Origin of the sequence: Pantoea rwandensis (assembly GCF_002095475.1) — a bacterium.
Classification (GTDB): domain Bacteria; phylum Pseudomonadota; class Gammaproteobacteria; order Enterobacterales; family Enterobacteriaceae; genus Pantoea; species Pantoea rwandensis.
In genome coordinates this window covers 1-43,779 of record NZ_MLFR01000040.1, presented here as the reverse complement: position 1 = coordinate 43,779, position 43,779 = coordinate 1, and the positions used below count along the sequence as shown (strand labels likewise).

The window sequence follows — 43,779 nt, the reverse complement described above, 5'->3', positions numbered from 1 at the left end:
CTAATGGTTTGTGGGGCCGGCATTCGGTTGTGGCTAATGGTTTGTGGGGCCGGCAGTCGATCGCGGCTAGTGTTTTGTAGGGTGCGCATTCATGCGCACCTGGCAGAATGCACGTTAAGGAGTAAATATGTTTGATCTGATTCTGCGCCGTGCGCGTCTGTGCGACGAACAGCTGGTAGATATTGCCATCCAGCACGGCAAGATTGCTGCGGTTGGTGACATTAAAGGCGCGGCACAGCAGGAGCGCGATTTAGCAGGGCGCTACTACGTCAGCGCCGGCTGGATCGACAGCCACGTGCACTGCTATCCAAAATCCCCTATTTATCATGATGATGCCGATGCGATTGGCGTGGCGCAGGGTGTGACTACTGTCGTCGACGCAGGCAGCACGGGCGCAGACCACATCGACGATTTCTATCAACTCACCCGTTCCGCCACCACACAGGTGCGCGCCCTGATCAACATCTCGCGCACTGGCATCATCACGCAGAATGAGCTGGCGGATATGGCGCAGATTGACGGCGAAGCGGTGGTCCAGGCAGTGAAGCGTCGTCCGGACTTCATCGTGGGTCTGAAAGCGCGTATGAGCAGCAGTGTGGTGGGTGAAAACGGCATTCAGCCGCTGATCCGTGCCAAAGCGATCCAACAGGCGGCCGGCAATCTACCGCTGATGGTACACATCGGCAACAATCCGCCAGTGCTGGAAGAGATCGCCGATCTGCTCACCTCGGGTGACATCATTACCCACTGCTTTAACGGCAAGCCGAACCGCATTCTGTCACCGCAGGGCGAGCTGAAAGCCGCGGTGAAAAACGCCATCGCACGCGGCGTGAAGCTGGATATCGGTCATGGCAGCGCCAGCTTCAGTTTTGAAGTGGCACGTCAGGCCATCGCGCAAGGCATTCTGCCTGACACCATCAGCTCCGACATTTACTGTCGCAATCGCATTAACGGCCCGGTACACAGCCTGGCGCATGTGATGTCGAAATTCTTCAGCATTGGCATGACGCTGCCGCAGGTCATTGACTGCGTCACCTGTCATGCTGCGGCTGGCCTGCGCTTAGCGGGCAAAGGGCGCTTAACCGAAGGTTATGACGCCGATCTGACCATTTTTACCGTCAAAGAGGAAGCCCTCCCGTTCGTCGATGCTGAAGGCGAACGGGTTCTGGGTGAGCAATATTTGCTGCCGCTGGCCGTGGTTGTCGCGGGTGAGTGGCATTTGACTGATGAAGGGAAAGCCAATCATGTCTTCGATTTATGAAAAATATGACCTGAAACAGGTCATCAACGCCTCCGGTCGCATGACCATTCTTGGTGTTTCAACGCCTTCCGCCGATGTGGTGTACACCGTCAGCTACGGTTTGAATCACTACTTCGAGATTAAAGATCTGGTCAACAAAACCGGCGCGTACATCGCGAAGTTGCTGGATGTCGAGAGCGCGGTGGTAGTGTCTTGCGCCTCAGCAGGCATCGCGCAGAGCGTGGCGGCGGTAATTGTGAAAGACAACGACTGGCTGCTGGAAAACCTGCATGCTGCGCCGTTGACTGTCCCGCACGATATCGTGGTGCCAAAAGGCCATAACGTGAACTTCGGCGCGCCGGTGGGCGCGATGGTAGCGCTGGGCGGTGGTCGTTTGATCGAAGCCGGTTACAGCAACGAATGTTCGCCTGAACAGCTGGCGGCGGCGATCACGCCAACCACCGCGGCGCTGCTGTATATCAAATCGCATCACTGCGTACAGAAAAGCCATCTCAGCGTGGAGCAAGCTGCTGTAGTGGCGCGCAAGCACGGCATTCCATTAATCGTAGATGCAGCAGCCGAAGAGGATTTGCAGTGCTACTACCAAATGGGCGCGGATCTGGTGATTTACAGCGGCGCGAAAGCGATTGAAGGACCCACCAGCGGCTTGGTGCTGGGCCGCACGCAATACGTCGAGTGGGTGAAACGTCAGAGCAATGGTATTGGCCGTGCGATGAAAGTGGGCAAAGAGGGCATCCTTGGTCTGACGCAGGCAATTGAAAATTATCTGGTGCAGCCAAAAACGACGGGCGCTGAGATGGTGGCCAACATGACGCCGTTTATCGACAACCTCAACACGCTGAATGGCGTGACGGCGCGCGTGGTGTGGGATGCTGCGGGGCGTGATATCGCCCGTGCGGAGATCAAGTTTGATGAAGCGGTAACGCAGTGGCCAACCGGTGAGCTGGTGCAGGCGCTGAAAACCGGCGACATCGCTATCTATTTCCGTGGCTACAAAGCCAACGAAGGCATTATCGAAGCCGACGTGCGCAGCGTCAGCGCCGACCAATTACACATCATCTTTAGCCGTATCCAAGCGTTACTCAGTGGAGGAAAACGCGCATGAGTCTGAATCCGAATTTCTATCAGGGCCGCCTGTGCCTTAACGTCCTGGCAGGTTCAAAGCAGAATGCCAAAGAGATTTGGCAGGCCGCAGAAGGCCATGTGCTGGTGGGTGTCTTATCAAAAAGCTACGCCACCAACGAAGAAGCGATCGCTGATATGCGCGAGTACGCCGCGCTAATCGATAATGCTCTGTCAGTGGGACTGGGCGCGGGCGACCCGAATCAGTCGGCGATGGTGAGTGAAATCTCTGCGGTGCTGCAGCCTCAGCACGTTAACCAGGTATTTACCGGTGTAGCGACCAGCCGTGCTTTGCTCGGCCAGAATCACACTGTGGTGAACGGTTTGATCTCGCCAACCGGCACGCCGGGCTTGGTGAAAATCTCAACCGGACCACGCAGCTCACAAGCTGAAGATGCGATTGTGCCGATTGATAGCGCCATCGCGATGCTGCAAGACATGGGGGGCAGCTCGGTCAAATACTTCCCGATGGGCGGTTTGAAATCGGTGAATGAGTATCGTGCGGTGGCGGAAGCTTGTGCACGCCACGATTTCTGGTTGGAACCGACCGGCGGCATCGACCTCTACAATTTCGAAGCTATCGTGCAGATTGCGCTCGATGCGGGTGTCAGCAAAGTTATCCCACACGTCTATAGTTCGATTATCGATAGCGCAACCGGCGACACGCGCATTGACGATGTGCGTCAGCTTCTGGCAACGTGCAAGAAATTGCTATAACCCATGAGTAACAGGTGAGGCTCCGTGAGATTTCCCAATCAGCGTCTGGCTCAACTTTTCGCTGCGCTGCAAAACGAAACGCTGCCGCAGGATGAGCTAGCGCGGCGTTTTGCTGTTTCAACGCGCACGGTGCGCACCGATATCACCGCGCTGAATGCGCTGCTGGAACAGCATGGCGCACAGTTCGTGCTGGCACGCGGCGCGGGATATCAACTGAAGATTGATGACGTGGCGCGTTTCGACCGATTACAGGAAGAGAGCACTGCGCCGCTGCGCGTTCCGCGCACCTCGCAGGATCGGGTGCGCTATCTGCTCACGCGTTTTCTGACCGCCGCCTTTTCCCTCAAGCTGGAAGACCTGTCGGAAGAGTGGTTTGTCAGCCGTGCCACTTTGCAAAGTGACATGGCGGAGGTGCGTGAATGGCTGGGCCGCTATCATCTGAATATCGAGACTAAGCCCCATTACGGCATGAAATTGTTTGGCAGCGAGGCGGCGATTCGCACCTGTTTGACTGACCTGCTGTGGCAAATCGATCAGGAAACCCCGGATAGCCCGCTGCTGACGGTGGAAGCGCTGCACGCTGGTGTGCTGGCACAGCTCGAACCCTTGCTGCAACACTGCTTTACGCAACACGGGATTCGCCTTAGCGATGAGGGTGAGCGCTATCTGCAAATCTACTGTGCGGTGGCGGTGCGACGCATCAGCGAAGGTTTCCCGCTCAACGATCCCGGCGCGGAAGATGTGGGAGAAGAAGTCCGTGAAGCGGCTCATCATCTAGTGGACCTGATGCAGCCTCTGGTGGGCAAAGCGATTTCCCAGGCGGAGGAAAACTGGCTGCGAGTGAACATTGCCGCGCGACAAATTCAGGCGCTGGCACCGAGCACCATTAATGCCGATGACGCGGATGCGTTGGTCGATTACCTGCTGAACTACATCAACACGCACTACAACTACCGTCTGCAGCAGGATGAGCAGCTGCGGGCCGATCTGCTCACCCATATCAAAACTATGATCACCCGGGTGCGCTATCAGATTCACATTCCCAATCCGTTGCTCAGTAACATCAAACAGCACTACCCGATGGCGTATGACGTGACGCTGGCCGCGGTGACCAGTTGGGGCAAATACACGCCCTACAGCATCAGCGAAAATGAAATCGGTTTTCTGGTGCTGCATATCGGTGTGGGATTGGAGCGACATTATGATGTCGGCTATCAGCGTCATCCACAGGTGCTGTTGGTGTGTGACAGCGGTAACTCGACGCTGCGCATGATTGAAGCGCTGCTGCTGCGCAAATACCCCCAGCTGGTGGTAACGGCACGCTTGTCACAGCGTGATTACGAGATGCGCGAACATATCGACGAAGACTTCGTGATCTCCACCGCGCGTCTAAGCGAGAAGAACAAGCCGATTGTGGTGATGTCCCCGTTCCCCACGGAGTTTCAATTGGAGCAGTTGGGCAAGCTGGTGCTGGTGGATCGCACGCGCCCGTATATGTTGGAGAAGTATTTCGATGCGCAGCACTTTATGGTGCTGGATAAGCCGCTGTCGCAGTCAGAGCTGTTCCGGCAATTGTGCGATCAGCTGGAGTCGGAAGGCTATGTGGATGCCGACTTTTACCCTTCGGTAGAGGAGCGTGAAGCGATTGTCAGCACACTGCTCGGTGAAGGCATTGCGCTGCCTCACTCGCTAGGATTACTGGCGAAAAAAACCGTGGTCTACACCGTGCTAGCACCGCAGGGCGTGAGCTGGGGTGATGAAACCGCCTCGGTCATTTTCCTGTTGGCGATCAGTAAAAGCGAATACGAAGAGGCGATGGCGATTTACGATCTGTTCGTCACTTTCCTGCGAGAAAGGGCGATGACAAGACTGCGGGATTGCGGCGATTTTGTCAGCTTCAAAGCGGTGGCGATAGACTGTTTGAGTCGGATGTGAACGTAAACCAGGGCGGCATGAATGCCGCCCCTACGGCAATCATTGTGGTACGGAATGAATGCTGCCTCTACGGCGAACATTGTGGTACGGCTTGAATGCCGCCCCTACGGCAATCATTGTGGTACGGCATGAATGCCGCCCCTATGGCAATCATTGTGGTACGGCATGAATGCCGCCTCTACGGCGAACATTGTGGGGCGGAATGAATACTGCCTCTACGGCGAACATTGTAGGGGCGGCATTCATGCCGCCCTGGTGTTAATCACCCACGCTGCTTCGCCAGCAACCTTGGGATTTCGCGTAAACACCACGCCTTGGCTTCACCCATGCTGTCGCGGCGCCACGCCATGATGATATCCACCTCGCGGGTATATTCGGCACTCACCACACGCAGACGGCCTTCAGCGATGTCCTGTTCTACCATCGGATACGGCATGGTGGCCACACCCAATCCAGCCAGCAATGCACGACGTTTATCATCCATGCTACTGACCGTCAGACGCTGCTGCTTATCCAGCAACTGTACGGTTAAGACCGGGCGTTCACGTGCGGTGTCTGCCACCGCGATACCGCGATACTTTACGCGCGTCACTTCTGACAACGGCTCAGCTTCCTGGTGAATCGGATGGTCCGGGCTGGCCACGTACACGCTCATGATGCTGTACAGCTTACGCGTGTTGATCTCGGTTGAGGCGCGGAAATGCAGATCGGGCGCAATCACGATATCGGCGCGCCCTTGCTCAAGGCGCTCCCACGCACCGGCCAGCACTTCCGTTATTAGTGAGATCTGGGTATTGGCTTTCTCTGACAGCTTTTCAACGATGGGAAAGAGCAATTCAGTCGGGATCAGCGCTTCGGAAACGATGGTGAGATGGGTTTCCCAACCGCGCGCGAGTGCTTCGGCATCGGTTGTGAGTTTATCGGCCGCTTCCAGCAGCACGCGACCCCGCTCCAGTAGCATGCGTCCGACATTGGTAAACTTGGTGCGGTGACCGGAGCGGTCAAAGAGCACCACATCCAGTTCCTCTTCCAACTTCTGCATGGTATAGCTCAATGCAGACGGAACACGACCTAATTCGTCGGCCGCTGCGGCGAAGCTGCCACGACGATCAATAGCATCCATCACACGTAAAGCTTCCAAGGTTAACGCGCGGTCTTTTGCCATGTCGGTTCTCTGTCAGTAAATTTGAACATGCCGGGCAGATTAACTGGCTTACAATCCGGCGTCCAGCCTTTTACCATTGACGTATAAAGCCTGCGGTCGACTCTCACCGCAGCGCGTCGGAGGTAAATCATGATGAAAACCCGCTGCGCGTCCGCATGTGGCCAAGCTGATTTCGGTTGGTTGCAGGCGCGATACAGCTTCTCTTTTGGCCACTATTTTGATCCCAAAATGATGGGCTACGCTTCATTACGCGTGCTTAATCAGGAAGTCTTGGCGCCGGGTGCGGCGTTCCAGCCACGTAGCTATCCTCAGGTGGATGTGCTGAATCTGATACTGCAAGGTGAGGCAGAATACCGTGACAGTGAGGGCAACCACATGGTGGCGAGTGAAGGTGAGGCGATGCTGCTGTCAGCTCGTCAGGGCGTGAATTATAGCGAAATTAATATCAGCAAAGATCGCCCGCTGACACGCATGCAACTCTGGCTGGCTGCGTGCCCCGATCGTGAAAATGCCTTACTGCAAAAAATGGCCTTACCGCAGCAAACCAGCTTTTTGCTTGCCTCACCGGATGGTGAAGCGGGCAGCTTGCAACTGCGCCAGCAGGTATGGGTGCATCAGGTGACGTTAGCGCCAGGTGAGCAGTACAAGGTAAAACTGCACGGACCCCGTGCTTATCTGCAATCCATTCACGGCTCGCTGGATCTGCAGGCAAGCAGCGCTAATCAGGAGTTACTGAGTTGTGGCGATGGGGCGTTTTTGAGTGATGAGAACCAGATTATGCTTCAGGCGAAAACGCCGTTGCGTGCGCTGGTGATTGATCTGCCTGCATAAAAAAGGCGGCCTGAAGGCCGCCTCTGCGCACGCTTACTTGAGAATAGTAAACGCGGTGGTGACGTGCTTCACGCCGCTCACTCGGCTGGCAAGATCTGCCGCTGCCGCTGCTTCCTGTTGTGTCACCATACCCAACAGGAACACCTCGCCATTCTCCGTGGTGACTTTCACGTTTGACGATTTCACCTGATCGCTACCCAGCAGCTGTGAGCGAATCTTGGTGGTGATCCAGGTGTCCGAGGACGATGTGCCCAGGCTCACTTTCTGGCCGTTGCGGATTTCGTTATATACCTCGGTCGCACCATCCACGCCCATGGCGATCTGTTTGGCACGGCTTGCCAGGTCTGGCGACGGCGATTGACCGGTCAACAGGACTTTGCCCTGATAGGCGGTCACCACGACGCGCGCCTGATTTTTGATTTGATCATCTTTAGCCAGTGCGTTAGTGACACGCAGTTCCAGCGTACCGTCATCCACTTGCGTGCCGACGGTGCGTGGATCGGTGGCCGTTTTGGTGGCCACAGCGGCACCGCCCGCGACAACGGCGACACAGCCTTGCAGCAGCATGGCGGTTAACAGAATGGCGACAGCGTTCAATGCTTTCATTTGAGCTCCTTCAGTCATTCCTGGTGTGGGAACAAAGTGTTATCAATCAAATCACACAGACAATTCAGCGTCAGCATATGCATTTCCTGAATGCGTGCACTGCGATGTGACGGAATGCGAATTTCCACATCGTGCGGACCCAGCAGGCCCGCCAGCTCACCGCCGTCATGGCCAGTCAGCGCGACGATGGTCATATCGCGGGTAACCGCAGCTTCAACCGCTTTAACAATATCGCGGGTGTTGCCACGGGTTGAAATGGCCAGCAGAACATCACCGGCCTGACCAAGCGCACGAACCTGCTTGGCATAAATTTCATCATGCAGACGGTCGTTACCAATCGCCGTCAGCATGACGTTATCGGCACTCAAAGCCAGCGCAGGCAAGCTGGGGCGTTCGGTCTCAAAACGATTGATCATGCTAGCGGCAAAATGCTGGGCATTGGCCGATGAAGCACCATTCCCGCAGCTCAGGATTTTGTTACCGTTCAGCAGCGACTGCACCAGCGTCATGGCCGCGCGGGAAATGGCATCGGGTAGCGCTTCCGCAGCGGCGATTTGAGTCTGAATACTTTCGGTAAAACACGCTTTAATTCTGTCCTGCACAAGACCACCTGGTTCTATCCATCGGCATTAAAGGCATCGGGCAACCATTCCAGCTCGCGCCCGGTAATGGCGATGATGTCAAAACGGCAATTCACCGTATCAAAACCGCCACCGCGAGCCAGTAACCACAAGGCAGCTGTTCGCAGCAGCTTTTGTTGTTTCTGGCGCGTAACGCTGGCAGCCGCACCGCCATATCGCCCATCACGCCGATAGCGCACTTCGACAAACACCCAGTAATCCGCGTCGCGCATGATCAGGTCAATTTCCCCACTGCGACAACGCACGTTACTGGCAACCCACTGCAGACCGGCGCGCTCCAGATAGCGGCGCGCCAGCTGCTCTTGCTCAGCGCCAATGCGCTGGCGATTTACTGCACCGGAACGATTTGTCCCTGACGATACTGGTTCCATGCCAACTTCCTGTTGATCACGCAATCCGTGTCAGCACTCAGTTTGCCAGTATTGCCATTAATGGCAAAACCCGGCACCTGGCGCATCTGGTTAAAGTGATTCGCCAGCGTCCAGGCATCAATGCCCATCGCATAGAGACGAACCAGCGAATAATCATTGTTAAACGACTTCGCCGCTTGCTGCATCAAGCCAGGATTAGTCCCGGAAAGCAGCGGAATGTCACTGAACTGCAGACCATCCATTTCCAGACGGAAATCAGGGCCTGCACCCGCCTGCGCACTGCGCGAACTGGCGTACAGTGCGATGTTATTGCGGCTGCTGGTGCGCATTGCAATCATCGGTTTAATCAGCTGTAGCTCATCCTGGCTGGCAACGATGTATACCGCATCAACACTACCACCGCTGGCATCTGCCGTTGGTGCTGGGGTGCTGGTTTGCGGTGCCGGAATGGTCAGGCCCGCAACGGCCACGCCGGCTGATTGTGGCTGTTCAACCGTCAGCGGCGTGCCACTCAATGCGATGCCGGCTCCGCTATTAATACCTTGTTTCAGCTCGGAAACGCCACCAAAACGCTGTTGCAGTACGGTGGAACCGCCGAGTTGCTGCCACTCCTGCGCAAACGCCTTGCTGACGCGATCGCCATAGCTGCTCCGCGGCACCAACAGTAATGGCTGGCGCTTGCCCTGCTCGTAGATATGGTGCGCGGCATCGCGCGCCTCGTCTTCAGGAGAAAGCGCAAAATAACAAATATTCGGATGGTTCTGGATCTGTTCTGGCTCATTCAGCGCCAGCACGTTGAGTGGCGTCTGGCTGTTAACCACCGATTCAACGTCGTTTTTCAGCAGCGGGCCGACCACGATGGTTGCGCCATCTTGCTGGGCTTGCTGCATCACCTGAGCAATGGGCTGGCTGCTGGTGTCATAGACTTTCACTTGCGCGCTGCTGTCGGGCTGAGCGGCTGCGGTTGCCGGTTGTGCGGCGGGTTGCGGCTGTTCGGTCTGCGGCGGCATATTGCCTGCCATGGCCGGGCTGACAACCGTGTTAGCGGCGGTGTTAGCCCCTGCAGGCTGCTGAGCATTGGCGTCGCCAGTCTGTGGTGTTGATGGCTGGGCATTGGCATCGGTTGCCGCTGGCGCAACAGGGGCAGGTTGCGGTGCTGGCGCATTTAACACGCCATTTTTGGCATCGTTAAAGCCTTTTTGAATCGCATTGGCAAAAACCTGCGCCTGTCCATTCAGTGGCAGCAGCAGCGCGATGGTGCTGGTCGAGGCTTTCGTGAAGTTTTGTACCTGACTCAGCTGCGTTGGCAGCGTCTTTGCACCCGGATTTTGCGGATAACGCGTCTGCCAGTCTTTGATCGCCGCTTTCAGCATCTGCGGATCCTGGCTATTAGTGTGCCAGGTGTTCAACAGATCCAGCCATCCCTGCAGGGTGTTTTCATCGGCATTAATCACCAGCGTGTTCAACTGATCTTGCGTCATTTGCGTTAGGGCTTGCCAGGTGGCGTCAATATTGCTCTGGTGGTCGGCACCTTTCAGCAGCGGTTCCTGAGCAATATAGGCGCGCAGCAGCGCCAGTGAAGGGCGATTCTGTGCTGCGGCGATTTGCAGTGCGTAATAGCGCACCTGCTGATCTTCAGATAAGCCATCGGTTTTTACCTGGCCCAGTAACTGTTGAGCACCACCGAAATCCTGCTGGCCAATCTGCATTTGCGCACGCAGTAACAACAGCTCCTGCTGCTGCACAGCGGAGAGCTGTTGCGGCAGTTGCGAGATTTGATCGTTGGCCTGCGGATACTTTCCTTCCTTCAACAGGGCACGGATGGCAAGTAATTGCCAGTCGGTCTTGCTATCATCGCTGCTTTGCTGCACCTGCTGCAGATAATAGTCAGACCTGCCTGTTGCAGGGCCCTGAATATTGACGTTAGAGGTTTGCTGCGGCCCCTGACCGCTACATGCGGCTAAAATCAGTCCAGCGAGAAGAACAGGTACAAAGCGTCCTGCTTTATGACGTACGACTTTTGAAGGAAGCATACTGTATCCAGTGATGTTTTTTTCTAGATGCTCAATATTAAATCGGCAATTCGGATGAAACAATGAAACAACTCGATCGGGCAGAGATTTCTGCCAGTACGCTCTATATCGTTCCTACCCCGATCGGTAACCTGGGTGATATCACACAACGTGCGTTGACGGTGCTCGCGAGCGTCGATCTGGTCGCAGCGGAAGATACACGTCATACCGGGCTGTTGCTACAACATTTCGCCATCAATGCGCGACTGTTCGCACTTCACGACCACAACGAGCAACAGAAAGCAGAGGTGCTGTTAGCCAAGCTGCAAGAGGGCCAAAGCATTGCACTGGTCTCGGATGCGGGCACGCCTCTCATCAACGATCCCGGCTATCATCTGGTGCGTCGTTGCCGTGAAGCAGGTGTGCGCGTAGTTCCGTTGCCGGGTGCCTGCGCGGCGATTACAGCATTAAGCGCGGCGGGATTACCGTCAGATCGTTTCTGTTACGAAGGATTTCTGCCCGCCAAAAGTAAAGGCCGCTGCGATGTGCTGCGCGCTCTTGAGAATGAACCTCGTACCCTCATTTTTTATGAATCCACCCACCGTTTGATTGATAGCCTGCAGGATATGGTGAACGTGTGGGGGGGCGATCGCTATGTGGTGCTGGCGCGCGAGATCACTAAAACCTGGGAAACCATCCAGGGTGCGCCGGTGGGTGAGCTGTTGGCATGGGTGTTGGAAGATGAAAATCGTCGCAAAGGCGAGATGGTGCTGATTGTTGAAGGCCATAAAGCTGATGAAGAGGCTTTACCGGCTGAAGCACTGCGTACCCTGGCGTTGTTGCAAGCGGAGCTGCCGTTGAAAAAAGCCGCAGCGCTAACAGCGGAAATTCATGGCGTTAAGAAGAACGCGCTATATAAGTACGCGCTAGAGCAGCAAGAGGCGTGACAAACGCGGGCGGATCGCCTATCATCCCGCGCCGAAGCTGACTAGACAGTCGCCGCTTTGTCGTCGTCCCTTTCGGGGGAGACGGGCAGAGGGGAGGAAAGTCCGGGCTCCATAGGGCAGGGTGCCAGGTAACGCCTGGGGGGCGCAAGCCTACGACCAGTGCAACAGAGAGCAAACCGCCGATGGCCCAGTAATGGGATCAGGTAAGGGTGAAAGGGTGCGGTAAGAGCGCACCGCGCGACTGGCAACAGTTCGTGGCACGGTAAACTCCACCCGGAGCAAGGCCAAATAGGGGTTCACAAGGTACGGCCCGTACTGAACCCGGGTAGGCTGCTTGAGCCAGTGAGCGATTGCTGGCCTAGATGAATGACTGTCCACGACAGAACCCGGCTTACCGGTCAGTTTCGACTTTTCAGGTGAAAACCCCGCTCCGGCGGGGTTTTTGCTATCTGGGATATGGTGGCAAAAGTGCGCGTACAACCCGATGCGCATGAATGCGCACCCTACGAAAACCGTTCCCAACAATGTAGGGTCGCCATTAATGGCGACCGAAATGCGTTTAAGGGACAAAATTGCGCTTCGGCGGGGTTTTTGCTATCTGGGGTATGGTGGTAAGAGGAATGACTGTCCACTCCATTCTCTAAGAAAAGAACGCGGCTTACCGGCCAGTTTCGACTGAAATTAAGATCTTTGAAAACAATAAAAAAATTCCAGCGTAAAGAAATGAAAATAGCGAGGAACTAAATAAACCTTGTGCCAGAATAGGCGCGTATTTCACTACTGAGGACAATTTTTCATCCACATCGACGAAAAGCAACAACGTGGATAAGTTGTAAAATTATGGACAAAATACTCGTACCACTGATGGCAAATCGTATTTCCTTTAACTTCCTTTTCCCCTGCTCGATCTGCGACCAGCACTGGCGCTTCGCGCTTTAGCGCCACACTCTCCTTATTTAAAAATATTCTTAAAATTTCTCACGCACTTATTCTGCGTGATGGCTATCTATTTCTCTTAAGGAGAGAAATCATGCGCTATTGGTTTTTACTAGTTTTAGCTATCCTCGCTGAAATAACCGGCACGCTTTCAATGAAATGGGCTAGCGTCAATGATGACAGTGCAGGTTTTATTTTTATGCTGGTGATGATCGCACTTTCTTATATTTTCTTATCTTTTGCTGTAAAACGCATTGCCTTGGGTGTCGCTTACGCCATGTGGGAAGGCATTGGCATCCTGTTTATTACACTGTTTAGCGTGACGCTGTTCGATGAAACTTTATCGCTGATGAAAGTGGCTGGCTTAATCACGCTGGTCGCGGGGATTGCTCTGATCAAATCCGGCACGCTGACGCGTAAGGAGCCACATCATGAGCACGTTTAATCTTGTGCATGTGGCCTGGCTGGCGCTGGCGATTGGCTTGGAAATCATCGCGAATATCTTTCTCAAATACTCCGATGGCTTTCGTCGCGTGCTTTACGGTGTGATCTCACTGGTCGCGGTGCTGGGGGCATTCAGTGCCTTGTCACAGGCGGTTAAAGGGATCGATCTCTCAGTGGCTTACGCGCTCTGGGGTGGGTTTGGTCTGGTGGCAACGGTTGCTGCAGGGTGGGTGCTGTTTGGTCAACGTCTGAATAGCATCGGTTGGCTAGGTGTGGGGTTGCTGATTGCTGGGATGCTGCTAATCAAGTTCGCTTAACAGTTGATTTAGCAGCACGAATTCTCACCAGCTTGCGCGTAACAGGAATGGTCAGTCGGGCTTTTTTACGCCTCGCATTCAATCTGTAAAACCGCGCTCAACACAATCCTTCAGAAAAAGAGAGTGTTGAGCGCAACGCTCCGCAACAACCTCAACCGCGGCCGTGCGGCTCATCCCAGTCAAACGCCGGGCCCAGCGAAATCACGCCGCTCGGGTTGATGGTTTTGTGGCTGCAATAATAGTGATGGCGGATGTGTGGCAGATTGACCGTATCGGCAATCCCCGGCATCTGATAAATGTCTCGCAGGAAGCCGCTAAGGTTGCGGTAATCACTGATACGGTGACGGTCACACTTAAAGTGAGTGACATACACTGGATCAAAACGCACCAGCGTCGTCCATAAGCGCAGGTCGGCTTCGGTCAGTTGATCACCCGTGAGGTAGCGATGTTGACCTAGAATTTGCTCAAGGCGCGCCAATGAATGAAACAGTGCCGTTACCGATTCATCATAGGCTGCTTGTGAAGTGGCGAAGCCGCTTTTGTACACACCATTATTGACCGTATCGTAAATCCAGCCGTTCAGCTCATCGATCTTGTCGCGCAACGCTGGCGGATAATAATCTCCGGCGCGGGCACCTTGTGCATCAAAGGCCGTGTTGAACATACGGATGATGTCAGCCGATTCATTACTGACGATGGTGTGCTGGGTTTTATCCCATAGCACCGGAACGGTCACGCGGCCTGTGTATTGCGGATCGGCGTGCAGGTAAAGTTGGTAAAGAAATTCATTCTGATAGAGTGAGTCCCCGGTTGCATCTGGGAAATCATCGTCAAAGGTCCAGCCGTTTTCCAGCATCAAGGGATGTACCACTGAGACGGAAATCATCTCCTCCAGCCCTTTTAACTGACGCATTAACAGTGTGCGGTGCGCCCATGGGCAAGCAAGAGAAACATATAAGTGATAGCGATCGCGCTCGGCGGCAAATCCGGCGTTGCCGGTTGGGCCCGCGCTGCCATCTGCGGTGACCCAGTTACGCCAGACTGCTTCTGTTCGTTTGAAGCGGCCACCGGTTGACTTCGTATCGTACCAGGTGTCATGCCAGACACCGTCAATCAGCTGTCCCATAAGCCCTCCATAAAGAAAAAGGGCGAGGAAAATCCCCGCCCCTATCAATCAGTATATGTGTTCTGGCAACGCTTGTGTGCTTAGCGTGCAGTCGCTGGTGCGAAACGTCCACGAATTAGACGGTCGATGCTGTAAGCACCTGGACCCACCAGACCCAGCACCAGGAAACCACCGGCGATGGACAGGTTTTTCATGAACATCAGCTGGTTAACACCTTCCGCGAAGTTGCTGTGGAACAGGAACGCGGTCAGCAGCGTAAAACCAGCGGTGAACAGTGCGGTAAAGCGAGTCAGGAAACCAAACAGAATTGCCAGGCCGCCGCCGAACTCCAGCAAAATGACCAGTGGCAGCAAGAAGCCTGGGACGCCCATTGCCTGCATGTATTGTGCGGTACCCGCATAACCAGTGATTTTGCCCCAACCTGCAGTAATGAACAGAATAGTCATCAGTACACGTGCCAGCAGCAGACCTGAGTCTTCGAATTTTTTCATCATTTACTCCAACAAGAATTATGTAGCAGGTTGTTGGCCTGCAAGGTTTTAATCCCGGCAAATCGAATGATTTAATTCACTGGGCTGATGGAGTGAGATAATAGTCGCAGGATGGAACAGTTGTAAGCGAGATAAACTGTCAATGTTATTCAGGAATTCTGATGGAGAAAAAACCGGACCTTATCGATCCGGTTTTAAATGAAGGAATTAGCGTGGTTCGAGCGTGGATTTGATCATGCGCCAGGTGCTCCACAGGCCAAAACCGCGTTTTGCCCAACGCAAAATACGGTTAGGGCTGCGGATGGACCAGATAGCCAGCGCACTGCTGCCAATCGCCAGATAGCGACGCATACTGATTAGCGTTAACCAACCGCGGTCATACTGTGCAGTGCTGTCCAGCCAGTCGCGGCGGGCTGCACTGAGATCCAGCCGCTGCTGCTGCACGTGGTTCAGCAGTTCGTGAATACGCGCTTCACGTTCACGGCGGCTCATGAGCGGTGTTCCTCCAGCAATGTGCGATCGGTTTCCAGCTCTTTACGCGTATGACGAAGCAGTGTGGATTGACGTGACTTGTGCAATGTCCACAAGCCGAAAATCAGCGCTAGCGCAAACAGGACACCGGTGGTAATGGCAATCGCCATCAACCGATACTGCGCATCCACCGCCCATATGATCAGCACCATCAGACTCATTAAACCGAAAGCGGTAAACAGCATGGTCAGCCCAACCATCATCAGCATCTGAATCAGATTAGCTTTTTCCTCTTCCAGCTCGGCAATCGCCAGGCGGACACGCGTTTCTACCATGCTTACCAGCGTGGTAACAACGCGCTGACCAATGTTGAAGACCCCTTTGCCTGGGCCGTGGCTCTGACTATCGCTCATATCAACGACGTGAAATCAGGATGCCAATCAGTACACCGACAGCTGCACCGATACCCACGCCGTGCCACGGATTATCGCGCACGTATTCGTCAGCTTTCTCCGCCGCTTCACGCGTGGACTGCGCGATACGCTCGCCTGAGTCACCCAGACGCTCGCGTGAACTTTCGATGGCGCCGCGCGCTTTACTGCGCAGTTTATCCAGCTCATTTTTGGATTTATCCGTTGAGCTGCTCAGCACTTCTTCCAGGGTGTCAGCAAGGTTTTTCAATTCCGCACGCAGATGTTCAGATGTGGTGTCTTTAGACATGAAGTTCTCCATTACATCATTTATTTAAGTCCGATTAGTAAGGCTCAGCTTCCAGCTTTTTCAGCTCGTGCTGCGCCTCTTCCAGCTTACGTTCGCGCTTCTCAACTTTCTCTTTGTCATCGCCGTCCTTGCGCTCTTCCTGAAGTTCACGCTCACGTTCTGCAATTTTCTGCTTCTGTGCTGCGATACGTTCACTATGGGCTGATTTCAATCTCTCGTCAGTGCAGTTAGCGCGGACTTCGGTCAGCGCACGCTCCAGCCCGGTGACCCGGCGCTGATTATCATGCTGTTTAGCCATGTCGATTTCGCGCTGAATATCATGCTCTTTTTGCTGACAAAGTGACTCGGCTGCCAGCAGTGAACCCGAAAGAGAGAAAAGAATAGCACCCAGTAGTAATTGATGTTTCATCAGGTTTTGACCTTCCATTGTTATTGACCTGCCACAAACCGGGCAGGAGAGGCATCCCAGCTTGTCTTAGCGCGCTACTTTAAGCATAGACAGCAGACGAAAAAATTCAAAGAAGACGCGGGGATAGCGAGGATTGATCTACCGTCTGGCTTATCGCCAGACGGGTAAAATCAGCTGTAAGTTGGACGATTAGCGTCGGGGACTTGCTGTGAAGCTTGCGGTCCGCTTGCCACCACAAAGCCTTGCGGCAGCAGGCGACGCAGCACTTTCTGCGCGGCCAGACTCTGCTCTTCATTTTCGAAATGGATGACCAGCGCATCACCCGAAGGTGTAATACTTTTGATACGCACGCCCTGTGCAGACAATTGCTGATAGAGATAAAAACCATCGGGAAGATTGGTACCGCTATGGGCAACACGGATCTTTACCACCGTATCGTGCTGCATCAATGAAGGAACAATAATCACGGCCAGCAGCGCCAGGGCAGCCGCAACCGCCCAGGGCAGTAAACGCCTGGGGAATCCACGAAGTGCAATCATGATTGTGAATTCCCATTACGAGATGCCTGACGTTTACGCCAAAGCACAACCAGAGAACCCACCAACCCGATAACCAGCAGCACCAGCGGCAGCAGCATGAGACAGAACATCAGTTCATCTTCATAGCGGCGGAAAATAGGGGTTTTACCCAATGCGAAGCCCAGCACGGTGAGAATTAACACCCACAAGAAGGCACTCACCCAGTTGAAGAACTGGAAGCGGGCATTGCTCAGGCCTGAAAGCCCGGCGATAGTCGGCAGCAACGTACGTACAAAAGCGATAAAGCGGCCAATCAATAGGGCAGATAAACCGTGCCGATGGAACAACTTGTGTGCACGCTGATGGTATTGTGCGGGTAAATGCGACAGCCATTTTTGCACGGTAGGCGTATTCCCCAACCATCGTCCTTGAATATAACTGACCCAGCAGCCGAGACTGGCGCCAGTGGTAAGGACCAGTAATGTGAGGGGGAAGCCCATAGTGCCCTTGGCAATGAGCACACCAACAAGAATCAACAGGCTGTCACCCGGCAGAAAAGCGGCGGGCAACAGGCCATTCTCCAAAAACAGGATCAGGAACAGCAAACCGTATATGGCCCACACCAGCGTCGGGTCGGAGAGCATCTCATAATCCTGCTGCCACAAGGCATGCAGCAATGCTTTCAAAATATCCATCAATCATTCCTGAACATCATTGTTAATCGTGCCCGTGAGGGGCTGAGGCGCAGGCTGGTTTGGTTCTACATTTTAGGTATGCAGCCCGAGCGGGGTTTCCGGATCCTTCCAGAATTGATTGTTAAATCAGCGACTTTTTAAAGCCCTGTCGCAAAGGGTAAGAAAAGGGGGATAACTGTAACAAAAATCATGCTAGTCAGACAGTGTAAAGTGGCTGATGTACAGGAGTTTTACCTTTTGACGCAGATGGTCAAAAGGAGCTTTACATGAGCTGACACTATTGCAGATTAACTGACTCTTTCGCCTGGAAATGCAGCAGAATCAATGTGAGTTGTCACTGCCTTCCGGCAGGATGACGGGATTTTCCGCAAACATGTAACGGTCCACATTAAATTCGAAATCATCGGCGGTGGCGTTAAACAGCATCTGTTTAGTATTTTCCAGGTGCTGCCACATTGCCAGCTTACTGGCGGCGGGATCTTTGCGCATTAATGCTTTTAAAATTTGATCGTGATCGTCACACCAACTGGTGAGGTTTCGCGCATCAATATGCTCGTGCAGCTTTAGCCAGTAGGGATTGTGCAGACGGTGTAACCACATCTTTTCAACAATCGCGGCTAAGGCACTGTTTTGCGTGGATTGTGCAATGCGTACGTGGAAATGCATATCCCATTCGGAATCACGGGAATAATCTTCCTGGCGCGCTTTTTCTTGAATCGCCATTAACGCCATGATGTCTTGGCGAGTAACCTGCGTGGCGGCAAATTCAGCGACATTGCTCTCAATCAGCTGTCGCGCCTGCAGCAGTTCAAACGGCCCAAAACTGGCAAATTCCAACTGGCTTGGGGTCGTTTCACGGTTCTGTTGTTGATTGCTAATGACGTGAATACCAGAACCTTTGCGAACCTCAACGTAACCTTCCACTTCCAGCATAATGATCGCTTCACGTACCACCGTGCGGCTAACTTCCATCTCTTCAGCAATCAGGCGTTCAGCGGGTAACTTATCGCCAACACGATAATCATCCGCTTCAATACGACGCTTGAGTTCACTGGCAAGTTGTTGATAAAGACGACGGGATTCGTTCAGATCCATTGCGCGGTTCGCTGTAGTGGTGAAGGTAGAGTTGTTATACCACTTTGGCGGAACGGAGGAAATGGGCTGACGTGCGCCAGCCCGAAGAGATTAAGTGCGTGCTGCCGCCGGTTGCGCCAGGTTGTGATCCTCCAATTCAGAGACCGGTTGGTTCTTCAGAACGGTCCAGATGACGCAAGCGCCGAGCAAATCAAACACCGCCAGTGCGGCAAACAGTGGACTAAAGCCCAGGGTATCGGCTAATGCGCCGACCACCAGCGCGAACATGGTACTGGCGGTCCAGGCAGCCATGCCGGTTAAACCGTTGGCGGTAGCCACTTCATTACGACCGAATACATCGGAAGAGAGCGTAATCAGCGCGCCGGAAAGCGCCTGGTGCGCGAAGCCACCGACACATAACAAGCCAATGGCGACATACGGCTGGTAAACAAACCAATCGTGCCCGGCGCAATCATCAGTACTGCTCCCATGGTCACTACCAGTTTGCGTGAAACGATCAGGTTTACACCGAACCAGCGTTGGAAGAGGGGGGGCAGATAACCCCCGACAATGCAGCCGAGATCGGCAAACAGCATCGGCATCCAGGCAAACATGGCGATCTCTTTCAGATTGAAGCCGTAAACCTTGAACATAAACAGCGGGATCCACGCGTTGAAAGTGCCCCAAGCCGGTTCAGCCAGGAAGCGCGGCAAGGCAATGCCCCAGAACTGGCGGTTGCGCAGAATCTGACGCGCTGACATTTTGCTGTTATTTCCGGTTTGATGCTGCACCTCCTGGCCAGAAATAATGTAGTGGCGCTCCTCTTCACTCAATTTGGTTTGTTGTTTCGGATGCTTGTAAAACACTAACCAGCAGATCGCCCAGGCCATGCTCAGCACACCGGTGATGATAAAGGCCAGCTGCCAGCTGTGCGCCAGAATCGCCCACACCACCAGCGGCGGTGCCAGCATCGCACCAATCGACGATCCCACGTTGAAGTAACCCACTGCCACCGAGCGTTCTTTGGCCGGGAACCATTCGCTGCTGGCTTTAAGCCCGGCGGGAATCATTGCCGCTTCCGCCGCGCCCACTGCTCCGCGCGCCAGTGCAAACCCTCCCCAGCTGCCGGCCATGGCGGTGGCGGCACAGAAGATGGCCCACAACACGGCAAAGACCGCGTAGCCGATTTTGGTGCCCAGCATGTCCAGCACATAACCGGCGACAGGTTGCATAATGGTGTAGCACGCCGAATAGGCGGCAACGATATACGAGTATTGCTGTGTGGTAATGCCCAACTGCGTTTCCAGCGTTGGTGCGGCAACTGCAATGGTATTACGCGTCAGGTAACCGAGCACGGTGCCCAGCGTCACCAGCCCAATCATGTACCAGCGTAGCCCTTTGATCTTACGCATCATTAACCTCTTCCAGTCTGTCGTAATACTTGCCATTTAATGGTTGGGGACGCACTACGGCGCCTCCCACGGGCGGCCTTTACGCACAGACCTGCCGCCTTGTTGTTATTAGCTGTGCCAAGGATTTAGCAGCAACGAGGCGTGAGGTTAACTTGTTATACAACTTTAAAAGTTGAATGCCATCACAAAAACCCTTCATGCACTGTGTGTTAAGCTAAAAGGCCGTTATTACAGCGATTTAGCGCAATGAGGCCAGCGTTTTTGTCCATATACCCACAGTGAAACTGTCATTATTGTGAGGTGTATCGCAAAGAATTTTGCCGGTTGCGAAAATTGGTATGATAACTTTAAGTCAGAAGCCTAATGGCACCAAACATGAGGAAGCAGGTATGTCGCGTTTTATGAGTGAGGATTTTCTACTCGATAGCGAGTTCGCCCGTCGTCTGTACCATGACTACGCCAAAGACCAGCCGATTTTCGACTATCACTGCCACTTGCCGCCGCAGCAGATTGCCGAAAATTATCGATTCACCAACCTCTATGACATCTGGCTGAAAGGTGATCACTACAAATGGCGTGCGATGCGCGCGAATGGCGTGCCAGAAGCACTCTGTACCGGTGATGCTAGCGATCAGGATAAATTTAATGCATGGGCGCGCACCGTGCCGCACACCATCGGTAACCCGCTCTACCATTGGACGCATCTCGAGCTGCGCCGTCCGTTTGGCATCACTGACGTGCTGCTGAATGAACAGAGTGCTGACCGCATCTGGCAGCAGTGCAATGCATTGCTGGCACAGGATGCCTTTAGCGCACGCGGCATCATGCAGCAGATGAACGTGAAAATGGTTGGCACCACAGACGATCCGCTCGACGATCTGCAACATCACCGCACGCTGGCAAACGATGCCAGCTTCAGTGTTAAAGTGCTGCCGAGCTGGCGTCCAGACAAAGCCTTCAACATTGAACTGGATACCTTCCTGCCGTGGATTCAACGTCTGGAGCAGGTCACCGACATCAACGTGCAACGGTTTGATGATCTGTTACGTGGCTTAAGCCAGCGGCTCGATCATTTTGCCGCGCACGGTTGTAAAATCTCTGATCATGCACTGGACGTGGTGCTGTTTGCCGAAGCTGACGAAAGCACGCTGGATGGTATTTTAGGGCGCCGTCTGCAAGGGATCGCACCAACGCAAGAAGAGGTGGCGCAGTTTAAAACGGCGGTGCTGGTATGGCTCGGCAGCGAATATGCGCGTCGCGGCTGGGCGCAGCAATATCACATTGGCGCGCTGCGCAATGCGAACCGTCGCCAGTTCGATATTCTTGGCCCGGATGTCGGGTTTGACTCCATCAACGATGCCCCTCTGGCGATCCCGTTGGCTCGCTTACTGGATGCACAGAATCGTAACAACGCCCTGCCAAAAACCATCCTTTACTGCGTCAACCCACGTGATAACGAAGTGCTGGCCACCATGGCGGGCAATTTCCAGGGCGAGGGCGAACCGGGCAAAATGCAGTTTGGTTCGGCGTGGTGGTTTAACGATCAGCTAGACGGTATGCAGCGCCAAATGACGCAGCTGGCACAAATAGGTTTGCTGAGCCGTTTTGTTGGCATGCTCACCGACAGCCGCAGTTTCCTTTCATACACGCGGCATGAGTATTTCCGTCGCTTGCTGTGCCAGATGATTGGCAACTGGGTGGCACGCGGTGAAGCGCCGGCGGATGAAGCGCTACTGGGGCAGATGGTGCAGAACATCAGCTTCAACAATGCACGCGACTATTTCGGCATTGAGCTAGGAGCCTGATGATGCAGCGGCTAAACCGTCACGATTTCCCCGGCGCGCGTTACAGCGATCGCGTTATCCAGTTTGGTGAAGGCAACTTCCTGCGAGCATTTATTGACTGGCAGCTCGACTGGCTCAACCAACATCATGATATCGATGCGGGCGTGGTGGTGGTGCGGCCGCGTAATCGTGTGGTAGAGGATTCCCTGAATCAGCAGGATGGGTTGTACACCACGTTGATCCGTGGCCTGAATGCAGCAGGCGAGCAGGTGAGCGAAACCCGCTTGATCCGCAGCCTCAACCGCGAAATTCAGCCTTATCAGCAGTTTGACGATTTTCTTGCGCTGGCTCGTGCCCCACAGATGCGCTTTGTGTTTTCCAATACCACCGAAGCGGGTATTGCTTTTGCCGAGCAGGATCGGCTGGAGGACGCACCTGCCTCTTCCTTCCCTGGCAAATTGACGCAGTTGCTGTGGGCGCGTTTCACCCATTTTGCTGGTGCCGCCGACAAGGGCTGGCTGATTGTTCCCTGTGAGCTCATCGATCATAACGGCGATGCGCTGCGCGAGTTGGTGTTGCGCTATATCAAACACTGGCAGCTCCCACCGGAGTTTGCCCGCTGGGTGCTGGATCACAGTGCGTTCTATAACACGCTGGTGGATCGCATCGTGACGGGCTACCCGGTGGACGGTGAGGCGATTGCGGCACAGCTGGGTTATGAAGATCGCTACCTGGTGGCGGGCGAAGTCTATTATCAGTTTGTGATTCAAGGGCCGGAGGCATTGGCGCAAGAGTTGAAACTGGATCAGCTGGCACCGGAAGTGAAGTTTGTTGATGACATCTCGCCGTACAAAGCGCAGAAGGTGGCAATACTCAACGGTGCACATACCGCCATGGTGCCAGTGGCCTTTCTATTTGGGGTTGAAAGCGTAGGTGAAGCGATGGATGACGCTGCCATTGCGGGTTATGTTGATGCGCTGCTGCGTGACGAGGTGATCCCAACGCTGGATCTGCCTTCCGACGAGCTGCATGCCTTTGCTGATGCCGTGCAGCGCCGCTTCCGTAATCCGTTTATTCGCCATGCGCTGCTCTCCATTGCGCTGAATGGCATGACCAAATTCCGTACCCGTTTACTCCCGCAGTTGTTGCTCGCGCAGCAACAAACCGGCCAATGGCCGCCGCGTCTGACCTTCGCTTTTGCTGCGCTGCTGGCGTTTTATCGCGGTGAGCAGGGCGATAAGCAGTGGCCACTACAGGATGACGAGTACTGGTTGCAGCAGTTTGCGGAGCTATGGCCTGCATTAAATCAAAACAAAATGACCCTGGAACAGCTGGTGCAGGCGGTACTGCGCAACAGCCACCACTGGGGCGAAGATCTGACTCAGCGGCCTGGATTAGCGTCCGCAATCAGCCAACACCTGCAAAACATCATCGTCCACGGGATGCGGACGGCGTTGCTACAACTGAGATAACGCTATGCAAGATGCGATAAGAATACATTCACGCGACAACGTGGCGGTGGCGCTGCGCGATTTACCTGCCGAAGCTAAGGTTGAAGTTGCTGGTCAGGCCATTACGTTGCAGCAGGAGGTGGGACGCGGCCACAAGTTCGCACTCACGCCGCTAGTTATCGATGCGCTGGTGATCAAATACGGTTTGCCGATTGCCCACGCGACGCGGCCGATTGCCATGGGTGAAATCATTCATTCCAGCAACGCGCGCACTAATCTGAGCGATGTCGATGAATACGATTATCAGCCGGAATTTCTCGATATTCCGCCGCAAGCCGGTGACCGCGAAGTACAGATCTACCGACGCGCCAGTGGTGAAGTGGGGATTCGAAATGAGCTGTGGATTCTGCCGACCGTGGGCTGCGTCAATGGTATCGCAAGGCAAATTCTGTCGCGTTTTCTAAAAGAGACCAACGACGCGCAAGGGATTGATGGTGTGCATCTGTTCAGCCACCCATTTGGCTGTTCGCAATTGGGGCAAGACCACGAAAATACCCGCACCATGCTGCAAAACATGGTGCGCCATCCTAATGCAGGTGCGGTGTTGGTGATTGGCTTGGGTTGTGAAAACAATCAGGTGGATGTATTCCGCGACACCCTCGGTGGCTTTGATAGCGATCGCGTGCAGTTTATGGAGTGCCAGAAGCAGGACGACGAAGTGGAAGCTGGATTAGAGCGTCTGCATGCGTTGTACGACGTGATGCGTCAGGACCAGCGCCAGCCGGGCAAACTCAGCGAACTGAAGTTTGGATTGGAGTGCGGCGGTTCTGACGGTTTTTCTGGCATCACTGCCAATCCGATGCTGGGCTGCTTCTCCGATCAAATGATTGCCAACGGCGGCACCACGGTGTTGACCGAAGTGCCGGAAATGTTTGGTGCAGAACGCATTCTGATGAGCCGTTGCCGTGATGAACAAACCTTCGATAAAACCGTGGCGATGATTAACGACTTTAAACGCTACTTTATCGATCACCAGCAGCCGATTTATGAGAATCCATCACCGGGAAACAAAGCCGGTGGCATTACCACGCTGGAGGAGAAATCCCTTGGTTGTACGCAGAAAGCCGGGCAGAGCCAGGTCGTGGATGTGCTGAAATATGGCGAGCGCCTGATGACACCAGGGCTGAATTTGTTGAGTGCGCCGGGTAACGACGCGGTGGCCACCAGTGCGCTGGCAGGGGCGGGTTGCCATATGGTGTTATTCACCACCGGCCGTGGTACGCCTTATGGTGGTTTTGTACCCACGGTGAAAATCGCCACCAATACGCCTTTGGCAGAAAAGAAACCGCACTGGATTGATTTTAACGCGGGTCGTTTGATTGATGGCATGAGCATGCCAGAGATGCTGGAGGATTTCGTCGATATGATCGTGGCGATTGCCAATGGCCAACCGGCACGTAATGAAGCCAATGATTTCCGCGAATTAGCGATATTTAAGAGTGGCGTAACGTTGTAAGCATCAGGTGCGCATAAATGCGCACCCTACGAAAACGTGCAAATTCTCACATCGGCGGACAAAATGCGCCCTCAACGAAAACTGTGCCAGTTTGCCGTAGGGGCGGCATTTATGCCGCCCTGGTCAATTGTCGATTATTCTGCTTCAGACACCGTGCGCGGTTCGCGCTCGGCTTCGGCTTGGCACACAGCCGCAGTAAACAGAATATCGGTTGAGGAGTTCAGTGCAGTCTCGGCGGAATCCTGCAAGACGCCGATAATAAAACCAACCGCCACTACCTGCATCGCCAGATCGTTCGGGATACCAAACATATTGCACGCCACCGGAATCAGCAGCAGTGAACCGCCCGCCACGCCAGATGCACCACAAGCACACAGCGAAGCCACCAGACTTAGCAGAATCGCTGTAGGCACATCCACTGAAATCCCCAGCGTATGCACAGCCGCCAGCGTCAGCACGGTGATGGTAATCGAAGCACCCGCCATACTGATGGTGGCACCCAGCGGGATAGAAACAGAGTAGGTGTCTTCGTCCAGGTTCAGGCGTTTCGCCAGCGCCATATTCACCGGAATATTCGCCGCTGAGCTGCGGGTAAAGAACGCCGTCACGCCACTTTCGCGCAGGCAGGTAAACACCAGCGGATACGGGTTGCGGCGGATTTTCTGGAACACCAGCATCGGGTTGACCACCAGCGCCATAATCAGCATGCAGCCGAGCAGCAGCGCCAGCAGATTGGCGTATTCCCACAGCGCATCAAAGCCGGTTGAAGCCAGAATAGAGGCGACCAGACCAAAAATCCCTAACGGCGCGCAGCGAATCACACAACGCACCACCCAGGTTGCCGCATTAGAGGCATCGTTCAGAAAGGCTTTGCTGCTTGGGCTGGCGTGACGGAAAGCCAAACCCAATCCCAGCGCCCACACCAAAATGCCAATGTAATTAGCATTCATCAGCGCCTCTATCGGGTTTGAAACCATGCTGAGCAGCAGACCATGCAGCACTTCGGTGATGCCTGAAGGCGGAGTGATTTGCGTCGCACCGACGTTCATCGACAACGTTTGCGGGAACAGATGACTGAAAATGACCGCGACCACGGCCGCAAAGAAGGTACTGAGCAGATACAGCATGATGATCGGACGGATGTTGGTTTTCTGTCCCTGCTGATGGTTCGCAATGGATGAGATCACCAAAACCAGCACCAGCAGCGGTGCCACCGCCTTCAGCGCGCGTACAAACAATTCCCCCAGCAGGCCAACGGCTAACGCCGCATCACGTGAGAACCACGCCAGTGCCACACCGGCAATCAGGCCAATCATGATTTGTTTTACCAGGCTTCCTGCGAACAGCGCGCCCAGACGTCCAATAAAGTTATTTTGCATAGTTCGGTCTTTTTATAGCGGTATGAGTGTTGTGCGCGGTTCCTCCGCGCCAAACGGTTTGCCCGGCGGAGTATAAGGAAAAGTCCTGGTGAGGAAAGAGATAATTCTGTGCGTGTGGCGTAGATCGGTTTTTTGATCTGCTGGCGATGCGAAATGTGACAGAGCTATGAAAGGTGAAAATTGCAGCTGGCGAAACAAAGCAGGGGCGATTACCGCCCCTGCAGAAGATTATGGTGAGATGCGCTTCTGGTCGTTTCTGTGGTTAACCCATGCGTTGATCAGCAGTGTACCGCCCAAAATAATGCCGACCACCGCCAACGAGATCCCCACCGGTATGTGGTAAAACTCGACGATCAGCATCTTGATACCGATAAACACCAGCACAATTGCCAGACCATATTTGAGCATCGAGAAGCGTTCTGCCACGTTCGCCAGCAGGAAATACATCGCACGTAGGCCAAGAATCGCGAACAGGTTTGACGTCAATACAATGAAAGGATCGGTGGTGACCGCGAAAATCGCCGGAATGCTGTCGACGGCGAAAATCACGTCGCTCAGCTCCACCATGATCAGCACCAGCAGCAGCGGCGTTGCAAACAATACGCCGTTTTTACGGGTGAAGAACTTTTCGCCGTCAAGGTTATCGGTCATGCGCAGGTGTTTACGCAGCCAGCGCACCACCGGCTTTTCACCGACAGCCTCATCATCTCCTTCCTTGGCAAAGGCCATCTTCAGACCGGTGAACAACAGGAAGGCACCGAACACGTAGAGGATCCAACTGAACTGCGTGACCAAATAGCTGCCAGCAAAAATCATGATGGTACGCAGTACAATCGCGCCCAGCACGCCATACACCAGCACGCGACGTTGCAAGTTAGCCGGAATGGCAAAGTAGCTGAACAGCATCAGCCAAACGAAGACGTTATCGACAGCCAGCGCTTTTTCCAGCACGTAGCCCGTCAGGAAGGCGAGAGTTTGCGCAGTGGCCACTTCGCGGCCCACAGTGCCTTCGAGATACCACCAGAAGGCCGCGCTAAACAGCAGTGAGACGGAGATCCAAACCAGTGACCACGCGGCTGCTTGCTTGAATGACATGGTTTGAGCGCCGCGACGTCCCTGTAAGAAGAGATCAATCGCCAGCATGATGAGCACAACGACAGCGAAGCTGCCCCAGAGTAACGGTGTGCCTACAGAGTGCATAGTCGTATCCTGTCCGGAAAATAAAAAAACGGCTAAGTCAGAAGACGTTAGCCGCTTTTGATAAGCTGCAAGCAAACCTCGCCTTCCGGCAAGGTCTCACTTACAACTCAGAATAGATTCCGGGTTGCCTGACGACCGGATGCGTTTAGCATCGTAATGACGATCAATCAGCTTACAAGTTACTCCCCTTTGCAGCGGTGAAGATACGTCCAACCGCGAAAGGATTCAATGGGGAGTTTGAAATATTTTGCAATATTTACACTTTAGCCTGATCTGCAGGGAACACGACTCCAGTCTGTCGGCGAATCTCCGTCAGCAGTTTGGCCGTGATGCGTGATGTTTCCAACGCAGGATGCTCAACCAGACGCTGCGCAACTAACTCTGCAAACGTTTCTGCTTCGTACAGCATAGTATTGGTGTGCTGCGGCTGCGTCAGATTTTGGCTTTCGCCACCGCGCGGGATAAAACGCAGCTGCTGGCCTTCTGAGATTTTGTCGATCACCAGCGAACCGGCTTCACCCTGGATTTCACTCGGGATCAGGGAATCACTCACTTTCGAGTGCAGCAGCGTGACATCAAAATCGCCATAACCCAGTACGACGACGCCATGCGCATCCACGCCACTCGCCAACAGGGAAGCCTGTGCCTGTACCTGCTGCGGCTCTCCCCATAAGGTCACCGCTGCGGCCAGGCAGTAGAAGCCAATATCCATGATCGAACCGTTCGACCAGCGCGGATTAAAGGTATTGGGGTTTTCACCATCAAGATAACGCTGGTAACGTGACGAATATTGGCAGTAATTAATTAACGCTTTACGCAGCTTACCCAACTGCGGCATCGCTTTTTGCAGTTGCAGGAAGGTTGGCAAACTGGCGGTTTTAAACGCTTCAAACAACACCACCTGATGCTGACGCGCGCAGGCGATCATCGCTTCGGCTTCACGGAGATTCGACGCCATCGGCTTTTCACAAATCACGTGCTTGCCATGCGACATAAACAGGATGGCCTGTTCAGCGTGGAGTGCATTGGGGCTGGCGATGTAAACGGCATCGATCTCCGGGCTGGTTGCCAAATCGTCGAGAGACGTAAAGGTCAGTTTGCAGGGATAATCGGCGATAAAGGCATCGGCCTGTGATTGCTGGCGCGAATAGACACCGTGCAGTTTCATTTTGCCGGTCTCATGCGCGGCGTCGATAAACTGGCGAGTAATCCAGTTGGTTCCCACAATAGCAAAACGAATCACGGTATAGCTCTCCTGCAACAGTAATGCGGCAGAGTACCATGTTCAGCGGAGCCACGGTCAGACGAAATTTGATCCTGAGATCCGCATTCCAATATGATGATGCAGCAGCTTTTTTTAACCAGCAAACGGGGAAGCGTAGGTGAGTGGAAGTAAACATGCATTGAACTGGACCACCTTACTGATCGCGATTCCCGTAGGGTTTGTCGCTTCGCTGGTGACGTTGGCCTTTCGCGGCGTTATTGATCTTATCAACCGCCTGCTGTTTAACAGCGACAGCGAAATCACTGTGGCAATGCACGTCTGGCCATGGATTTTCTGGCCGCTGCTGGTGGGCGCGGGCGGTGTGCTGGCAGGATTTTTCCTGCGCTATGCGGTGGCGATTGAGAAGCAGGAAACGGTTAAAACCGACTACCTCGAAGTAATTAATGCGCGCCTGGATGCGGTGCCGACCAAAACCTCGCTGTTCCGTGCACTCTCGTCGATTGCCAGTATCGGCAGCGGTGCCTCAATTGGTAAAGAGGGGCCGATGGTGCAACTCTCCGCGTTGAGTGGCAGCCTGATGGGGCGCTGGTTTCCGCAGATGCGTAACAGCGATATTGTGGCAATGGCCGCCGCCGCAGGCCTCTCTTCGGTGTATCACGCCCCGCTGGCTTCAGCAATCTTTGTGGCGGAGATTGCGTTCGGTATCTCTGCCTTGCAGCGGTTAATTCCTTTGATTGTCGCCTCGGCGGTGGCGGTGATGACCATGTGGTCACTGGGTTTTCGCAGCGCGCTTTATCCTCTCTCTGAAGCTCTTTTCCAAATGGATATCAGTAGTTTGCTGATGACCATCGTCATTGGTTTAGCGGCAGGATTAGCGGGATGGTTGTTGATCAAACTGATTGCTCGTAGCAAAGCGCAGTTTGCCCGAATCAAATCACTGCCAGCGCGCCTGGGTCTTGGCGGCTTAGCGGTCGGTTTCCTGGCACTGATCTCCACTGACATTTTGGGTAACGGCTACGAAGTGATAGTGAAAATCATTGATGGCCACTATGTATTGGCGGGATTGATTGGCCTGCTGGTGCTAAAAACGTTGGCGACCACGCTGTCGGTGGGGTCCAACGCCGTCGGCGGCTTGTTCACGCCGTCCTTATTAATCGGCGCTCTACTCGGTGTGGCGCTGGCACAGATGGGCGCAGTGCTGCATTTACCGGTGGGTGACACCTTACTGTATGCGGCGATAGGCATGGCGGCGGTGCTGGCGGCTGTCAGTCAGGCACCGTTAATGGCGATGCTAATGGTGCTGGAGATGACGCTCAACAGCAGCCTGTTATTCCCGATCATGATCGCCTCGGTGCTGGCTTCTATGGTGGTATACCGACTGCAATCTGCCAGCACCTATCCGGTGGTGAGCAATCACTTCAGCCGTTCAGAAGCGAAATTCGACTTCGATAATATGCGCGTAGACCAGCTGATCATTCCCGGAGCGGCGCTCCAGCCAGAGGAGTCCGTAGGGCAAGCATTGGCGGTGAGTTCATTGAAGCGTGAACGCTATGTGTATGTGATCAACAGTGCAGGACAGTTCCTCGGGGTGGTGTCCATCCACGATATCTCCCGCAAAGTGTTATCGCAGGAGATCACGTTGGATTCACCGGTCAGCAGCGTAATGGACGATAACTTCCCGTGCATCTTCCAGAACCAGAGCATGCGCGAAGGTTGGGAGGCGTTTGCGCGGGTAACGCTGGAGCGCTTGCCCGTGTTGAACAATCCGCAGGAGCGGCGCTTTATGGGCGCGTTGACCAAAACCAGTTTGATTCAGAAGGCGCAGGAGTTCCTTTAAGCCGCATTCCCCCGCATCGCCTGATCTGTCATCCACAGGCGGGCGTCAAACTCTAGCTGGTGGTAATCCGGTTCCATGTGGCAGCAGAGCTGGTAAAAGGCTTTGTCGTGCTCTTTCTCTTTCAGATGCGCCAATTCGTGCACCACGATCATCCGCATAAAGGGCTCGGGCGCGAGACGGAAGAAGGTAGAGATGCGGATCTCGGCTTTCGCCTTCAGATTGCCACCCTGCACGCGCGAGATGGCGGTGTGCAGGCCAAGTGCATGTTTCATCACTTTGATTTTATTGTCCCAAATCACTTTGCTCACCGGCGGGGCGCTGCGCATGTAGCGGCTTTTCAGCGCTTGGGTGTAGTCGTAAAGTGCCCGATCGCTGACAACATCGTGTGTGTTGGGATAGCGTTCCTGCAAAAAGCTGCCCAGTCGCTGATTATCAATTAGCAACTGTACCTGATCGAGGATGTTTTCAGGGTAACCCTGCAGATAGATTAATGACATTGGGATTCCCGACGAAAGACAGTATACTGCGCCCCCTTTTTAGGGCGAAAATCGCGCAAAGTGTACCACGCCGGAGATTCCATGAGCCAACTTGAACTGACCAATCGCACGCTGACACTGCAGCGCTTCCCGCCAATGCGTGAAGAAAGCCCGTTACAGGCGTGGGATTCCGCCGATGAATATCTGTTGCAGCAAGAACTGCCAGAAGGACCGGTGCTGGTGTTCAACGACAGCTTCGGTGCACTGACCTGCGGATTAAATGGCCGTGAAGTGTGGCACGTCAGCGACTCGTTATTGAGTGAACAGGCGGCGAAGCAGAACCTGCGTCTCAATGAGATGGATGAAGATCAGGTGCACTTTATCGATAGCCTGGCGCCACTGCCTGCTGCGCCCGCCGCAGTACTGATCAAGATCCCTAAAGCGCTGGCCCTGCTGGAACATCAGCTGCGCGCGCTGCGTAAAGTGGTGACGTCAGATACGCTGATCCTTGGCGCAGCCAAAGCCAAAGATATCCACAACTCCACGCAGCAGCTGTTTGATCGCGTTCTCGGTGAGAGCAAAACTTCGCTGGCGTGGAAAAAAGCCCGTCTGATTTACTGCAACTTCACCGAGCCAAAGCTGCCAGAGGTGTCAGATACCACCGTATGGCCGCTGGACGATTCGTCTTACCAGATTCACAACCACGCCAACGTGTTCTCACGCGGATCGCTGGATGTGGGCGCGCGCTTCTTTATGCAGCACCTGCCGTCAGATATTGAAGGTGAAATCCTCGATCTCGGCTGCGGCAACGGCGTGATTGGTTTGCTGGCGCTGGAGCAGAACCCGCAGGCGGACGTACTGTTCTATGACGAATCTTATATGGCCGTGGCGTCCAGTAAGTTGAACGTGGAAGTGAACCGTCCGCAGGATCTGGCGCGCTGTCAGTTCCGCGTCAATAACGTGCTGAGTGGATTCCCGTCGGATCGTCTGCACGCGGTGCTGTGCAATCCGCCGTTCCACCAGCAGCACGCGGTGACCGATCATCTTGCCTGGCAAATGCTGCGCGATGCCAAGCGCTGCCTGCAATATGGCGGCGAGTTGCGTATTGTCGGCAACCGCCACCTCGGTTATCACGTCAAAATGAAAAAGCTGTTTGGCAACTGTGAACTGGTGGCGTCGAACGCCAAGTTTGTGGTGCTGCGCTCGGTCAAACTGCGTTAATCAGACACTGAGCGCCAGCTCAGTGGCCTGTGCGATGGCGCGGCGAGCATCCAGCTCCTGCGCCACATCGGCTCCGCCAATCAGCCTTACCGCTTTGCCGCGTGCGGCCAGCTCATCCGCCAGCTGACGCATCGGTTCCTGCCCGGCACAAATCACCACGTTGTCCACCGCTAGCGTGATCGGCTCGCCCTGATGGCGTAGGTGCAATCCTGCATCATCAATCTTCAGATACTCGACGTCGCCCCACAACTGCACACCGTGTGCCTGTAAACTGGCGCGGTGAATCCAGCCAGTAGTTTTTGCCAGCCCCGCACCGGGTTTGCCAGACTTGCGCTGCAACAGCCAGATTTGACGATCGGCGGCTAGCGGTTGTGGGCGCACTAACCCGCCGCGCGCCTGCAAGCTATGATCGATCCCCCAGCTTTGATAGAAATCTTCATGCGCATTTTGATGCAGCAAAAACTCGGCGGTATCAAAGCCAATACCGCCTGCTCCGATGATCGCCACCCGCTGGCCCACTGGTTTTTTATCGCGGATGACATCGAGATAGCTGAGCACGCTGCGGTGATCAATGCCGGGAATCGCAAGTTGGCGTGGAGTAATGCCGGTGGCGATCACCACTTCATCCGCTTCTTCCAGTTCATCAGCGCTGACGCGATGGTCGGTGCGAATCACTACACCCGCTGCGTCGAGCTGATGGCGGAAATAGCGCAGCGTTTCGCTGAACTCCTGTTTACCGGGGATCTGGCGGGCGATATTAAACTGGCCGCCAATCTGCGCATCCTCTTCATACAGCGTCACCTGATGCCCACGCTCGGCCGCCTGTAGCGCAAATGCCATTCCCGCAGGACCGGCACCCACCACTGCAATATGTTTAGGCTGTTGAGCAGGAATGACCGGCATCAGGGTTTCGTGGCAGGCACGTGGATTGACCAGGCAAGAGGTGACTTTGCCGACGAAAATCTGATCGAGACAGGCCTGGTTACAGGCGATGCAGGTGTTGATGGCATCAGGCTGTCCGGCTTGCGCTTTGCGCACAAAGGCTGCATCGGCAAGGAAAGGGCGCGCCAACGACACCATATCGGCAATGCCATCGCGCAGCAGTGATTCCGCCACCTGTGGATGGTTGATACGGTTGGTCGCGATAACCGGCACTGAAACCGCTTCACGCAGATGTTGCGTCACCCAGGCGAATCCGGCTCGCGGGACGCAGGTGGCGATGGTGGGAATGCGCGCTTCGTGCCAGCCGATGCCGCTGTTAAACAGGGTAACGCCGCACTGCTCAAGCGCTTGGGCCAACGCCAGCGTCTCTTCCAGTGAGCTGCCGTTATTCACCAGATCGAGCATCGACAGGCGGAAAATAATAATAAATTCCGGACCGACGGCTTCACGTACCGCCTGAGTGATCTCCAGCGCGAAACGCCGACGGCGCAGCACATCGCCGCCCCAGTGATCGTCGCGATGGTTAGTGTGCGCGACCAAAAACTGATTAATCAGATAGCCTTCAGAGCCCATGATCTCCACGCCATCATAACCCGCCTGCTGGGCTAAGCGAGCGCAGTGGGCGAAGTCGGCAATGGTCTGGCGAATCTCTGCATCGCTCAGTTCGCGCGGTGTGAACGGGTTAATCGGCGCCTGAAGGGCTGAAGGGGCGACCAGGTCGCGCTGATAGCTATACCGTCCAGCATGCAGAATTTGCAGGGCGATTTTACCGCCCTCGGCATGTACGGCATCGGTGAGCGATCGGTGCCATTCGCATTGGCTCTCATGATTGAGGATGGCCCCGCCGTGTGCGACCACACCTTGCGGATTCGGAGCAATCCCCCCAGTGACAATCAGCGCCACCCCCTCACGTGCACGTTCCGCATAAAACGCGGCTAGACGCGCCGCACCATCGGCATGTTCTTCAAGCCCAGTGTGCATCGAGCCCATCAGGAAACGGTTTTTCAACTGGGTAAATCCCAGATCCAGCGGGGCAAACAGGTGGGCGTAGTGCTCAGTCATGATCACAGTCTCAGAAAGTGGTCGGATGAGTGAACTCTAGCGGGAAATGGACGGGATGGAAATTCGCGGCGCTCAGGCTGTGAGAAACCTCAAAAAAAGCAGGGCGGCAAGTCGCTAACGAAGTGTTCGGACTCCTTCGTCAGGCACGGGAAGACACCTGCGCGCCCTGTAATAGTACGATGTGATGGGCTAATGGATTAGCTCTATAGTGATGACTCCTGTCAGACTCAATCCAGACAACTTTCCCGGGTGAGGGTGCGGCGATAATGACATAGCTCACTGCGGTTAATCCTCAAGACCGGTCTTGGTTTTTCTCAGAAAAAGGTGATCCCGATTCCATCTTCTGTACGAGCAGTTCACGTTCCAGGTAACACCTTTTTCGTAACATGAATTTGAGTGATCTGGTTCACAGTTTTGCCGTGCCAATCCCGCTTTTATGACCCCATTGCAACGGCACCCAATGGGGAAACAATGAATATCGAAACGCAATCCTGCGTCATTACCGGTAAAAAACAGGTCAGCGTCGCGCAGCAGCAGGTGAAGTGGGACGGCAAAGGCACGCTGGTACGCATTACGCGTGGCGGCATTTGTGGTTCCGACCTGCACTACTACCAGGAAGGGAAAGTCGGCAGCTTCGAAGTCAAAATGCCGATGATCCTCGGTCACGAAGTGATTGGCCAAGTGGTGGAGAGCGATGATCCTCATCTCAAGCCGGATCAAAAAGTGGCGGTCAATCCGTCCAAACCCTGCGGTGAGTGCAAATATTGCCAGCGCGATCAGGAAAACCAGTGCACTTCAATGCGCTTCTTCGGCAGCGCCATGTATGTGCCGCATGTCGATGGCGGCTTTACGCAATACAAAGTCGTGGACAGCAAACAGTGCGTGCCTTTCCCGCAAGACGCGGATGAAACGGTGATGGTGTTTGCCGAGCCACTGGCGGTATGCATTCACGCCACCCATCAGGCGGGCGATCTCACCGGCAAGCACGTGTTTATCTCTGGCGTGGGTCCGATTGGTTGCTTGATTGCCGCCGCCGCTAAAGCGCGCGGTGCGGCATCGGTGGTGTGCAGCGATATCAGCGAACGCTCATTAGAGATGGCGCAGCAGATGGGTGCAACCGAGGTTATCCACGCCGCTGACGGCGATTTCGCGCCGTATCTCGCGGATAAAGGCTATTTCGATGTGGCGTTTGAAGCCTCAGGCCATCCCTCTTCGCTGCAGCGTTGTCTGGACGTGGTGTGCGCCAAAGGCACGCTGGTGCAGGTCGGCATGGGCGGCACTATCCCGAACTTCCCGATCATGGCGCTGATTGCCAAAGAGATTCAGCTGGTGGGTTCTTTCCGTTTCACTCACGAATTTAATACCGCCGTTGAATGGCTGGCAAACGGTGTGGTTAAGCCACTCCCGCTGTTCAGCGGTGAGTTCGATTTGCAGGACATTGATGCGGCCTTGCAGTTTGCCGGGGACAAAACCCGTGCAGCAAAAGTCCAGTTAACCTTTTAAGGAGCAGTGATGAGTCAGTTATTTTCCCTCGAAGGCAAGCGCGTTCTATTGACCGGTTCCGCGCGCGGTATTGGTTTTCTGCTGGCGCGTGGTTTAGGTGAAGCCGGTGCGGAAGTGATCGTCAACGCCACCACGGAACAGGGTGCAGAGCAGGGCGCGGCAAAGCTGCGTGAGCTGGGTTTACGTGCCCATGCCAAAGCCTTTGATGTGACGCAGTCTGCGCAGGTGCAGCAGGCGGTAGATGAGATTGAAGCGGAATGGGGCCCGATTGATATTCTGGTCAACAACGCCGGGATTCAGCGCCGCCGTCCGTTCCTTGAATTCCCGGAGCAGGACTGGAATGACGTGATTGCCGTTAACCAGACCGCCGTGTTCCTGGTCTCTCAAACCGTGGCGAAAAAGATGGTGGATCGTCAGCGCGGTAAGATCATCAACATTGGTTCGATGCAAAGCGAGCTGGGCCGCGACACCATCACGCCGTATGCCGCGTCAAAAGGGGCCGTCACCATGTTAACTCGCGGCATGTGCGTTGAGCTGGCGCGCCATAACATTCAGGTGAACGCCATCGCACCTGGCTATTTCGTCACCGAGATGACCCAGGCGCTGGCCGACGATCCCGCTTTCACCGGCTGGCTCACCAAACGCACTCCGGCGGCGCGCTGGGGTAAACCGGAAGAGCTGATTGGAGCTGCGGTATTCCTCGCTTCTGGCGCCTCTGATTTCGTCAATGGTCACCTGCTGTTTGTCGATGGCGGTATGCGCGTCGCCGTGTAATGCCATGGCGCGGCTGGCGTTATCGCCGGGCCGCGCCTAAAACTTAATCACCCCTCTGTATTTCTAAGGATAATAAAAAATGCCAATAACTATTATTGTGCTGGGTGTGATACTGCTACTGGTGTTGATGATTGTATTCAAGGTCAACGGCTTCATTGCGTTGGTGTTTGTTTCGGCGGTGGTGGGTATTGCCGAAGGGATGACGCCGCTCAACGTGATGGCCTCGATCCAGAAAGGTATTGGTTCGACGCTCGGCGGGTTAGCAATGATCCTCGGCTTCGGTGCCATGCTCGGGCGCTTAGTCTCGGATACGGGCGCGGCACAACGCGTGGCAACCACGCTGATTGCCGCCTTCGGTAAAGAGCGGCTGCAATGGGCGCTGGTGGTCACAGGATTAATTGTTGGCCTGGCGATGTTTTATGAAGTGGGCTTCGTGCTACTGCTGCCGCTGGTGTTTACCATTGTTGCTGCTGCCGGTTTGCCGCTGCTTTACGTCGGCGTGCCGATGGTGGCTGCGCTCTCCGTCACGCACTGTTTCCTGCCGCCGCATCCGGGTCCAACCGCGATCGCCACCATCTTTGGTGCCAACCTCGGAACGACGCTGCTGTACGGCATGATCATCACTATCCCAACGGTGATTGTGGCCGGTCCGATCTTCTCGAAATTCCTCAAGAGCTTTGAGAAGTCACCGCCAGAAGGCTTGTACAACCCGAAGATCTTCACCGAAGAAGAGATGCCAGGCTTTGGTATCAGTATCTTTGCCGCCATCATTCCGGTGGTGCTGATGGCGATTGCGGCAGTATTCGAGCTGACCACGCCAAAAGAAAACCCACTGCGCCAGTTCTTTGAATTTATCGGTAACCCGGCGGTGGCGCTGTTTATCGCGGTAGTGATCGCGGTGTTGACGTTGGGGCTGCGTAACGGACGCAAGATGGAAGAAGTGATGGATATGTGCGGTGAATCGATTGCCGCCATCGCCATGATCATCTTCATCATTGCCGGTGGTGGTGCCTTCAAACAGGTGCTGGTGGACAGCGGCGTCGGTAACTATATCGCGGATATGATGAAGGGATCGTCGCTTTCACCGCTGCTGATGTGTTGGACGGTCGCCGCCATGTTGCGTGTGGCTCTGGGATCGGCCACCGTGGCAGCGATCACCACCGCCGGGATCGTCACGCCGATTATCGCGGTGACGCATGCCGATCCGGCGCTGATGGTGCTGGCGGTTGGCTCGGGGAGTGTAATCGCCTCACACGTGAACGATCCGGGCTTCTGGCTGTTTAAGGGCTATTTCAATCTGAGCGTGGTGGAAACCCTGAAAACCTGGACGGTGATGGAGACGTTGATCTCCATCCTCGGCCTGGCAGGTGTACTGGCGTTGAATGCCATTATCCACTGATGTATCGGGCTTCACAGGGAAGTGAAGCTGTTAATCCCGGCTACGGATCCAAGAGAATCGCGATTGGTAGCCGCTGTCAAAATGGGTGTTGTAGCGATAGCTCGATCCCGCCTCTGCCATGCAATAGGTACACACATTCAGCACCTCAATTTGCTGTGCGGGAATTCCACGCTGTAACAGCAATCCCCGCGCCAGATGCGGTAAATCAAACCATACACCTTGATGATGTGCGCGTGCCTGTGGGCGAATCGCGGCGTGATTCTGCGGTTGATCGCCAGACCACTTAAGGTCGGGCAAATCCGTGCGCTGCTGCATCTGTGCCACCAGATCTTTTCCCAGTTCATAGCAGCATGGACCGATTGCCGGGCCGATGGCGACATGCAGCGTCTCCCTGCGGGCGCCGCGTTCCATTAGGCCATCAATTGCGCTGTTCAATACCCCACTCAACGTGCCTTTTAGCCCGGCATGCACGGCCGCCACCTGATGATGCTGAGTATCGGCAAACAGCACTGGCAGGCAGTCAGCGGTGTACACCGCCACGGGCAACTGCTGCTCGCCTATCACGCCATCAGATTCACAGCTTTTCGGCGGCTGGTTCTGTGAGGCGAGCACGACGGTGGCGCTGTGGCGTTGCTGACCATAAGCCGCCTCCTCAGGAACCGGTTGGCCGGCCGGCTGGAAGGCATAATCGAGCCATGGCAGGGCATCAAGCAAGGTTGAACGCGGTCCGGAATGCGACATAAGTGTCTCCTTTGACTGGGCGGCAGCATTCTTCTGCCCACAGCTTACGTTAACTGCTACATTTTTAAAGCTTTACACAAACTGACCATAATCACTTAAGGAATAAATGATGAAAAACACCACGTTGCTGGCGGCGTCCGGCATTCTCGCGTTGCTGCTGACAGGATGTGCGCAACCGGCCAAACAGCAGGCTCAGCAGCAACTCGGCCAGCAATCGGTATTAGCAGTGAACTGGTTCCAGCAGTCTGGTGAGTATCAGGCGTTGAGCTGGCAAGCGTTTAACAGTGCGCGCATGGCCTTTGATGCCGCGCCATCGCTGGCGGGAAAACCGAAGGCGGTGATCGTCGATCTCGATGAAACCATGATCGACAACAGCGCCTATAGCGCGTGGCAGGCAAAACATGGCCAGCCGTTCTCTGGCAAAACCTGGTCCGCGTGGACCCAGGCACGTCAGGCCACTGCAGTGCCTGGCGCAGTCGAGTTTGCCAACTATGTGAACAGCCATGGCGGTACCATGTTCTATGTTTCAAACCGCGATCAGAAGGATTACGCCGCCACGGTGGATAACCTCAATAAACTGGGCTTTAGCGGCGTGAGTGATAAAACCGTGCGCCTCAGCACGGGCAACTCCAACAAGCAGGATCGCTTCGATGCGGTCAAAAATGCCGGATACAACGTGGTGTTGTATGTGGGCGATAACTTAAATGATTTTGGCGGTGCGACCTGGCATCAAGGCAATGCGCAACGTCAGCAGTTTGTGAGCCTCAATCATCAGCGTTTCGGTACGCAGTTTATTGTTCTGCCTAACCCACTGTACGGTGACTGGGAAAGTGGCATGGCGGAAAACTACAACAAACTTACGCCAGAACAGCAGCTTCAGGTACGTGAAGCACGTTTAAAAGCCTGGAACGGCCAATAGCAGATAGAACTAAACAGCGCCTGTATTTGCAGGCGCTCTGGTGAGTATTTCAGGGCCATTAATATTTACTTTTCCTCGTCATTATTATTCTCCTCATTATTTTCCTGATCTCTTGCTTTATTCATCACAAGAAAATAGCGGTAAATATTGTGAATTTGCTCGTTACCCAGTTATTCGTGCTAATCATAAATTTTTTAATTAAGATTTTTCTCAGCTCAAAAGGTTCATTTCCCCTTTTTGGTGCAAGGACATAATCAGTATGCATGTATGGTTTTGTTGTTTGATTTGAGATGAATAATCTAGGTTTGAATTTATATTATTAATTTAATTGAAATTAATTATTTTAAGTGTCGTGTCATTGGCTTGCAATTCATTACTTTAGAATGACATTTCCTGACGATAATTTTACAAGGCGCGTTGTGATCCTGCGGTCAGTAATATTCATTGTGCAACAGTAAGCATAAGCAGCTATAAACAATTTCTGTGAGGAAACTCTGCTTTAACCCGCGATCGATTGTTGTAGTCACATCCGTATACCTGTGGCTTTGCTTAAAAAACGATATTTCTGGACGTAGAGAGAAGATAATTGTGACGATACTTAAACCCTTATTAGCGAAAAATCTCAGTAGGGCACAGCAAGAGTCCGGCCATTTTAAAGCGCTTACCCCGCCATACGAAGAGGGCAGCGTGCCATGAATCTGAATACACTTCGTCAGGATATTCCCGCCGGTCTGGTGGTTTTTCTGGTGGCACTGCCACTTTGCCTTGGCATTGCGCAAGCCAGTGGTCTGCCACCTTTTGCCGGTTTACTTACGGGAGTGATCGGTGGCTTGTTGGTCACTTCACTGAGCCCATCGCGCTTTGCCGTGAGCGGCCCAGCTGCCGGTTTGGTGACAATCGTGGTGGCTTCAATCCAAACGCTCGGCAGTTTCTCTGCGTTTCTAACCGCGCTGATTCTGGCCGGTGTGTTGCAGTGTCTGTTTGGCTTGCTGCGAGCGGGTCGCTTTATTTCACTGGTGCCGGGCAGCGTGATCAAAGGCATGCTGGCGGCTATCGGCATTCTGCTAATTATGCAGCAGATTCCGGTGGCTCTGGGTGCGACGGGTGATGCAGAGCTGGTGTCGCTGGTGAAGGGTGATTTCCTATTTTCACTCAGTGCAATGATCGTAGCGGGAATCGGTTTAGCGATTTTGTGGCTCTGGACCACACCGATGGTGAAATCCGTGAAGGTGCTGAGCTGGATCCCCGGGCCGCTCATCGCCGTGCTGTTTGGTTGCATGGCAACCCTGTTTGGCGAGCGTCTGTTTCCTGACTTGCCACGTATCGCTTTGCCCACCTTTGATAGCCTGTCCGCGCTGGCAGCGGAGCTGGAAACTCCTGATTGGCTGGCGTGGCAGAATCCTTCTGTCTGGATGGTCGCCGTGACGCTGGCGCTGGTCGCCAGCCTCGAAACGTTGCTTAGCCAAGAGGCACTAAAAAAGTTGCGGCCGCAGCATCCCGCCCCCTCGCCGAATAAAGAGATGTTTGCACAGGGCGTGGGCAACCTGACGGCGGGTTTCCTGGGTGCGATGCCGATTACCGCAGTGATCGTGCGCAGCTCGGTTAACGTCAGTGCCTGTGCGCAGACCAAATTATCAATCCTGATTCACGGTGTACTGCTGCTGATTTGTGGCCTGTGGTTTAGCGATCTGTTGAATGCGATTCCGCTTGCGAGCCTTGCCGCCGTTCTGTTGTATACCGGCTATAAACTCGCGACGCCGCGCTTGTTCATCGAGCAATTCCGTACGGGCACCCAGCAGTACATTCCGTTCCTCGCCACGATTGGCGGCATCCTGGTGTTTGGCATGCTGGCCGGAATTGGCATCGGTATCGCAACACAAATCCTTTGCAGCATTTACAAGAGTCATCGCAACGCGTTGCAGTTGACCCGTTATGACGATCACTATGTGCTGCGCTTTCAGCAAAATCTCACCTTTATGCATAACCCTAAATTGCAGGGGTTACTGGCCGAGATCCCCGAAAACAGCACGGTGATTGTTGATAATGACAACGCGGAGTATATGGACCCTGACATCAAAGCCGTGCTGCGAGATTTCGGAGAAAACGCCGGCGAGCGTGGTATTCGTCTGAGTCAGTGGCCAGTCGCGATGAAATAGCAATATCATTTGGCTTAAAAGCTGGTTTTTAAGGTAAAAATCGGATATCTCGGATATCCGATTTTTTTATTTGCAGGGCATAATTGCAGCAATTCTTGCTTGTTCGCGCGCGCAGTGACGCGGAGCAATGTATTGCGTGTCAGACAGTTGCAGTGCGGCTTGAGGCACGCGTGATAAATCACATCGCTACGGTTATGTTGCCGGCACATCCGCAGCGATTGAGCACCGTTCAGCCGCCGAGTAGGGTGACGAACACTCGCTTAATTGCCGAATCATTGCACGGTTATTTCAGGTTTAATACTTGCTGATGCCGATGGGCAGAAAGCAGCGATTTCCAGGTTACAGGGTTCAGACGTATGCGCGTTAAGCTGTTTGCTGAAAATAATTTAAAAAAGAATGCACTCTCGCTGTTCCTCATTACGCTTTTTTTCTGCTTTATCGGCAGTCATCTGCGCATTCCGGAGGAGTTCTCTCTATTCTGGCCCGTTAACGCGCTGATAGCCGGTTTGATGGTGCGCAACCCTTTCCTGCATACCACCTCCAATTATCTGGTGTGCTTTGCTGCAATGATTTTTAACGACACGGTATTCTCCGGCTGGGCGCTGCCTGCGGTGACCGTGAACTTCGCCAATATCCTGTTTATACTCGTGTCAGTCAGCATGCTGATTAAGCACCTGCAACCGCCTTCCGCTAATAGCCAGGTGTTCAATGCGATGCGCATTTTCCCTGCCTGTTTTCTCGGTGCTGCTGCCTGTGCCACTTGGGGCGCATGGGCACAGGATATCGATTTTAATGCAAGATTCGTTGTGGCGTGGAGCGACTGGTTTAGCGAGCAGTTCTCGACCTCATTAATGCTGTTGCCGGTGATGCTGGCGCGCTCATTGCGCAGCGTATCCCCGCGCACCTTGTTGCATCCCGGCAAGCTGTTGCCGTTGGCTGCGGTGGTGCTGTCGCTGACCGTAGGGGCGATGATTGGCGGGGCAGGCAGTCTGACCTTCCCGGTTCCGGCGCTGATCTGGTGTGCCATCGTGTTACCGATTCCTGTTACAAGCTTGGTGATCCTGATTACGGGCATCACTGAGATCGTTCTCGTCTCACACGGCGTGATGAATATTCAGGGCGATGACGCACTACTGCCGATCAGCCATCTCACTTCGGCGCGGCTTGGCGTGGCGACCGTGGCTCTCAGCCCGCTGTTGGTGGCGGTGAGTATGGATGCCATTCGTCAGCTCAATCATCGCTTGGCGCTGCGAGCGAACTTTGATTTCCTCACCCAACTGCTGTCGCGTTCCGGCCTGTATGAAAGCCTGAAACAGGAGCCGTTCTCCCTACAGCGCGAAGCGGGCGTGTTGATGCTGGATGTCGACTATTTCAAAGCCATCAACGATAACTTTGGTCACGATGCCGGTGATGGCGTGCTGGAAGAGATTGCGCGCCGTATGCAACGCGTAGTGGGTAATCGCGGCATGGTGTGTCGTTTTGGTGGCGAAGAGTTTGTGGTGGTGGTGTTTGACTACAGCCACCTGCAACTGTACCAACTGGCCGAAGGGATACGCCAGGCGATGGTCAAAGAGAAATTCTGGATTCAGGGCAATACGGTAACCGTGACGGTCAGTTTAGGTCTGGCACGCGGTAGCGCCCAGAGTGAGCGAGAATGGCCGGGGGTGATCAACCGCTTGGTCTCCGCAGCGGATAAAAATCTCTATCTGTCTAAACGCAATGGCCGCAATCAAACCTCTCCGGCGATGGAGCCACGCAGCGTGGTGAATGAAGTGGCCTGAGGTGCGTGAAGGCCGCCATGAATGGGCCGGGTGCTGACTGTTTCGGTCGCCATGAATGACGCCCCTACGATGGCTGGGTGCTGACTGTTTGGTCGCCATGAATGACGACCCTACGATGGATTGGCGCTGATTGTTTTGGTCGCCATAAATGACGACCCTACGATGGGGTGGTGCTGATTGTTTGGTCGCCAT

39 protein-coding genes, 1 other RNA gene and 1 pseudogene are annotated in these 43,779 nt (G+C 54.4%); 20 read left to right on the top strand and 21 right to left on the bottom strand.

Features of this window, described 5'->3' with window-relative positions; translation table 11 throughout:
• Nucleotides 1-127 precede the first annotated feature (127 nt).
• The 4 genes from HA51_RS24680 to HA51_RS24665 are packed head-to-tail and all read left to right on the top strand — an operon-like array spanning nucleotide 128 to nucleotide 5,035.
• Entirely contained in the window at nucleotides 128-1,261 is a 1,134-nt protein-coding gene (locus HA51_RS24680) for an amidohydrolase/deacetylase family metallohydrolase (RefSeq protein ID WP_084937958.1), read from the top strand.
• The gene (locus HA51_RS24675; RefSeq protein ID WP_084937957.1) at nucleotides 1,245-2,366 is read left to right on the top strand and encodes a DgaE family pyridoxal phosphate-dependent ammonia lyase; all 1,122 of its coding nucleotides are present in this window, start codon (nucleotides 1,245-1,247) and stop codon (nucleotides 2,364-2,366) included. The genes HA51_RS24680 and HA51_RS24675 overlap by 17 nt, the downstream gene beginning before the upstream one ends.
• The gene (dagF, locus tag HA51_RS24670; protein ID WP_084937956.1) at nucleotides 2,363-3,100 is read left to right on the top strand and encodes a 2-dehydro-3-deoxy-phosphogluconate aldolase; all 738 of its coding nucleotides are present in this window, start codon (nucleotides 2,363-2,365) and stop codon (nucleotides 3,098-3,100) included. The genes HA51_RS24675 and dagF overlap by 4 nt, the downstream gene beginning before the upstream one ends.
• A 24-nt stretch (nucleotides 3,101-3,124) precedes the next feature.
• Complete coding sequence (locus tag HA51_RS24665; RefSeq protein WP_084937955.1) at nucleotides 3,125-5,035, top strand: BglG family transcription antiterminator; 1,911 nt, start codon at nucleotides 3,125-3,127, stop codon at nucleotides 5,033-5,035.
• Nucleotides 5,036-5,297: 262 nt separating this feature from the next.
• Here the strand turns inward: HA51_RS24665 and HA51_RS24660 are convergent, their stop codons facing one another.
• Nucleotides 5,298-6,200, bottom strand: coding sequence for a LysR family transcriptional regulator (locus tag HA51_RS24660; RefSeq protein WP_084937954.1), 903 nt, complete (start codon nucleotides 6,198-6,200; stop codon nucleotides 5,298-5,300).
• Nucleotides 6,201-6,329: 129 nt separating this feature from the next.
• On the opposite strand from HA51_RS24660, the gene HA51_RS24655 reads away from it, so the two are divergent.
• Nucleotides 6,330-7,031: a pirin family protein gene (locus tag HA51_RS24655; protein WP_084937953.1), complete on the top strand. Its 702-nt coding sequence runs from the start codon at nucleotides 6,330-6,332 to the stop codon at nucleotides 7,029-7,031.
• Nucleotides 7,032-7,064: 33 nt separating this feature from the next.
• On the opposite strand, the gene dolP is transcribed toward HA51_RS24655, so the two are convergent.
• The 4 genes from dolP to HA51_RS24635 are packed head-to-tail and all read right to left on the bottom strand — an operon-like array spanning nucleotide 7,065 to nucleotide 10,682.
• Complete coding sequence (dolP, locus tag HA51_RS24650; protein WP_084937952.1) at nucleotides 7,065-7,637, bottom strand: division/outer membrane stress-associated lipid-binding lipoprotein; 573 nt, start codon at nucleotides 7,635-7,637, stop codon at nucleotides 7,065-7,067.
• A gap of 14 nt (nucleotides 7,638-7,651) precedes the next feature.
• Nucleotides 7,652-8,239, bottom strand: coding sequence for a DnaA initiator-associating protein DiaA (gene diaA / locus HA51_RS24645; protein ID WP_007890352.1), 588 nt, complete (start codon nucleotides 8,237-8,239; stop codon nucleotides 7,652-7,654).
• Nucleotides 8,240-8,253: 14 nt separating this feature from the next.
• Nucleotides 8,254-8,649: a YraN family protein gene (locus HA51_RS24640; RefSeq protein WP_084937951.1), complete on the bottom strand. Its 396-nt coding sequence runs from the start codon at nucleotides 8,647-8,649 to the stop codon at nucleotides 8,254-8,256.
• Complete coding sequence (locus HA51_RS24635) at nucleotides 8,607-10,682, bottom strand: penicillin-binding protein activator (protein WP_084937950.1); 2,076 nt, start codon at nucleotides 10,680-10,682, stop codon at nucleotides 8,607-8,609. Before HA51_RS24635 ends, HA51_RS24640 begins: the two co-directional genes overlap by 43 nt.
• A 62-nt stretch (nucleotides 10,683-10,744) precedes the next feature.
• Between HA51_RS24635 and rsmI the strand changes: the two genes are divergently transcribed.
• From rsmI to mdtI, 4 genes are all read left to right on the top strand, one after another.
• A complete protein-coding gene (gene rsmI / locus HA51_RS24630) occupies nucleotides 10,745-11,608 on the top strand; it encodes a 16S rRNA (cytidine(1402)-2'-O)-methyltransferase (RefSeq protein WP_084937949.1) in 864 nt (287 codons plus the stop codon).
• 33 nt (nucleotides 11,609-11,641) lie between these two features.
• An RNA gene (rnpB, locus tag HA51_RS24625) (RNase P RNA component class A) lies at nucleotides 11,642-12,018 on the top strand.
• A 617-nt stretch (nucleotides 12,019-12,635) separates the two neighbouring features.
• A complete protein-coding gene (gene mdtJ, locus HA51_RS24620) occupies nucleotides 12,636-12,989 on the top strand; it encodes a multidrug/spermidine efflux SMR transporter subunit MdtJ (RefSeq protein ID WP_139810735.1) in 354 nt (117 codons plus the stop codon).
• A complete protein-coding gene (gene mdtI, locus HA51_RS24615; protein WP_084937947.1) occupies nucleotides 12,976-13,305 on the top strand; it encodes a multidrug/spermidine efflux SMR transporter subunit MdtI in 330 nt (109 codons plus the stop codon). The genes mdtJ and mdtI overlap by 14 nt, the downstream gene beginning before the upstream one ends.
• A gap of 151 nt (nucleotides 13,306-13,456) precedes the next feature.
• Here the strand turns inward: mdtI and HA51_RS24610 are convergent, their stop codons facing one another.
• The 10 genes and pseudogenes from HA51_RS24610 to HA51_RS24565 all read right to left on the bottom strand — a co-directional run bounded on the left by HA51_RS24610 (nucleotide 13,457) and on the right by HA51_RS24565 (nucleotide 20,221).
• Entirely contained in the window at nucleotides 13,457-14,431 is a 975-nt protein-coding gene (locus tag HA51_RS24610) for a glutathione S-transferase family protein (protein ID WP_084937946.1), read from the bottom strand.
• Between the two features lie 80 nt (nucleotides 14,432-14,511).
• A complete protein-coding gene (locus HA51_RS24605; RefSeq protein ID WP_084937945.1) occupies nucleotides 14,512-14,922 on the bottom strand; it encodes a DoxX family protein in 411 nt (136 codons plus the stop codon).
• 207 nt (nucleotides 14,923-15,129) lie between these two features.
• Nucleotides 15,130-15,414 (bottom strand): YqjK-like family protein, encoded by a 285-nt coding sequence (locus tag HA51_RS24600; RefSeq protein WP_084937944.1) that lies wholly within the window; start codon nucleotides 15,412-15,414, stop codon nucleotides 15,130-15,132.
• Nucleotides 15,411-15,806 (bottom strand): phage holin family protein, encoded by a 396-nt coding sequence (locus tag HA51_RS24595; RefSeq protein ID WP_084937943.1) that lies wholly within the window; start codon nucleotides 15,804-15,806, stop codon nucleotides 15,411-15,413. Before HA51_RS24595 ends, HA51_RS24600 begins: the two co-directional genes overlap by 4 nt.
• Before the next feature lies 1 nt (nucleotide 15,807).
• On the bottom strand, nucleotides 15,808-16,113 hold the full coding sequence (locus tag HA51_RS24590; RefSeq protein ID WP_084937942.1) for an ElaB/YgaM/YqjD family protein: 306 nt from the start codon (nucleotides 16,111-16,113) through the stop codon (nucleotides 15,808-15,810).
• 34 nt (nucleotides 16,114-16,147) lie between these two features.
• Complete coding sequence (locus HA51_RS24585; protein WP_139810734.1) at nucleotides 16,148-16,522, bottom strand: DUF1090 domain-containing protein; 375 nt, start codon at nucleotides 16,520-16,522, stop codon at nucleotides 16,148-16,150.
• Between the two features lie 170 nt (nucleotides 16,523-16,692).
• Nucleotides 16,693-17,061 carry an EnvZ/OmpR regulon moderator MzrA gene (mzrA, locus tag HA51_RS24580; protein ID WP_084937940.1) on the bottom strand — a complete coding sequence of 123 codons (369 nt, stop codon included), beginning with the start codon at nucleotides 17,059-17,061 and terminating at the stop codon, nucleotides 16,693-16,695.
• Nucleotides 17,058-17,735, bottom strand: a complete 678-nt coding sequence (locus HA51_RS24575; RefSeq protein ID WP_084937939.1) for a DedA family protein — start codon at nucleotides 17,733-17,735, stop codon at nucleotides 17,058-17,060. The genes mzrA and HA51_RS24575 overlap by 4 nt, the downstream gene beginning before the upstream one ends.
• 321 nt (nucleotides 17,736-18,056) lie before the next feature.
• Nucleotides 18,057-18,830, bottom strand: coding sequence for a transcriptional regulator ExuR (gene exuR, locus HA51_RS24570; protein WP_084937938.1), 774 nt, complete (start codon nucleotides 18,828-18,830; stop codon nucleotides 18,057-18,059).
• A gap of 90 nt (nucleotides 18,831-18,920) precedes the next feature.
• Nucleotides 18,921-20,221 (bottom strand): annotated as a pseudogene (locus tag HA51_RS24565) (MFS transporter).
• 389 nt (nucleotides 20,222-20,610) lie between these two features.
• Between HA51_RS24565 and uxaC the strand changes: the two are divergent.
• From uxaC to HA51_RS24550, 3 genes are read left to right on the top strand one after another with little or no spacing between them, the layout of a single operon-like run.
• Nucleotides 20,611-22,026 (top strand): glucuronate isomerase, encoded by a 1,416-nt coding sequence (gene uxaC, locus HA51_RS24560; protein WP_084937937.1) that lies wholly within the window; start codon nucleotides 20,611-20,613, stop codon nucleotides 22,024-22,026.
• A 2-nt stretch (nucleotides 22,027-22,028) separates the two neighbouring features.
• On the top strand, nucleotides 22,029-23,477 hold the full coding sequence (locus HA51_RS24555; protein WP_084937936.1) for a tagaturonate reductase: 1,449 nt from the start codon (nucleotides 22,029-22,031) through the stop codon (nucleotides 23,475-23,477).
• Between the two features lie 4 nt (nucleotides 23,478-23,481).
• Nucleotides 23,482-24,972, top strand: coding sequence for a UxaA family hydrolase (locus tag HA51_RS24550; protein WP_084937935.1), 1,491 nt, complete (start codon nucleotides 23,482-23,484; stop codon nucleotides 24,970-24,972).
• A 134-nt stretch (nucleotides 24,973-25,106) separates the two neighbouring features.
• On the opposite strand, the gene sstT is transcribed toward HA51_RS24550, so the two are convergent.
• The 3 genes from sstT to HA51_RS24535 all read right to left on the bottom strand — a co-directional run bounded on the left by sstT (nucleotide 25,107) and on the right by HA51_RS24535 (nucleotide 28,794).
• Complete coding sequence (gene sstT, locus HA51_RS24545; protein ID WP_084937934.1) at nucleotides 25,107-26,351, bottom strand: serine/threonine transporter SstT; 1,245 nt, start codon at nucleotides 26,349-26,351, stop codon at nucleotides 25,107-25,109.
• 228 nt (nucleotides 26,352-26,579) lie between these two features.
• Nucleotides 26,580-27,551, bottom strand: coding sequence for a TerC family protein (locus HA51_RS24540; protein WP_084937933.1), 972 nt, complete (start codon nucleotides 27,549-27,551; stop codon nucleotides 26,580-26,582).
• Between the two features lie 256 nt (nucleotides 27,552-27,807).
• Nucleotides 27,808-28,794 (bottom strand): Gfo/Idh/MocA family protein, encoded by a 987-nt coding sequence (locus HA51_RS24535; RefSeq protein WP_084937932.1) that lies wholly within the window; start codon nucleotides 28,792-28,794, stop codon nucleotides 27,808-27,810.
• A 139-nt stretch (nucleotides 28,795-28,933) separates the two neighbouring features.
• Here HA51_RS24535 and HA51_RS24530 point away from each other — a divergent pair, with 139 nt between their 5' ends.
• Complete coding sequence (locus HA51_RS24530) at nucleotides 28,934-30,613, top strand: chloride channel protein (RefSeq protein ID WP_084937931.1); 1,680 nt, start codon at nucleotides 28,934-28,936, stop codon at nucleotides 30,611-30,613.
• On the opposite strand, the gene HA51_RS24525 is transcribed toward HA51_RS24530, so the two are convergent.
• Complete coding sequence (locus tag HA51_RS24525; protein WP_084937930.1) at nucleotides 30,610-31,110, bottom strand: M48 metallopeptidase family protein; 501 nt, start codon at nucleotides 31,108-31,110, stop codon at nucleotides 30,610-30,612. The genes HA51_RS24530 and HA51_RS24525 overlap by 4 nt on opposite strands.
• 81 nt (nucleotides 31,111-31,191) lie before the next feature.
• Between HA51_RS24525 and rlmG the strand changes: the two genes are divergently transcribed.
• Nucleotides 31,192-32,310, top strand: coding sequence for a 23S rRNA (guanine(1835)-N(2))-methyltransferase RlmG (gene rlmG / locus HA51_RS24520; RefSeq protein WP_084937929.1), 1,119 nt, complete (start codon nucleotides 31,192-31,194; stop codon nucleotides 32,308-32,310).
• Here rlmG and HA51_RS24515 read toward each other — a convergent pair whose 3' ends face one another.
• Nucleotides 32,311-34,314, bottom strand: a complete 2,004-nt coding sequence (locus tag HA51_RS24515; protein ID WP_084937928.1) for an NADPH-dependent 2,4-dienoyl-CoA reductase — start codon at nucleotides 34,312-34,314, stop codon at nucleotides 32,311-32,313. It abuts the gene before it with no gap.
• A gap of 471 nt (nucleotides 34,315-34,785) precedes the next feature.
• Here HA51_RS24515 and idnD point away from each other — a divergent pair, with 471 nt between their 5' ends.
• The 3 genes from idnD to HA51_RS24500 all read left to right on the top strand — a co-directional run bounded on the left by idnD (nucleotide 34,786) and on the right by HA51_RS24500 (nucleotide 37,990).
• Entirely contained in the window at nucleotides 34,786-35,817 is a 1,032-nt protein-coding gene (gene idnD / locus HA51_RS24510) for an L-idonate 5-dehydrogenase (protein WP_084937927.1), read from the top strand.
• 9 nt (nucleotides 35,818-35,826) lie between these two features.
• Nucleotides 35,827-36,591, top strand: a complete 765-nt coding sequence (gene idnO / locus HA51_RS24505; protein ID WP_038644549.1) for a gluconate 5-dehydrogenase — start codon at nucleotides 35,827-35,829, stop codon at nucleotides 36,589-36,591.
• 79 nt (nucleotides 36,592-36,670) lie between these two features.
• Nucleotides 36,671-37,990, top strand: a complete 1,320-nt coding sequence (locus tag HA51_RS24500) for a gluconate:H+ symporter (protein WP_084937926.1) — start codon at nucleotides 36,671-36,673, stop codon at nucleotides 37,988-37,990.
• 30 nt (nucleotides 37,991-38,020) lie between these two features.
• On the opposite strand, the gene HA51_RS24495 is transcribed toward HA51_RS24500, so the two are convergent.
• Complete coding sequence (locus HA51_RS24495) at nucleotides 38,021-38,731, bottom strand: purine nucleoside phosphorylase YfiH/LACC1 family protein (protein WP_084937925.1); 711 nt, start codon at nucleotides 38,729-38,731, stop codon at nucleotides 38,021-38,023.
• A 109-nt stretch (nucleotides 38,732-38,840) separates the two neighbouring features.
• On the opposite strand from HA51_RS24495, the gene HA51_RS24490 reads away from it, so the two are divergent.
• The 3 genes from HA51_RS24490 to HA51_RS24480 all read left to right on the top strand — a co-directional run bounded on the left by HA51_RS24490 (nucleotide 38,841) and on the right by HA51_RS24480 (nucleotide 43,587).
• The gene (locus HA51_RS24490) at nucleotides 38,841-39,650 is read left to right on the top strand and encodes a 5'-nucleotidase, lipoprotein e(P4) family (RefSeq protein WP_084937924.1); all 810 of its coding nucleotides are present in this window, start codon (nucleotides 38,841-38,843) and stop codon (nucleotides 39,648-39,650) included.
• Nucleotides 39,651-40,348: 698 nt separating this feature from the next.
• Complete coding sequence (locus HA51_RS24485; protein WP_139810736.1) at nucleotides 40,349-41,806, top strand: SulP family inorganic anion transporter; 1,458 nt, start codon at nucleotides 40,349-40,351, stop codon at nucleotides 41,804-41,806.
• A 356-nt stretch (nucleotides 41,807-42,162) separates the two neighbouring features.
• Complete coding sequence (locus HA51_RS24480) at nucleotides 42,163-43,587, top strand: GGDEF domain-containing protein (RefSeq protein WP_084937922.1); 1,425 nt, start codon at nucleotides 42,163-42,165, stop codon at nucleotides 43,585-43,587.
• Nucleotides 43,588-43,779 lie beyond the last annotated feature (192 nt).

What these genes read in the sequence shown, in the direction of transcription:
- HA51_RS24490 (WP_084937924.1), top strand. Translation starts at nt 38,841, where the DNA reads ATGAAAAACACCACGTTGCTGGCGGCGTCCGGCATTCTCGCGTTGCTG.
- HA51_RS24660 (WP_084937954.1), bottom strand. Translation starts at nt 6,200, where the DNA reads ATGGCAAAAGACCGCGCGTTAACCTTGGAAGCTTTACGTGTGATGGAT.
- HA51_RS24515 (WP_084937928.1), bottom strand. Translation starts at nt 34,314, where the DNA reads ATGACTGAGCACTACGCCCACCTGTTTGCCCCGCTGGATCTGGGATTT.
- dolP (WP_084937952.1), bottom strand. Translation starts at nt 7,637, where the DNA reads ATGAAAGCATTGAACGCTGTCGCCATTCTGTTAACCGCCATGCTGCTG.
- HA51_RS24635 (WP_084937950.1), bottom strand. Translation starts at nt 10,682, where the DNA reads ATGCTTCCTTCAAAAGTCGTACGTCATAAAGCAGGACGCTTTGTACCT.
- HA51_RS24675 (WP_084937957.1), top strand. Translation starts at nt 1,245, where the DNA reads ATGTCTTCGATTTATGAAAAATATGACCTGAAACAGGTCATCAACGCC.
- dagF (WP_084937956.1), top strand. Translation starts at nt 2,363, where the DNA reads ATGAGTCTGAATCCGAATTTCTATCAGGGCCGCCTGTGCCTTAACGTC.
- rlmG (WP_084937929.1), top strand. Translation starts at nt 31,192, where the DNA reads ATGAGCCAACTTGAACTGACCAATCGCACGCTGACACTGCAGCGCTTC.
- sstT (WP_084937934.1), bottom strand. Translation starts at nt 26,351, where the DNA reads ATGCAAAATAACTTTATTGGACGTCTGGGCGCGCTGTTCGCAGGAAGC.
- mdtI (WP_084937947.1), top strand. Translation starts at nt 12,976, where the DNA reads ATGAGCACGTTTAATCTTGTGCATGTGGCCTGGCTGGCGCTGGCGATT.
- HA51_RS24525 (WP_084937930.1), bottom strand. Translation starts at nt 31,110, where the DNA reads ATGTCATTAATCTATCTGCAGGGTTACCCTGAAAACATCCTCGATCAG.
- HA51_RS24555 (WP_084937936.1), top strand. Translation starts at nt 22,029, where the DNA reads ATGCAGCGGCTAAACCGTCACGATTTCCCCGGCGCGCGTTACAGCGAT.
- HA51_RS24610 (WP_084937946.1), bottom strand. Translation starts at nt 14,431, where the DNA reads ATGGGACAGCTGATTGACGGTGTCTGGCATGACACCTGGTACGATACG.
- HA51_RS24595 (WP_084937943.1), bottom strand. Translation starts at nt 15,806, where the DNA reads ATGAGCGATAGTCAGAGCCACGGCCCAGGCAAAGGGGTCTTCAACATT.
- idnO (WP_038644549.1), top strand. Translation starts at nt 35,827, where the DNA reads ATGAGTCAGTTATTTTCCCTCGAAGGCAAGCGCGTTCTATTGACCGGT.
- HA51_RS24500 (WP_084937926.1), top strand. Translation starts at nt 36,671, where the DNA reads ATGCCAATAACTATTATTGTGCTGGGTGTGATACTGCTACTGGTGTTG.
- HA51_RS24605 (WP_084937945.1), bottom strand. Translation starts at nt 14,922, where the DNA reads ATGAAAAAATTCGAAGACTCAGGTCTGCTGCTGGCACGTGTACTGATG.
- exuR (WP_084937938.1), bottom strand. Translation starts at nt 18,830, where the DNA reads ATGGATCTGAACGAATCCCGTCGTCTTTATCAACAACTTGCCAGTGAA.
- HA51_RS24600 (WP_084937944.1), bottom strand. Translation starts at nt 15,414, where the DNA reads ATGAGCCGCCGTGAACGTGAAGCGCGTATTCACGAACTGCTGAACCAC.
- HA51_RS24495 (WP_084937925.1), bottom strand. Translation starts at nt 38,731, where the DNA reads ATGTCGCATTCCGGACCGCGTTCAACCTTGCTTGATGCCCTGCCATGG.
- rsmI (WP_084937949.1), top strand. Translation starts at nt 10,745, where the DNA reads ATGAAACAACTCGATCGGGCAGAGATTTCTGCCAGTACGCTCTATATC.
- HA51_RS24585 (WP_139810734.1), bottom strand. Translation starts at nt 16,522, where the DNA reads ATGAAACATCAATTACTACTGGGTGCTATTCTTTTCTCTCTTTCGGGT.
- idnD (WP_084937927.1), top strand. Translation starts at nt 34,786, where the DNA reads ATGAATATCGAAACGCAATCCTGCGTCATTACCGGTAAAAAACAGGTC.
- HA51_RS24655 (WP_084937953.1), top strand. Translation starts at nt 6,330, where the DNA reads ATGATGAAAACCCGCTGCGCGTCCGCATGTGGCCAAGCTGATTTCGGT.
- uxaC (WP_084937937.1), top strand. Translation starts at nt 20,611, where the DNA reads ATGTCGCGTTTTATGAGTGAGGATTTTCTACTCGATAGCGAGTTCGCC.
- HA51_RS24680 (WP_084937958.1), top strand. Translation starts at nt 128, where the DNA reads ATGTTTGATCTGATTCTGCGCCGTGCGCGTCTGTGCGACGAACAGCTG.
- HA51_RS24480 (WP_084937922.1), top strand. Translation starts at nt 42,163, where the DNA reads ATGCGCGTTAAGCTGTTTGCTGAAAATAATTTAAAAAAGAATGCACTC.
- HA51_RS24540 (WP_084937933.1), bottom strand. Translation starts at nt 27,551, where the DNA reads ATGCACTCTGTAGGCACACCGTTACTCTGGGGCAGCTTCGCTGTCGTT.
- HA51_RS24550 (WP_084937935.1), top strand. Translation starts at nt 23,482, where the DNA reads ATGCAAGATGCGATAAGAATACATTCACGCGACAACGTGGCGGTGGCG.
- HA51_RS24575 (WP_084937939.1), bottom strand. Translation starts at nt 17,735, where the DNA reads ATGGATATTTTGAAAGCATTGCTGCATGCCTTGTGGCAGCAGGATTAT.
- HA51_RS24640 (WP_084937951.1), bottom strand. Translation starts at nt 8,649, where the DNA reads ATGGAACCAGTATCGTCAGGGACAAATCGTTCCGGTGCAGTAAATCGC.
- HA51_RS24590 (WP_084937942.1), bottom strand. Translation starts at nt 16,113, where the DNA reads ATGTCTAAAGACACCACATCTGAACATCTGCGTGCGGAATTGAAAAAC.
- mzrA (WP_084937940.1), bottom strand. Translation starts at nt 17,061, where the DNA reads ATGATTGCACTTCGTGGATTCCCCAGGCGTTTACTGCCCTGGGCGGTT.